Annotated in this window: 54 protein-coding genes (1 of these 54 only partly in view); 36 read left to right on the top strand and 18 right to left on the bottom strand. The window is 67.8% G+C overall.

What is annotated here, in order from left to right:
* The 6 genes from FM111_RS05695 to FM111_RS05670 form a co-directional block, all read left to right on the top strand.
* Positions 1-1,325: the 3' portion of an NAD(P)(+) transhydrogenase (Re/Si-specific) subunit beta gene (locus FM111_RS05695; RefSeq protein ID WP_087139851.1), read on the top strand. It extends 94 nt beyond the left edge of the window; the window shows 1,325 of its 1,419 coding nt (coding positions 95-1,419); its start codon lies off the left edge, out of view; it ends in the stop codon at positions 1,323-1,325.
* Positions 1,326-1,397: 72 nt separating this feature from the next.
* Positions 1,398-2,126 (top strand): hypothetical protein, encoded by a 729-nt coding sequence (locus tag FM111_RS05690; protein WP_256968108.1) that lies wholly within the window; start codon positions 1,398-1,400, stop codon positions 2,124-2,126.
* Positions 2,127-2,137: 11 nt separating this feature from the next.
* A complete protein-coding gene (locus FM111_RS05685) occupies positions 2,138-2,620 on the top strand; it encodes a hypothetical protein (RefSeq protein ID WP_087139848.1) in 483 nt (160 codons plus the stop codon).
* A gap of 7 nt (positions 2,621-2,627) precedes the next feature.
* Positions 2,628-3,011 carry a cupin domain-containing protein gene (locus tag FM111_RS05680; protein WP_087139846.1) on the top strand — a complete coding sequence of 128 codons (384 nt, stop codon included), beginning with the start codon at positions 2,628-2,630 and terminating at the stop codon, positions 3,009-3,011.
* Positions 3,012-3,025: 14 nt separating this feature from the next.
* Complete coding sequence (locus tag FM111_RS05675) at positions 3,026-3,439, top strand: DUF1801 domain-containing protein (RefSeq protein ID WP_087139844.1); 414 nt, start codon at positions 3,026-3,028, stop codon at positions 3,437-3,439.
* A gap of 39 nt (positions 3,440-3,478) precedes the next feature.
* Positions 3,479-4,945: an amidohydrolase family protein gene (locus FM111_RS05670; RefSeq protein ID WP_087139842.1), complete on the top strand. Its 1,467-nt coding sequence runs from the start codon at positions 3,479-3,481 to the stop codon at positions 4,943-4,945.
* Here the strand turns inward: FM111_RS05670 and FM111_RS05665 are convergent.
* Together FM111_RS05665 and FM111_RS05660 are read right to left on the bottom strand one after the other, a co-directional pair.
* Complete coding sequence (locus FM111_RS05665; RefSeq protein ID WP_087139840.1) at positions 4,923-5,498, bottom strand: HdeD family acid-resistance protein; 576 nt, start codon at positions 5,496-5,498, stop codon at positions 4,923-4,925. The two genes, FM111_RS05670 and FM111_RS05665, sit on opposite strands and share 23 nt — an antisense overlap.
* 87 nt (positions 5,499-5,585) lie before the next feature.
* Positions 5,586-5,825, bottom strand: coding sequence for a hypothetical protein (locus tag FM111_RS05660; RefSeq protein WP_087139838.1), 240 nt, complete (start codon positions 5,823-5,825; stop codon positions 5,586-5,588).
* A gap of 100 nt (positions 5,826-5,925) precedes the next feature.
* On the opposite strand from FM111_RS05660, the gene FM111_RS05655 reads away from it, so the two are divergent.
* The 3 genes from FM111_RS05655 to FM111_RS05645 all read left to right on the top strand — a co-directional run bounded on the left by FM111_RS05655 (position 5,926) and on the right by FM111_RS05645 (position 9,323).
* Complete coding sequence (locus tag FM111_RS05655) at positions 5,926-6,909, top strand: helix-turn-helix transcriptional regulator (RefSeq protein WP_218779177.1); 984 nt, start codon at positions 5,926-5,928, stop codon at positions 6,907-6,909.
* Positions 6,910-6,986: 77 nt separating this feature from the next.
* Positions 6,987-8,423, top strand: coding sequence for a hypothetical protein (locus tag FM111_RS05650; RefSeq protein ID WP_087139836.1), 1,437 nt, complete (start codon positions 6,987-6,989; stop codon positions 8,421-8,423).
* Positions 8,424-8,489: 66 nt separating this feature from the next.
* Complete coding sequence (locus FM111_RS05645; RefSeq protein ID WP_179205029.1) at positions 8,490-9,323, top strand: universal stress protein; 834 nt, start codon at positions 8,490-8,492, stop codon at positions 9,321-9,323.
* 173 nt (positions 9,324-9,496) lie between these two features.
* Here the strand turns inward: FM111_RS05645 and FM111_RS05640 are convergent, their stop codons facing one another.
* Positions 9,497-10,942, bottom strand: coding sequence for a helix-turn-helix domain-containing protein (locus FM111_RS05640; RefSeq protein WP_087139833.1), 1,446 nt, complete (start codon positions 10,940-10,942; stop codon positions 9,497-9,499).
* Positions 10,943-11,097: 155 nt separating this feature from the next.
* On the opposite strand from FM111_RS05640, the gene aceA reads away from it, so the two are divergent.
* Both aceA and FM111_RS05630 read left to right on the top strand, forming a co-directional pair.
* Positions 11,098-12,375 (top strand): isocitrate lyase, encoded by a 1,278-nt coding sequence (gene aceA / locus FM111_RS05635; RefSeq protein WP_087139830.1) that lies wholly within the window; start codon positions 11,098-11,100, stop codon positions 12,373-12,375.
* A 29-nt stretch (positions 12,376-12,404) separates the two neighbouring features.
* Positions 12,405-12,614 carry a hypothetical protein gene (locus FM111_RS05630; RefSeq protein WP_087139828.1) on the top strand — a complete coding sequence of 70 codons (210 nt, stop codon included), beginning with the start codon at positions 12,405-12,407 and terminating at the stop codon, positions 12,612-12,614.
* A 28-nt stretch (positions 12,615-12,642) separates the two neighbouring features.
* On the opposite strand, the gene FM111_RS05625 is transcribed toward FM111_RS05630, so the two are convergent.
* Entirely contained in the window at positions 12,643-14,958 is a 2,316-nt protein-coding gene (locus tag FM111_RS05625) for an ATP-binding protein (RefSeq protein ID WP_256968107.1), read from the bottom strand.
* Positions 14,959-15,107: 149 nt separating this feature from the next.
* Between FM111_RS05625 and FM111_RS05620 the strand changes: the two genes are divergently transcribed.
* The 7 genes from FM111_RS05620 (at position 15,108) to FM111_RS05590 (ending at position 22,594) form a co-directional block, all read left to right on the top strand.
* Entirely contained in the window at positions 15,108-16,505 is a 1,398-nt protein-coding gene (locus tag FM111_RS05620) for a sensor histidine kinase (protein WP_179205028.1), read from the top strand.
* Positions 16,506-16,668: 163 nt separating this feature from the next.
* On the top strand, positions 16,669-18,099 hold the full coding sequence (gene pstC, locus FM111_RS05615; protein WP_087139824.1) for a phosphate ABC transporter permease subunit PstC: 1,431 nt from the start codon (positions 16,669-16,671) through the stop codon (positions 18,097-18,099).
* Positions 18,092-19,402, top strand: a complete 1,311-nt coding sequence (pstA, locus tag FM111_RS05610; protein ID WP_087139822.1) for a phosphate ABC transporter permease PstA — start codon at positions 18,092-18,094, stop codon at positions 19,400-19,402. Before pstC ends, pstA begins: the two co-directional genes overlap by 8 nt.
* Before the next feature lie 5 nt (positions 19,403-19,407).
* Positions 19,408-20,268 carry a phosphate ABC transporter ATP-binding protein PstB gene (pstB, locus tag FM111_RS05605; RefSeq protein ID WP_087139820.1) on the top strand — a complete coding sequence of 287 codons (861 nt, stop codon included), beginning with the start codon at positions 19,408-19,410 and terminating at the stop codon, positions 20,266-20,268.
* Between the two features lie 10 nt (positions 20,269-20,278).
* Positions 20,279-21,025, top strand: coding sequence for a phosphate signaling complex protein PhoU (phoU, locus tag FM111_RS05600; protein WP_087139817.1), 747 nt, complete (start codon positions 20,279-20,281; stop codon positions 21,023-21,025).
* A 44-nt stretch (positions 21,026-21,069) separates the two neighbouring features.
* Positions 21,070-21,759, top strand: a complete 690-nt coding sequence (phoB, locus tag FM111_RS05595; RefSeq protein ID WP_003165711.1) for a phosphate regulon transcriptional regulator PhoB — start codon at positions 21,070-21,072, stop codon at positions 21,757-21,759.
* 115 nt (positions 21,760-21,874) lie between these two features.
* The gene (locus FM111_RS05590; RefSeq protein WP_087139815.1) at positions 21,875-22,594 is read left to right on the top strand and encodes a CPBP family intramembrane glutamic endopeptidase, BDIM_20840 family; all 720 of its coding nucleotides are present in this window, start codon (positions 21,875-21,877) and stop codon (positions 22,592-22,594) included.
* 4 nt (positions 22,595-22,598) lie between these two features.
* Here the strand turns inward: FM111_RS05590 and FM111_RS05585 are convergent, their stop codons facing one another.
* Positions 22,599-23,531, bottom strand: coding sequence for an Hsp33 family molecular chaperone (locus FM111_RS05585; RefSeq protein ID WP_256968105.1), 933 nt, complete (start codon positions 23,529-23,531; stop codon positions 22,599-22,601).
* Positions 23,532-23,734: 203 nt separating this feature from the next.
* Between FM111_RS05585 and FM111_RS05580 the strand changes: the two genes are divergently transcribed.
* The 6 genes from FM111_RS05580 to FM111_RS05555 all read left to right on the top strand — a co-directional run bounded on the left by FM111_RS05580 (position 23,735) and on the right by FM111_RS05555 (position 31,492).
* The gene (locus tag FM111_RS05580) at positions 23,735-24,265 is read left to right on the top strand and encodes a hypothetical protein (RefSeq protein WP_087139811.1); all 531 of its coding nucleotides are present in this window, start codon (positions 23,735-23,737) and stop codon (positions 24,263-24,265) included.
* A 97-nt stretch (positions 24,266-24,362) separates the two neighbouring features.
* A complete protein-coding gene (serA, locus tag FM111_RS05575; protein WP_087139808.1) occupies positions 24,363-26,252 on the top strand; it encodes a phosphoglycerate dehydrogenase in 1,890 nt (629 codons plus the stop codon).
* Positions 26,253-26,351: 99 nt separating this feature from the next.
* A complete protein-coding gene (locus tag FM111_RS05570; protein WP_087139806.1) occupies positions 26,352-28,154 on the top strand; it encodes an autotransporter domain-containing protein in 1,803 nt (600 codons plus the stop codon).
* A gap of 195 nt (positions 28,155-28,349) precedes the next feature.
* Entirely contained in the window at positions 28,350-28,976 is a 627-nt protein-coding gene (locus FM111_RS05565) for a M23 family metallopeptidase (protein ID WP_087139804.1), read from the top strand.
* Between the two features lie 111 nt (positions 28,977-29,087).
* A complete protein-coding gene (locus FM111_RS05560; RefSeq protein ID WP_087139802.1) occupies positions 29,088-30,053 on the top strand; it encodes an ABC transporter ATP-binding protein in 966 nt (321 codons plus the stop codon).
* Positions 30,050-31,492: an ABC transporter permease gene (locus FM111_RS05555; protein WP_087139800.1), complete on the top strand. Its 1,443-nt coding sequence runs from the start codon at positions 30,050-30,052 to the stop codon at positions 31,490-31,492. The genes FM111_RS05560 and FM111_RS05555 overlap by 4 nt, the downstream gene beginning before the upstream one ends.
* Positions 31,493-31,627: 135 nt before the next feature.
* Here FM111_RS05555 and rpsU read toward each other — a convergent pair whose 3' ends face one another.
* Positions 31,628-31,861: a 30S ribosomal protein S21 gene (gene rpsU / locus FM111_RS05550; protein ID WP_087139870.1), complete on the bottom strand. Its 234-nt coding sequence runs from the start codon at positions 31,859-31,861 to the stop codon at positions 31,628-31,630.
* Positions 31,862-32,050: 189 nt separating this feature from the next.
* Here rpsU and FM111_RS05545 point away from each other — a divergent pair, with 189 nt between their 5' ends.
* Positions 32,051-32,719: a COQ9 family protein gene (locus FM111_RS05545; protein ID WP_087139798.1), complete on the top strand. Its 669-nt coding sequence runs from the start codon at positions 32,051-32,053 to the stop codon at positions 32,717-32,719.
* Positions 32,719-33,123 (top strand): hypothetical protein, encoded by a 405-nt coding sequence (locus tag FM111_RS05540; protein WP_087139796.1) that lies wholly within the window; start codon positions 32,719-32,721, stop codon positions 33,121-33,123. The genes FM111_RS05545 and FM111_RS05540 overlap by 1 nt, the downstream gene beginning before the upstream one ends.
* A 1-nt stretch (position 33,124) precedes the next feature.
* On the opposite strand, the gene FM111_RS05535 is transcribed toward FM111_RS05540, so the two are convergent.
* The gene (locus FM111_RS05535; RefSeq protein ID WP_087139794.1) at positions 33,125-34,207 is read right to left on the bottom strand and encodes a 5-(carboxyamino)imidazole ribonucleotide synthase; all 1,083 of its coding nucleotides are present in this window, start codon (positions 34,205-34,207) and stop codon (positions 33,125-33,127) included.
* Positions 34,207-34,713 (bottom strand): 5-(carboxyamino)imidazole ribonucleotide mutase, encoded by a 507-nt coding sequence (gene purE / locus FM111_RS05530; RefSeq protein ID WP_087139792.1) that lies wholly within the window; start codon positions 34,711-34,713, stop codon positions 34,207-34,209. Before purE ends, FM111_RS05535 begins: the two co-directional genes overlap by 1 nt.
* Positions 34,714-34,840: 127 nt before the next feature.
* Between purE and FM111_RS05525 the strand changes: the two genes are divergently transcribed.
* Positions 34,841-35,443 carry a GGDEF domain-containing protein gene (locus tag FM111_RS05525; protein ID WP_087139791.1) on the top strand — a complete coding sequence of 201 codons (603 nt, stop codon included), beginning with the start codon at positions 34,841-34,843 and terminating at the stop codon, positions 35,441-35,443.
* Between the two features lie 45 nt (positions 35,444-35,488).
* On the opposite strand, the gene FM111_RS05520 is transcribed toward FM111_RS05525, so the two are convergent.
* On the bottom strand, positions 35,489-36,889 hold the full coding sequence (locus FM111_RS05520; RefSeq protein ID WP_087139789.1) for an amino acid permease: 1,401 nt from the start codon (positions 36,887-36,889) through the stop codon (positions 35,489-35,491).
* Positions 36,890-37,355: 466 nt separating this feature from the next.
* Between FM111_RS05520 and FM111_RS05515 the strand changes: the two genes are divergently transcribed.
* The 4 genes from FM111_RS05515 to FM111_RS05500 all read left to right on the top strand — a co-directional run bounded on the left by FM111_RS05515 (position 37,356) and on the right by FM111_RS05500 (position 44,443).
* Positions 37,356-38,942 (top strand): amidohydrolase family protein, encoded by a 1,587-nt coding sequence (locus FM111_RS05515; RefSeq protein ID WP_087139868.1) that lies wholly within the window; start codon positions 37,356-37,358, stop codon positions 38,940-38,942.
* Between the two features lie 76 nt (positions 38,943-39,018).
* The gene (locus FM111_RS05510; RefSeq protein ID WP_087139787.1) at positions 39,019-41,973 is read left to right on the top strand and encodes a TonB-dependent receptor domain-containing protein; all 2,955 of its coding nucleotides are present in this window, start codon (positions 39,019-39,021) and stop codon (positions 41,971-41,973) included.
* 87 nt (positions 41,974-42,060) lie between these two features.
* Positions 42,061-43,854 (top strand): DUF885 domain-containing protein, encoded by a 1,794-nt coding sequence (locus FM111_RS05505; RefSeq protein ID WP_087139785.1) that lies wholly within the window; start codon positions 42,061-42,063, stop codon positions 43,852-43,854.
* A gap of 115 nt (positions 43,855-43,969) precedes the next feature.
* Positions 43,970-44,443, top strand: coding sequence for an Lrp/AsnC ligand binding domain-containing protein (locus FM111_RS05500; protein WP_003165692.1), 474 nt, complete (start codon positions 43,970-43,972; stop codon positions 44,441-44,443).
* 55 nt (positions 44,444-44,498) lie between these two features.
* Here the strand turns inward: FM111_RS05500 and FM111_RS05495 are convergent, their stop codons facing one another.
* The 4 genes from FM111_RS05495 to FM111_RS05480 form a co-directional block, all read right to left on the bottom strand.
* Positions 44,499-44,762, bottom strand: a complete 264-nt coding sequence (locus FM111_RS05495) for a hypothetical protein (RefSeq protein WP_087139783.1) — start codon at positions 44,760-44,762, stop codon at positions 44,499-44,501.
* A gap of 78 nt (positions 44,763-44,840) precedes the next feature.
* Complete coding sequence (locus tag FM111_RS05490) at positions 44,841-45,065, bottom strand: YdcH family protein (RefSeq protein ID WP_046653338.1); 225 nt, start codon at positions 45,063-45,065, stop codon at positions 44,841-44,843.
* A 40-nt stretch (positions 45,066-45,105) separates the two neighbouring features.
* Positions 45,106-45,576: a TIGR02444 family protein gene (locus tag FM111_RS05485; protein WP_087139781.1), complete on the bottom strand. Its 471-nt coding sequence runs from the start codon at positions 45,574-45,576 to the stop codon at positions 45,106-45,108.
* Complete coding sequence (locus FM111_RS05480) at positions 45,573-46,178, bottom strand: UbiX family flavin prenyltransferase (protein WP_087139866.1); 606 nt, start codon at positions 46,176-46,178, stop codon at positions 45,573-45,575. Before FM111_RS05480 ends, FM111_RS05485 begins: the two co-directional genes overlap by 4 nt.
* 126 nt (positions 46,179-46,304) lie before the next feature.
* Here FM111_RS05480 and FM111_RS05475 point away from each other — a divergent pair, with 126 nt between their 5' ends.
* Positions 46,305-46,478 (top strand): YdcH family protein, encoded by a 174-nt coding sequence (locus FM111_RS05475; protein ID WP_087139864.1) that lies wholly within the window; start codon positions 46,305-46,307, stop codon positions 46,476-46,478.
* An 80-nt stretch (positions 46,479-46,558) separates the two neighbouring features.
* On the opposite strand, the gene FM111_RS05470 is transcribed toward FM111_RS05475, so the two are convergent.
* Positions 46,559-47,224 carry a DUF1013 domain-containing protein gene (locus FM111_RS05470; RefSeq protein ID WP_087139780.1) on the bottom strand — a complete coding sequence of 222 codons (666 nt, stop codon included), beginning with the start codon at positions 47,222-47,224 and terminating at the stop codon, positions 46,559-46,561.
* Positions 47,225-47,439: 215 nt separating this feature from the next.
* Between FM111_RS05470 and FM111_RS05465 the strand changes: the two genes are divergently transcribed.
* On the top strand, positions 47,440-48,102 hold the full coding sequence (locus FM111_RS05465; RefSeq protein ID WP_087139778.1) for a beta/gamma crystallin-related protein: 663 nt from the start codon (positions 47,440-47,442) through the stop codon (positions 48,100-48,102).
* Positions 48,103-48,160: 58 nt separating this feature from the next.
* On the opposite strand, the gene FM111_RS05460 is transcribed toward FM111_RS05465, so the two are convergent.
* Positions 48,161-49,144 carry an NAD(P)H-quinone oxidoreductase gene (locus FM111_RS05460; protein ID WP_179205027.1) on the bottom strand — a complete coding sequence of 328 codons (984 nt, stop codon included), beginning with the start codon at positions 49,142-49,144 and terminating at the stop codon, positions 48,161-48,163.
* An 83-nt stretch (positions 49,145-49,227) separates the two neighbouring features.
* Here FM111_RS05460 and FM111_RS05455 point away from each other — a divergent pair, with 83 nt between their 5' ends.
* Together FM111_RS05455 and rcdA are read left to right on the top strand one after the other, a co-directional pair.
* On the top strand, positions 49,228-49,431 hold the full coding sequence (locus tag FM111_RS05455; protein WP_256968103.1) for a DUF1192 domain-containing protein: 204 nt from the start codon (positions 49,228-49,230) through the stop codon (positions 49,429-49,431).
* Positions 49,432-49,638: 207 nt separating this feature from the next.
* On the top strand, positions 49,639-50,043 hold the full coding sequence (gene rcdA, locus FM111_RS05450; RefSeq protein WP_373407957.1) for a protease adaptor protein RcdA: 405 nt from the start codon (positions 49,639-49,641) through the stop codon (positions 50,041-50,043).
* Positions 50,044-50,189: 146 nt separating this feature from the next.
* Here rcdA and FM111_RS05445 read toward each other — a convergent pair whose 3' ends face one another.
* Both FM111_RS05445 and rpmE read right to left on the bottom strand, forming a co-directional pair.
* Positions 50,190-51,746 carry a L,D-transpeptidase family protein gene (locus FM111_RS05445; RefSeq protein ID WP_087139773.1) on the bottom strand — a complete coding sequence of 519 codons (1,557 nt, stop codon included), beginning with the start codon at positions 51,744-51,746 and terminating at the stop codon, positions 50,190-50,192.
* A gap of 153 nt (positions 51,747-51,899) precedes the next feature.
* Entirely contained in the window at positions 51,900-52,124 is a 225-nt protein-coding gene (gene rpmE / locus FM111_RS05440; protein ID WP_003168899.1) for a 50S ribosomal protein L31, read from the bottom strand.
* Positions 52,125-52,256: 132 nt separating this feature from the next.
* On the opposite strand from rpmE, the gene FM111_RS05435 reads away from it, so the two are divergent.
* Positions 52,257-54,101, top strand: coding sequence for an ABC transporter transmembrane domain-containing protein (locus tag FM111_RS05435; RefSeq protein WP_087139772.1), 1,845 nt, complete (start codon positions 52,257-52,259; stop codon positions 54,099-54,101).
* Positions 54,102-54,131: 30 nt separating this feature from the next.
* Here FM111_RS05435 and FM111_RS05430 read toward each other — a convergent pair whose 3' ends face one another.
* On the bottom strand, positions 54,132-55,172 hold the full coding sequence (locus FM111_RS05430) for a glycerophosphodiester phosphodiesterase (RefSeq protein ID WP_087139770.1): 1,041 nt from the start codon (positions 55,170-55,172) through the stop codon (positions 54,132-54,134).
* Positions 55,173-55,395 lie beyond the last annotated feature (223 nt).

Raw genomic sequence — 55,395 nt, 5'->3', positions numbered from 1 at the left:
AGGGCAACACCCTGGGCATGGTCGGCATGGCCCTGGCGGTCGGAGTCACCCTGCTGACGCTGGGGACCAGCGGCGCCCTGGACCCGCTGACACTGGCCCTGATCGCGGGCGGGGTCGTGGTCGGCGGCGGTGCGGGCGCAGTCATCGCCAACCGCGTGCCGATGACGGCCATGCCGCAACTGGTCGCGGCCTTCCACTCCCTGGTCGGCCTGGCGGCCTGTCTGGTGGCGGTGGGGGCGGTCTATGCGCCCGACGCCTTCGGCATCGTCACGGCGACGGGCGGGATCAAGACCCTGTCGATCGTCGAGCTGAGCCTGGGCGTGGCCATCGGGGCCGTCACCTTCACCGGCTCGGTCATCGCCTTCGCCAAGCTGGACGGGCGGATGAGCGGGGCGCCGATCATCCTGCCTGCGCGGCATCTGATCAACATCGGGCTGGCGCTGGCCCTGGTCTTCCTGATCGGCATCCTGATCGGGACGGGCGGGACGGCGATCTGGGCCTTCTGGGGCGTGTTCGCGATCAGCCTGATCCTGGGCGCGACCCTGATCATCCCCATCGGCGGGGCGGACATGCCGGTGGTGGTGTCCATGCTGAACTCCTATTCCGGCTGGGCGGCGGCGGCGCTGGGCTTCACGCTGGAGAACATCGCCCTGATCATCACCGGCGCTCTGGTCGGGTCGTCGGGCGCGATCCTCAGCTACATCATGTGCAAGGGCATGAACCGCAGCTTCATCAGCGTCATTCTGGGCGGCTTCGGCGCCGAGGCGGGCGCGGCGGCGGGCGGCGGCGGGGTCGAGACGCGGCCGGTCAAGCAGGGCTCGGCCGAGGACGCCGCCTTCATCATGAAGAACGCCTCCAAGGTCATCATCGTGCCCGGCTACGGCATGGCGGTGGCCCAGGCCCAGCACGCCCTTCGCGAAATGGCCGACACCCTGAAGGAAGAGGGCGTCGAGGTGAAATACGCCATCCACCCCGTCGCGGGCCGGATGCCGGGCCACATGAACGTCCTGCTGGCCGAAGCGAACGTCCCCTATGACGAGGTGTTCGAGCTGGAGGACATCAACAGCGAGTTCGCCTCGGCCGACGTGGCCTTCGTCATTGGCGCCAATGACGTGACCAATCCGGCCGCCAAGACAGACCCGCAGTCGCCCATCTACGGCATGCCGGTGCTGGACGTGGAGAGGGCGGGCACCGTCCTGTTCATCAAGCGGTCGATGGGCAGCGGCTACGCCGGGGTCGAGAACGAGCTGTTCTTCCGCGACAACACCATGATGCTGTTCGCCGACGCCAAGAAGATGGTCGAGGGGATCGTCAAGGCCCTCTGATGTTCGTGCGCGAGAACCCATCGCGCGCCGGTGCGTTGGCTTGCGACGCTCAACCTGAGCCGTGGAGAGATGATGACTGGGTTCCGAGGATTGAAAACCGTCGCCGTGCTGAGCGTCCTGGCCGGGTTGACCGCCTGCGGTCAGGCGGAGAAGGCGGGCGAGAAGACCGACGCCGCCCCGGCCGAGGCGACGCAGGCGGCGGCGCCTGAGGCTGCTCCCGCGGCGGGCGGCGCGGCGACAATTGCCCAGATGATGGGCGTTCAGGTCGCCTACCTGGAATCCAAACTGGGTCCGGCCCGTACGGTCGAGGGCAAGGAACGCACCTATGAGATCGGCGGCTGCACGGTTCGCGTCAACGCCGAGGGCGGCGAGGTCGTCGGCTACGCCGTGCCGATGACGCCCGCCTGCTCGACCCAGGCGCTGGCGGCGCTGAAGGGCTATGATCTGCCGCAGAAGATCGACCTGACGATGGGCGAGTTCGCGGCGGCGCGCGGCGCCGTCGACTTTAAGGCGGATTGCCTGACCCTGTGCGGCAATGCGGCCGACCCGTGGATTTATCTGGAAAGCCCCGGCCCGCGCGTTTCGCCGGGCATTCGCGCCTCGGCCGTGATGGTCAGCGACGCCACGATCGACGCCTCCTTCCGTATCCGCGACGCCATCAAGGCGGCCAAGGGCGAGGACTATGTCATCGACACCACCTTCAACTGCAGCGCGGACTTCAACCAGATGGCGGTGCGCGAGCTGAAGACCGTCCGCATCGACGAGATCGAGGTCGGCTACGTTCCCTACGGCCGCTGCTGAGGGCTAGGGCGATGAAGCGCGGCGCGGTTCTGCGCCTTGGGGCGGTGCTGGCGACGGCGACCGCCGCGCTCGCCGCCTGTTCGGCGATGATCCCTGTGAACATCAGCGGCGGCTTGGAGCAGCCGGTGGCGACCTTCGGTGTCGATCCGGCGAAGCCCGAGAGGGCCTGTCTGGGCGGACTGGCCGTGCATGAGCTGTCCAACGCCATGATGCGGCCGGTCTGGTCGATCGAGGCGCGCGGCCGCAATTGTCGCAGCTTGCGGCAGGTCGTCTATGGCCAGGCGCCTGAAGGGTTCGAGACGACGGTGGACGCCGCCCCGCTGAAACCAGGCATGCGCTACGCCGTCGTCGGCTACGGCATGACCGGCGGCCCGCTGAGCCGCGTGCCCTGGCGCGGCGGCGGCGAGGTGGTGTTCGAGGACGGCCGCTGGCGCCTGGTCACGCCGCAGGAGCGCGGCTCGCGCGTGGACGAAGGCGGCGAAGCACCTCACTAGCGGCCGGATGGACGGCGAGGCGGATTTCAAGCTCGAAGAGATCGTCGAGAACCTGGGGTTGCGCCCCCTGGCCGATGGCGGCTGGGGACGGCTCATGGCGGGAGCGGACGCCGCCGCGCCCGGAACGCCGGTCGGCGCCTATCGCCTGCTGACGCCCGAGGCGTCGGATGACTGGCGCGTGGCTGGGGCCGAAGAGTTGTGGACCGCCTACATGGGCGCGGCGCTGCAGGTCGAACTGGCCACGGAGGCGGGCGTGCGGCGTGAAACCCTGGCGGCCGGATCGGGCCTGTGGATCACCATTCCGGCGGGCGGCTGGATGAGGACGCGAGCAATCGGCGGGTGGTGTCTGGCGGGACGGATCGGACAGGCGCAGGATGACAGCCTGTCCTGAGCGGGAGGCCGGAAATGAGCGAGCCGAAGACCAAACCTACCGACGCCTCGGTTGACGACTTCCTGGCGGCGCTCGAACCGGCGCGACGACGCGAGGAGGGGCGGACGCTCTGCGCCCTGATGCAAGAGGTTTCGGGCGAGGCGCCGGTGATGTGGGGGCCGTCCATCGTCGGCTTCGGCCGCTACGCCAACGTCACCGGGAACGGCAAGAGCGCCGACTGGCCGCGCATGGGCTTCTCGCCGCGCAAGGCGGCGCTGACCCTCTATCTCGCTTCGACGCCGCAGACGGAGGCGATGCTGGCGCGGCTGGGACCGCACACGACCAGCGTGGCCTGTCTCTACATCAAGCGGCTGGATCAGGTGGATATGGGCGTATTGCGCAACCTCTGCGTCGCCAGTCAGGACGAGATGAAGAGGCGCTATCCGTGACAGGCTTGCTGACGGCGGTGAACGGATTATAGCGATCTCATGCGCACCTTTCTGATCGCCGCCTCCGCCCTGTTGTCCGCCTGCGCCCTGGCGCCGCTGGCCGCCGCTGAAACACCGGTCCAACAGGTCGATCTGCTGCTGACCTCGGCCACGGTGGTCGACGTCGAAAAGGGGACGACGACGCGGGATCAACTGGTGGCCGTGCGCGGCGGCGACATCGTGGCCGTGGGCCCCGAGGGCGAGGCGGGGCGTTATCAGGCCGGGCGGACCCAGGATCTGGCCGATCGCTATGTCATGCCGGGCCTGTGGGACATGCACGTTCACTTCGGCGGCGGCGAGCCCCTGATCGAGGAGAACGCCGAACTGATGCCTCTTTTCGTGGTCAACGGCGTGGTCGCTGTGCGCGACGCGGCGGGCGACCTGGCGCAGCAGGTGCTGGACTGGCGCGACGCGCCGCCGACGGCCGATGCGCCGCGCATCTTCACTTCCGGCCCCAAGATCGAGGGCATCGCCCCCGTCTGGAAGGGCGTGATCGAGACCGGCAGCGAGGCCGACGTAGACGCGGCGCTGGACCGGCTTCAGGCCCTGCGCGTCGACTTCGTCAAGATCACCGACAACACCCTGACGCCCGAGCTTTTCCTCTACGCCGTGCGTGAGGCGAAGAAGCGGGGCATGAAGACCTCGGCTCATATTCCGGCCAGCATCACCGTGCTGACGGCAGCCGAAGCGGGCCTGTCGTCGATCGAGCATCTGGACTACGCCATGAAGGCGGGCTCGCGGGATGAAGCGGCCATCGCGGCCGACTATCTGGCGGGCAAATACACCTACGCCCAGACCATGCGCCGCTACGCCGACACCTTCGATGTGGAGACCGCGCGTCGGGTCTATGCGCGGCTGGCGGAGCTGGGCACGGCGGTGTCGCCGACGCTCTACGGCTCGACCACCCTGGCGAATCTGGACCTGGACGATCATTCGCATGACGAGGGCCTGGCCTACGTCGGGCCGGGCATCCGGGCGACCTACGACTGGCGCGTCCAGCGCGCCGCCCAGGCCACGCCGCAGCAAGTCGAGGACCGCCACTTCGTCAAGGAGGTGACGTCGCGCACCCTGCCCATGTTGCGCGATGCGGGCGTGACCATCCTGACCGGGACGGACGCGGGCTTCCTGAACTCGTTCAACTATCCGGGCTTTTCGCTGCACGACGAGCTGGAGCTGTACGTGAGCCTGGGCCTGACGCCGCGCGAGGCCCTGGCGGGCTCGGTCGTGGACGGGCCGCGCTTCCTGAACCAGGGCGAGCGTTACGGCGCGGTGGCGGCAGGCAAGTCGGCCGATCTGCTGGTGCTAGAGGCGAACCCCCTGACCGACGTCAGCGCCACGCGCGACGCTCAGGCCGTGGTGCTGCGCGGCCGCCTGATCGATGCGGCGGAACTGGAGCGGATGCGCGCCGAAATCCGCGCTCGGGTCGCGGCGCGCAACGCCAGCTTTAAGCCTTCGCCAGCTTCCTGACCTTGAAGGCGACCCAGATCAGCAGCAGGCCGAACAACACGGCCCAGGTCGCGATCAACCACAGCAGGCCGATAGCCCCGGCGCCCGGCATGATGACCAGGATCAGGCCGAAGATCACCGACAGGGCGCCGGCGACGCCCAGCGTCCACTCGTTGGCGATCTCGTTACGCAGGCGGATGGCGCCGATGATCTCCAGCACGCCGCGCAGGATCGACCAGAAGCCGATCAGGTAAACCAGGACCAGAGCTGTCAGGCCTGGCCAGGCGAAGACGAGGACGGCGGTCAGGATGCTGACCACGCCGCCTAACGCCAGCCACCAGCGCGGAACCACGCCGCCGCCGCGGATCGCCGCGATCAGGGCCAGAATCCCGTCCGCCAGGGCGTAGATCCCATAGACCATGATGAGGGTCAGCAGACTGATCTGCGGCCAGACGAAAGTCAGCACGCCGAAGGCCACGGCGGCGACGCCGCGCAGCAGCAGCAGCCACCAGGACCGATGCAGGGCGGATTTGACGAAGCCTTCCAACGAAGGCGCGGCGTTGGATGAAGTCATGAGTTCGGCTCCCCAGCCCGTGGCCCTGAAACGGCCACGCTAGCGCAACGTTGGGCCGTAGGAACGGGTTCCGCAACCTTTGCTCGGTCAGGCGGCCATACGCCAGTCGGACCGGGCGTTGAAGGGCGGGGTGTGGAACTCGTCCCACAGGGCGTCTTCGTCGGTGTAGCGGCCGGCCGAGGCGCTGATGACGTCCACGACCTGTTCTTCCTGACGGTCCCAGATGACGGCCAGATCGCTCTCGGTTTCGCACGGCACGATCATGTAGCGCTCTGCGAAAACCTTGCGGGCGGGCTTCTGGACGGTGGGGGTGCGGACGAAGGCCATGGGGAAAACTCCTGATGCGGAGGCGGTCGCCTCTTGCTGACAGGGTGAATATGAGACAGCATTACGCCAGTTTCGGACGTATCCCTGTGGAGAAGACATCTTGCGGCACGACAAGGCAGCCCTGGTCATCGATCTGGCGCGCGGCATGGCGGCCAGCGCCGAAGGGCTGACGCTGAACGAGATGGCGGCCCAGCTGAACGTCGGGCGCCGCACGGCCGAGAGGATGCGCGACGCCGTGCTGATGCTGTTCCCTCAGGTGGAGGAGGTGTCGGACCCGCCGACCAAGCGGTGGCGCATCCGGGGCGGTCTGTCGGCCTTTGAGCAGGCCCCGACGGCGACCGAGATGCTGGAGCTGACCAAGGCGGCGGCCGGACACCGCGCGGCGGGCGAACCGGCGCGGGCGGCGGCGCTGGAAAGCCTGGAGCGCAAGGTGAAGGCGGCGATGCGCTCGACCACCCTGAACCGCATGGCGCCGGATCTGGAGGCTCTGGTCCGGGCCGAGACGATCGCCGTTCAGGCCGGGCCGCGGCCCAGCGCCGACGAGACGGTGCTGGCCGAGATTCGCGGGGCGGTGCTGGCCGAGCGGCCGCTGAACTTCATCTACGCCCGGCCCGGCGCCGAGGCGCGCACCCGCACGATGACGCCGTGCGGCCTGATGTTCGGGCGGGCCAACTATCTGGTCGCGGCGGACCGCGAGAGCGGGCGCATCCAGACCTTCCGCCTGGACCGGATGAGCGCGGTCGAGGCGGGGGAGGGGACGGCGCGTCCGCCCGCTGATTTCGACCTGGGCGTCTTCGCCAGCCAGTCCTTCGGCATCTATCAGGACGAAATCGAAGACGTCGCCGTCCGCATCACGCCTGAGGGAGCGGACGAGGCGCGCGGCTGGCGTTGGCACCCGACCCAGACGATCGAGGATCAGGCTGACGGATCGGTCGTGGTGCGGTTCCGCGCCTCGGGCATGCGCGAACTGGCCTGGCATCTGTTCACCTGGGGCGATCGGGCGACCATCCTGGCGCCGGAGCGGCTGAAGACGGTGATGGCCGATGAGCTGGCCGCGGCGGGCCGCGCCCTCGAACGGGCGTAAAGCTGAGCAAACCGTAAGGTGACGGGCCGGGTTCGGCCCCCCTAAGCTACGCCGTTCATTATGGGAGACTGCTCTTCGTGCGTCTGAAAGCCCTGTCTGCAACCGCCCTTTCTGTCGTCGCCCTGCTGACCGCCTGCGCCGCGACGCCGGCGCCCGGCCCCTGGAACGTCGAGGCGGCGCCGCAGGTGACGGTGACGCGCGACAATGGGCGGCTGACCGTCGACTATGTCTTCAACCGCGACGCCGTGGTGTGGGCCTTCATGGATTCGGCCCTGATCTCGGAGGTCCGCGAGCCGTGGCGCCCGCGTCAGTGGACGGTCGAGACGCCCGGCGTGGTGATGGAGCGGCGCGGCCATTACGACATCATCCGCAGCGCGGACGGCGGCCCTGTGCCGCGTCATGTCCGTTTCAGCGTGACGCCCAAGGCGGTCGAGCTGGAGGCGGAATACAAGACCCTGGTCTTCTCGGACGGGGCGGTGGCCCTGCCGACGCGGCAGATGGACGTCTTCGCCCTGGGCTCGCCCGAGGCGGCGGAGGCGATGCCGGCGGACCTCAACGGCGTCAATCTGGACGGCGGGGCGTCGCGCGTGACCTGGCGCGATCTGGACGGCCCGGTTCTGTTCAACGGCGAGCGCCACACGGAGCTGACGACGACGGGCGAGCGGTCTTATGTCCTGCTGGGACAGGCGCGGGTGACGCCGGGCGAGGGGCTGACCACCGTCATGGACCCCAATCTTCCGCCCTGGATCGGCGAGAAGATCCGTGACTTCGCCCCGCGCGTGGGACATCTCTACCTGCAACGACTGGGGCGGCCCGGCTCGGGCGGGGACAACCCTGTCGTCATGGTGTCGTGGAACGGTCCGACCGAGCGGATGACCAGCATGGGCGGCAGCGTCCTGCCCGGCCTGATCGTCATGTCGTTCGAGGGAACCGGCGTGACCCGGCCGACGGCGGAGATGGAGCGGGTGTCGCGCTGGTTCATCGGTCATGAGAGCGCCCACTTCTGGCTGGGCCAGACGGTGCGCTATGAGTTTGCGCGCGACGCCTGGATCACCGAAGGCGGGGCCGATCTGATGGCGGTGCGGGCGCTGAAGACGCTGGACCCGGCCTATGACGACCGCAAGGCTTTGCAGGAAGAGGTCGACGACTGCGTGACCTTGAGCCAGGGACGCGGCGTGGCCGAGGCAGGCGAGCGCGGCGAGCACCGGGCCTATTACGCCTGCGGCGCCGTCTTCGCCATGACGGTCGAGGGCGCGCAGAAGCGGCGCGACGGCGGCGACTGGTTCGGATTCCTGCGGCCGCTGCTGGACGCCAACCGTCGGGATGGGGTGCTGAGCCGCGCCGAATGGCTGAACGCCCTGACGCGCGTCTCGGGCGATCCGACGCTGGCGGCTGACATCGGGCGGATGCTGGATCAGGGCGCAGCCGATCCCGCCGCTGAGATCGCCAGTCTGTTCCGCCGCGCGGGCGTGCCGCATCGGGTCGAGGGCGGGCGCGTCATTCTGTTGAATTGATCAGGCTCAAGGCGCGGAACAGCGTTTGGCGCGTTGATGCGGCGTATCCTGAAACAGGAGGCCGCCATGCCCTGGACCAGTCTGATCGTCTATGTCGATGATGAAGCCGACAATCCCGCCCGTCTGACCGAGGCCTGTGCTTTAGCGAGCGCGCACGGGACGCGGCTGATCGGGGTGTCGGGCTGCGCGCCCGAGACGCCGGTGGCCGACGCCTATGGGGCGGGCATCCTGTTGGGCGAGGTGATGGCGGCCCAGCAGGCGCGCAATGAATCCACGCTGAAGTCCGCCGAGCAGCGGTTCCGCGGCGCCATCGAAGCGGCGGGCGTCGAGGGCGAGTGGCGCGGCGACGTCGGCGACCCGACGGGCCTGACGCTGCGCCACCTGCGGGCGGCGGACGCGGCTCTGGTCGGGCGTGACGCGGGCGGGGCCAGCGCCTGGCGCGCGCCGCATCCGGCGGACCTGGCCATGCGCTCGGGGCGGCCGGTAGTGGTTCTGCCGCCTAATCCGATCCGCTCGATGGTGGATGCGCCCGCCCTGCTGGCGTGGACCGACACGCGCGAGAGCCGCCTGGCGGCGCAGGCGGCTCTGCCCCTGCTGAAACGCGCTGACGGCGTGCGCGTGGTCGAACTGTGCGATCCCGAGGACACGGACGGCGCGCGCCTGCGGACGCAGGACGTTGTGCGTTGGCTGGCCGGACACGGCGTCGCCGCCGAACCGGACGCCCGCGCCCACGACGACCGCTCAGGCGGGCGGCGCCTGATCGATTGCGCCGAGGAGATGGGGGCGGGCCTCATGGTCTCGGGCGCTTGGGGCCATGCGCGGATGCGGCAGTGGATCTTCGGCGGGGTGACGCAGACGTTGCTGAACGAAGCGCCCGTGGCGCTGATGCTGGCGCACTGAAGCGCCCTTCTCCCCTTGAGGGAGAAGGTGGCAGGCGGAGCCTGACGGATGAGGGGTGTTTGCGCCTGCATTGGCCGTTGATGCTCGTCTCGTAAAAAATGGCCAGCCGCCGCGTCGCCACCCCTCATCCGGTCCTAGCGGACCACCTTCTCCCAGAAGGGGAGAAGGAGAGATTAGGCGAACGGGTAGGGGCTGACGGACTTGGACCAGTCGTCGACCGTCAGGGCGCGGCCGACCGGCGGGGCGGCGCGTTCAGCGCAGGGGTGGCGCTCGCACAACCGGCAGGCCGGGCCGATGGGCGTGACCTCGGGCTTCTGAAGATCCAGGCCGCGCGCATAGATCAGGCGGTGGGCGTGGCGAAGCTCGCAACCCAGGCCGATGGCCAGGTCATGCCCCTCGGTAAAGGCGTCCTGGCCTTGGCGGTCGACGGTGCGGGCGAGGGTGAACCAGCGCGATCCGTCTTTTCTATCTTGGCCAGGAGTCTCGATGATCTGGGTGACGATGCGGCCCGGCGTGCGGAAGGCCGAGTGCAGCCGCCAGCGCGGGCAGGCCCCGCCGAAACGCGAAAAGGGGAAGGCGCCCGAGGCGTAGCGCTTGGACACATTCCCCGCCTGATCCACCCGCATCAGGAAGAAGGGCACGCCCCGCGCCGTCGGCCGGGAAAGCGTGGTCAGCCGGTGCGCGACCTGCTCGAAGCCGACGCCGAAGCGGGCCTGGAGCCGGGCCAGGTCGTAGCCGGTCTCCTCCGCCGTGCGCTGGAAGGCGGCGTAGGGCATCAGCACGGCGGCGGCCAGGGTGTTGGCCAGCGAGGCCTTCAGCAGATTGCGCGTGGGGGCGTCGGGTGCGTTGGCCGCCTCGGTCAGGGCCTGAAGCTCCGGCCCGTGCTCCATCAAAACCAGTTGGTTGGCGACGGCGAAGGCGCGCGATGACGGCCCCAGGGCGTCGGACAGCAGCAGGCGGCCCCGGTGCGGGTCGAAGCGGCGGGTCCATTCGACCATCACCTCGGCAGGCAGGGTGCGGACGGTTAAGCCGTGGCGGGCGAACAGGCGCGCGCGGGCCAGCGCTTCGAAGCCTTCGTCGGGGCCGGGGGCCTCGGCGTGCAGGGCGTCGTGCAGGGCCTCGCCCAGCGCGTCGAGGTCGGGGAAGTGGTTGTGGCGGGCCTGAACATATTCGCGCACCCATTCGGAGGGGCTGTCGGTCGGCGCGGCGCCGCCCCCGGCCTCGACCTCGGCCCGGTCACGCACGCGGCGGTCGGTGAAGGCGCGGTAAAGGCGCAGCACGGCGTCGGCGGCGGCGGGCTGATCCTCGGCCAGCTGCATGATCTCGTGGCGCGGCACGGCCAGCCCTTGGAACAGGGGGTCGGCGAAGACTTCGGCCAGTTCGGCCTCTGACGCCGGGCCGCCGGACTGGCCCAGATTGCGAAGATCGACGTCATAGGTCTCGGCCAGACGCAGCAGCAGCTGGGCCGAGACGGGGCGCTGGTTGCGCTCGATATGGTTCAGATAGGAGGGCGAGACGCCCAGATCCGCCGCCATCGCCGTCTGGGACAGGTCAAGGTCGCGCCGCAGCCGCTTGAGGCGGCCGCCCAGGAACAACTTGCGATCAGCGGCGGCGTTCATGGCGCGATCATGTCACATCATGACTTCATGGCAAGTGTCATGATGTGACTGTTTGACTTGAATGATGTGGCTGTCGCTGTGTCAATCGTGACGGCGGCGTGTTCAGGTCTTCGGGACGGCGGCTGCGGCCGCGCCCATCAAAAGCCGAGACGAACATGACGATCTTCGCCGATCTGGTTCCTTCGCCCGCCGGCCGTTTCGACGGCATTGAGCGCCCCTATTCGCCGGAAGACGTCTTGCGTCTGCGCGGTTCGGTGCCGGTCACTCATACGCTGGCCGAGCGCGGCGCCAACCGCCTGTGGGAGCTGCTGCACTCGGAAGCCTATATCAACGCCTTGGGCGCGGTGACCGGCAATCAGGCGATGCAGATGGTCCGCGCGGGTCTGAAGGCCATCTATCTGTCGGGCTGGCAGGTCGCGGCCGACGCCAACACGGCCAGCGCCATGTATCCGGACCAGTCGCTGTATCCGGCCAACGCCGCGCCGGAACTGTGCCGTCGCATCAACCGCACCCTGCAGCGCGCCGACCAGATCGAGCACGCCGAGGGCGGCGCCAAGCGCGACTGGTTCGCTCCCATCGTCGCCGACGCCGAGGCCGGTTTTGGCGGGCCGCTGAACAGCTTCGAGATCATGAAGGCCTTCATCGAGGCGGGCGCCGCGGGCGTTCACTTCGAGGACCAACTGGCCAGTGAGAAGAAGTGCGGCCACCTAGGCGGCAAGGTGCTGATCCCGACCCAGGCGCATGAGCGCAACCTGATCGCGGCGCGTCTGGCGGCCGACGTCTGCGGCACGCCGACCCTGACGGTGGCGCGCACGGATGCGGAGTCGGCCCAGCTGATCACCTCGGACATCGACGAGCGGGACCACCCCTTCATCGACCGCGAGAACCGCACGCCGGAGGGCTTCTATCGCCTGAAGCCGGGCACGGGTCTGAACCACTGCATCGCGCGCGGCCTGTCGTATGCGAAATACGCCGACCTGCTGTGGTGGGAGACGTCGCACCCCGATCTGGACGACGCGAAGAAGTTCGCCGAGGCCGTTCAGAAAGAGCATCCGGGCAAGCTGATGGCCTACAACTGTTCGCCCTCGTTCAACTGGGAAGCCAAGCTGGACAAGGACACCATCGCCAAGTTCCAGCGCGAGCTGGGGGCCATGGGCTACAAGTTCCAGTTCGTGACGCTGGCGGGCTTCCACAGCCTGAACAACGGCATGTTCGAACTGGCCAGCGGCTATCGCGATCGCGGCATGGCGGCCTATTCCGAGCTGCAACAGCGCGAGTTCGCCAATGAGGCCATCGGCTATACCGCCACCCGTCACCAGCGCGAGGTCGGCACCGGCTACTTCGACGATGTGGCCACGGTCATCTCTTCAGGCCAGTCCTCGACCACGGCCCTGAAGGACTCGACCGAAACCGCCCAGTTCCACGCCGCCTGAGTTCCACGCCTCACAGGAAAGGAAATGACATGGAGCCTTTGACCCGACCGCAAGCCATCATCGACTTCTGCCTGGCGCCGTTGGCGTTGGACGGGGCGAGCGAGGCCGAACGCGAGGTGCGCCGCCGTCTGGAGCACGTCCTCAAGACGTTCGAGGCCAAGGCGGTCCGTCCGCTGAGCGTGGATTTCTCGACGATGCCCAGCCAGGTCATCAACGAGGCGGCGCACGGCTACGAATAGGCCGCGTCAGCATTGAAAAAAGGAGACCTCAGGCCGCGGCTTCCGCGGCTTGAGGCGTCTGCGCAGTCAGGTCCGAGACCATGGCCAGCAGGTCTTCAACGCTGAAGGGCTTGGCCATATGGCGATCGGCGCCGGCGGCCAGGGCCTCGTCCAGATGTTGGGCCAGGGCGTTGGCGGTCAGCATGACGACAGGAACGTGCGGCAGGCCCATGACCGCCTCGTGCAGGCGGATTTCCCGCACGGCGGACAGGCCGTCCATGACCGGCATCTGCATGTCCATCAGCACCAGGTCGAAGGTCTGGGCGCGGTAGGCTTCGACCGCCTGGACGCCGTTCTCGACCGAGACCAGATCGAAGGCGGCGCTGTCCAGGATCAGTTCGACGACGCGGCGATTGGTCGGATGATCGTCGGCGGCCAGGATGCGCAGGCGGCGCGGCGCGGCTTTTTCGTCCGACGTCATGGCGGCGTCTTTCGGCGCGGGACGAAGGGGGATGGCCGGCGCCTGAGCCAGCTTGAGCGGCAGGCTGAGGATGAAGGCCGCGCCCGCGCCCGGCTCGCTCTCGCAACCCAGGTCGCCGCCCATCATGGCAGCCAGTTCGCGGCAGATCGCCAGGCCCAGGCCAGAGCCGCCGTAGTGGCGGGTGATGTCGCCGTCGGCCTGTTCAAAGCGATTGAACAGTCGGGCCTGCGTCAGGGCGTCGAAGCCGATGCCGGTGTCCTGGACCACGAAGCGCAGGGTCTGCGGCGCCTCGGTCGGGACGGCGTCGACGGTCAGGCTGACGAAGCCGGAGGCGGTGAACTTGACGGCGTTGGAGACGAGGTTGGTCAGCACCTGCTTCAGGCGGACCGGATCGCCATAGGTCCAGACCTGGGCCTCGGGCGCGACCTCGACAATGAACTGCAGGCCCTTGTCCCTGGCGGCGGCGGCGTAGAGGAGGGCGGCTTCCTCCACCGTGCGAGCGAGGTCGAGCGGCTCTTCCTTTAGCTCCAGGCGTCCGGATTCGACGCGCGCCAGATCCAGGATGTCGCTGAGCAGGGTCTGGAGGGTGCGGCTGGAGGACTGGATCAGCTCCAGCATTTCCTGCTGGTGCTGCGACAGCTCCGTGCGGGTCAGCGCCTGGGCCACGCCGATGACGCCGTTCAGGGGCGTGCGGATTTCATGGCTCATATTGGCCAGGAAGCGGCTCTTGGCGCGGTTGGCGGCTTCGGCTGCGTCGCGCGCCTCGGCCAGGGCTTCGGCATTGCGCTTCAGATCGCTGATGTCCGAGCAGACGGTCACGGCGCCGCCGCCGACGGTCGGGCGATCCTGGACGCGCAGCCAACGGCCCGCGACCTGCATTTCGCGCGGCGCGATGGGGGCGCGGCGACAGGCCAGACGTTCGGTGATCCAGGCCTCTTCGCGACCGGCGGCGTCGGGATAGACGCCTGCCTTCATGCCGACCTCGAGGACTTCGCGGAAGGTGACTCCGGGCCGCAATACCGAGATCAGATGCGGATGAATCTCGCTGTAGCGCTGGTTCCACAAGACCAGTCGGTCATCGGCGTCATAGACGCCCACGCCGTCCGGCATGGCGTGGACGGCCTCCAGCAACTGCCCCAGGACGCTGCGCCGCGACCACCAGATCATGCCGGTGAAGAAGGCGGCGACAACGACGGTCAGGACGACGCCGAGGGTGATCCACAGGGCGACAACGGCGGCGCTCGCCGCTTGACTGGGCAGGAGGACGCCCGGCGCAGGCGTCAGGCTCACCGCAGCCATGGCGACGAAGTGCAGCCAGGCGACGGCGCCGGAGGTCAGGAGGGTGGCGGCGGTCAGCTGCTTCCACTTGCCCATGGATGGCAGAAGCGCGACCGCGCTGAACAGGATCAGGCCGCCCGCAACAGCCAGGACGGCGCGCGGTGCGTTCCAGGCCAGAACCGCTCCGGACAGGCGCATGGCGTCCATGCCGACGAAATGCATGGCCGCGACGCCCGCCGTGACGACAGCGGCGGCGGCCAGTCCCGAGCGGCGTCGCCAGCCCGCGCCGCCCGCCAGATGCAGATGCATGCCGACCCAGAAGGCGGCCGTGACGATCACCAGGGACAGGAAGGTCTGCAGGGCGTCATACCGGATCTCTACGCCGACGTCGTAGGCCAGCATGGCGATGAAATGGGTGGTCCACACGCCCAGTCCGCCGACCAGAGGCGCCGACAGAGTGTAGGCCCGGCGGGTTCGCGGCGACAGACGACGGGCGCGCTCGGCGAGAAGCAGGGCGATGGCGAGGCTGAAGACACAGGCCAGGATGGCGAAAGAGGCGATTCGCCAATCGTGGCGCTCAACCAGACAGCTCAGAACGCCGCCCATCATGATGCTCCCTCAGCCCCTAGCCGTTCCGCCGTAAATCCGTGAAGAAACCAAGCTACACATCCCGTGCGTCGAACCGGCCGACTCAGCGGGCTGCCGACGGATCAATCTAGGTTGAGCTGCTGAAGAATGAGATAACGTCGGTCGAAATGCCTTACGATCACTCTCCATCTCCTGTTGCGCCTACGGCGTCGTCCCGACTGTGGACGGCCGGCGCCAGCGGGGGCGTGGCCATATTGGTGATGGCGGTTCTGGCGGTGATGAAGCCCGAGCTGGCGGGATGGCTGGCGGCGGGCGCCGTCGCTGTCGCGCTCGCGACCTGGTTGGTGAACCGCAATCCGCCGTCGGCCGCCGACGAGATGGAGTTCGAGCCCGGCGCGGTCGATCTGGGCCCTGACGCGGCTCTGCTGGGCGATGTGTTCGAGGCGCTGGACGATCCCTTGCTGATCATCAGCGGCGGCGAGGCGGACGATATCGCCGGACGCCGCATCGCCCTGGCCAATGCGGCGGCGCGCGAGCTGTTCAAGCTGAACGGGACGGGCGGCGGGCTGCTGGTCTCGGTCCTGCGTGAGCCGCGCGTGCTGGAGGCGGTGGACGAGGCCCTGTTCGAGGGCGTCGCCGCCGAGGTCGACTATGTCGGCGGCGGCGTTCAGGAACGACACTGGCGGGCCTTGGTGCGTCCCCTGCCGACGCGAGAGGCTTCAGCCTGGGGCGGCGGGGCGTTGACCCTGCTGGCGCTGCGCGACGAGACGGACGTGCGTCGCATGGAGAAGATGCGCGTCGACTTCCTGGCCAACGCCAGCCATGAGCTGCGCACGCCGCTGGCGTCCCTGTCCGGGTTCATCGAGACGCTGAAGGGCCACGCCAAGGACGACCCCAAGGCGCGCGACAAATTCTTGGACATCATGGCGGTTCAGGCCGACCGGATGCGGCGCCTGGTCGCCGATCTGCTGTCGTTGAGCCGGATCGAGCTGAACGAACACATCGCGCCTCTGGGCCGGGTCAACCTGGCGCGGGCGACGGCGGATGTGGTCGATGCGGTCAGCGTCATCTCTAGCGAGCGGCAGGTGACGATCCATGCGGACTTGCCGCACGGCGGCGCGGCCGTGACCGGCGACCGGGACGAGATCGCCCAGGTGGTGCAGAACCTGATCGACAACGCCCTGAAGTATTCCAGCGCAGGCGGGACCATCGAGGTCGGCATCGAGATCGACCGCACTCTGGACGAGGCCATGGCGGCGCGGATGGCCGAGGGCAACCGCCTGTCCCTGGCGACCCCCGACCGCGAGACGGGCCAGCGTTACGCCGTCGTCACCGTGCGCGACCACGGGCCGGGGATGGCGCGCGAGCACCTGCCGCGTCTGACCGAGCGATTCTATCGTGTCGAGGGCCAGAAGAGCGGCGACCGGCAGGGCACGGGCCTGGGGCTGGCCATCGTGCGCCACATCATCATCCGCCACCGCGGCGGCCTGTCGGTCGACAGCGCGCCGGGCTGCGGCGCCATCTTCGCCGCCTGCTTCCCGCTGGCCCCTGCGGCCGAGTCCTGACGTCCGCATTCGGAGCGATCGTCATGGAGCTGCGACATTGCGGCCGGGCGCCGTAACAGAACTGTCATCCAGCCGTCTTAATCCGCTGACGTATCGCAGGCAGTTTCCCGGCCGAAACGCACCGAACCCGGCGCGTTCCTGATTCCTGCGCTGATCGGACCGGATGATCTGGATTTTCCTGCTGCTGCTGATCGCCTTCGCCGTCCTGGCCTATGTGGCCGGGCGGGCCTTGGCCGTTCGCCGGAGCCAGGGGGCGAAGTCGCATTCGCGTCCTGGCCAACACGGGCTTTACGCCCTGATCTGGGTCGGGGTTCCGGCGCTGGCGATGCTGATCGCCGCCTCGGTCTTCTCGACCTCCATCGAGCAGCAGATGATGCGGGCGGGCGCGCCTGACAGCGTCACCCAGCTGGAGCCGTTCCGCCGCGAGGCCTTCTTCGCCGACGCCCGTCTGGTCGGTGCGGGGCAGGAGGCGCGCCAGATCTGGCCCGCGCCTTACGCCGAGGAACTGCCGGCCGAGGGCCGCCGCGCCCACCGCATCGCCGCGGCCCTGAACTGGGGCGGGGGCGTCGCCGCCCTGATCGCCGCCGTGCTGGGCGGCCTGTTCGTCTTCACCCGCATCCGTCCCGACCTGCGTGCGCGCAACAAGGTCGAGGGCTGGATCACTGGAGTGCTGTTCGCCTGTTCGGCGGTGGCGGTGCTGACCACGCTCGGCATCATCTTCTCGCTGGTGATCGATTCCCTGCGCTTCTTCAGCATGGTGCCGATCACCGAGTTCCTGTTCGGAACCAAGTGGAGCCCGCAGATCGCCATTCGCGCCGATCAGGTCGGGTCGTCGGGCGCCTTCGGAGCCGTGCCGCTGTTCGCGGGCACCTTCTTGATCATGGCCATCGCCATGGCGGTGGCGGCGCCCATCGGCCTGTTCTCGGCCGTCTATCTGTCGGAGTATTCGGGCCGGAAGACCCGCGCCCTGGTCAAGCCGGCGCTGGAAGTCCTGGCTGGCGTGCCGACCGTGGTCTACGGCTTCTTCGCCGCCCTGACCGTTGGTCCGGCGCTGCGTGTCTTCTTCAACGGCATTGGCGACATGCTGATCGGCGGCCCGTTCAACGATCTAGGGCTGTACCTTTCGCTGGTCCAGAACCAGATGGCTCTGGTCGCGGGCGCGGTCATGGGGATCATGCTGATCCCCTTCGTAAGCTCGCTGTCGGACGATATTCTGAACGCGGTGCCGCAGTCCCTGCGCGACGGTTCCTACGCCATGGGCGCCACCAAGTCCGAGACGATCAAGAAGGTGCTGCTGCCCGCCGCCCTGCCGGGCGTCGCCGGCGCCCTGCTGCTGGCCGTGTCGCGCGCCATCGGCGAGACCATGATCGTCACCATGGCCGCGGGTCTGGCCGCCAAGCTGACCCTGAACCCGCTGGAGACGGTCACGACCGTCACCGTCCAGATCGTCACCCTGCTGACCGGCGATCAGGAGTTCAACAGTCCCAAGACACTGGCCGCCTTTGGTCTGGGCCTGACGCTATTCGTCGTCACCCTGCTGCTCAACATCGTCGCCATGCGCATCGTGCAAGCCTATCGGGAACAGTATGACTGACGCCGCCCAGAACTTGACCGAGCAGGGCGCGACCGGCGTCAGCCCGCGCACCCAACGCCTGAAGAGCCGCCTGCGCGCCCGCTATGCGCGCGAGACCCGCTTCCGCTGGTACGGCCGCGCGGCCATCGGCGTGGCCCTGACCTTCCTGGTGATCCTGCTCGGCAGCATCGTCACCCAGGGCTACACCGCCTTCTACGCCCATACCGTGACCCTGCCGGTCTATATGGACCCGGCGCGGATCGACCGTTCCTATCCGCAAGGCGCCAATTTCGAGCAGATCGTCGCCGAACAGCAGATCCGCCGCCTGGGCGTCCAGGACGACGAACAGGGGACCAAGGCCTCGGCCATGAAGGCCCTGCTGTCCTCGGAGCTGAAGTTCCAGGCCGCCAAGATGATTGCGCGCCAGCCCAGCCTGCTGGGCCAGACCGTGCCGGTCGCCGCGCCGCTGTCGGACGACGCCGAGATGTATCTGAAGGGCAAGATCACCCGCGATCAGCCCGAGGACCAGCGCCGCGTCACCAATGAGCAGATGGACTGGCTGGACCGGATGAAGGCCTCGGGCGCCGTGCGTCCGCACTTCAACTCGGCCCTGTTCACCAAGGGCGACTCGACCCAGCCGGAGCTGGCGGGCCTGCTGGGCGCCGTGGTCGGTTCGGCCCTGATGCTGATGGTGACAGCCCTGATCGCCATTCCGGTCGGCGTCGGCGCCGCCGTGTGGCTGGAGGAATACTCGCCGCGCAACCGCATCACGGCGATCATCGAGGTCAACATCAACAACCTGGCCGCCGTGCCGTCCATCGTCTACGGCCTGCTGGGTCTGGCGCTGTTCATCAACTTCCTGCACCTGCCGCGCGCCAGTCCGCTGGTCGGGGGCCTGGTGCTGGGGCTGATGGCCCTGCCGACCATCATCATCGCCACCCGTTCGTCGCTGAAAGCCGTTCCGCCCTCGATCCGCGAGGCGGCCCTGGCCATGGGCGCCAGCCGCACCCAGACGGTGTTCGGCCACGTCCTGCCGCTGGCCATGCCCGGCGTGATGACGGGCGCGATCATCTCCATGGCCCACGCCCTGGGCGAGACGGCGCCGCTGCTGCTGATCGGCATGATCAGCTTCGTGCCGGGCGTGCCGCACGCCATCGACGAGCCGGTCGGCGCCCTGCCGTCGCTGATCTACATCTGGGAGAACGCGTCCGAGCGCGCCTTCCACGAACGGACGGCGGCCGCCATCCTTGTCCTTCTCGCCTTCATGATCGTCATGAACGCCGCCGCAGTCCTGCTGCGCCGTCGCTTCGAACGCCGGTGGTAAATCTTATGAAGTCCCGCATCTTCCGCGCGCCCGAAGGCGTTTCCAACGGCGCTTCCGCCACCCTGACGACGGCGCCGGTCGTCGGCGCCCACGCTTCGGCCCCGCTGGGTCCGATCAAGATCGCCGCGCGCGACGTCAGCGTCTTCTATGGCGAGAAGCAGGCCCTGTTCGACGTCTCGCTGGATATCCCGGACAAGACGGTGACGGCGCTGATCGGCCCATCTGGTTGCGGCAAGTCGACCTTCCTGCGGACGATGAACCGCATGAACGACACCATCCCCGGCACCCGCGTGACCGGCCGGATCGAGATGGACGGCGGCGACATCAACGACCGCAAGATCGACCCGGTGCTGCTGCGCGCCCAGGTCGGCATGGTGTTCCAGAAGCCGAACCCCTTCCCCAAGTCGATCTATGAGAACGTGGCCTATGGGCCGAAAATCCACGGTCTGGCCTCGACCAAGGGCGAGATGGACGAGATCGTCCAGAAGTCGCTGAAGCGCGCCGGTCTGTGGGACGAGGTCGCCGACCGTCTGCACTCGCCGGGCACCGGCCTGTCGGGCGGCCAGCAGCAGCGCCTGGTCATCGCCCGCGCCATCGCGGTCGAGCCGGAAGTCATCCTGATGGACGAGCCCTGCTCGGCGCTGGACCCCATCGCCACGGCCAAGATCGAAGAGCTGATCGACGAACTGCGCGAGCGCTACTGCATCGTCATCGTTACCCACTCCATGGCCCAGGCGGCCCGCGTGTCGCAGCGCACGGCCTTCTTCCACATGGGCAAGCTGGTCGAGACCGGCGACACCGAAGAGATCTTCACCAACCCGCGCGAAAAGCGCACGCTCGATTACATCACCGGCCGTTTCGGCTGAGGACCCGACGATGAACCAGCATACGGTCAAGGCTTACGGCGACGAGCTGAACCAGTTGACGGCCGAGGTGGTCCGCATGGGCGGCCTGGCCGAGGCCCAGGTGGCGGACGCCATCGAATCCGTCGCCCGCCGCGACGTGGCTCTGGCGAAGGCGGTGGTCGAGCGCGACAACCGCCTGGACGCCCTGCATCGCGACATTGAGAAGAAGGCGATCCGCCTGATCGCCCTGCGTCAGCCGGTCGCCAGCGACCTGCGCCGGACGCTGGGGGCCATGAAGCTGGCCTCGGACCTGGAACGGACCGGCGACCTGGCCAAGAACATCGCCAAGCGGGCGCTGATCCTCGCCGAGGCCGAGCCGATGCAGCCGCTGACCCGTTCGATCGAGCGCATGGGGCGGCTGGTGTCGAACCGTCTGCGCGACGTGCTGGACGCCTATACGGCCTCGGAGATCGAGCGCGCCCTGTCGGTCTGGCAGACCGACGACGAGGTGGACGAGCACTACAACGCCCTGTTCCGCGAACTGCTCACCTATATGATGGGCGACCCGCGCACGATCACGGCCTGCACCCATCTGCTGTTCATGGCCAAGAACCTGGAGCGGATCGGCGACCACGCGACCAACATCGCCGAGACGGTCCACTATGAGATCACGGGCGAGGACATGCTGGGCGAGCGGCCGAAGGCCGTGCCCGGTCCCGGCGAAGAGCCGACGCCGACCCCGCATCTGCCTGCGTCGCCTGACGCGGCGGACGACTGACACCCCTACATCGCTGACGACTTCGACGAACCGGAGAGGCTGACGTGCAACCCTATATCCTGGTGATGGAAGACGAGGACGCCCTGGCCACCCTGCTCCAGTACAATCTGGAGAAGGAAGGCTATGACGTGGCCGTCGCCGCCGACGGCGAGGAGGGGATGCTGCAGATCGACGAGCGCACTCCCGACCTGATCCTGCTGGACTGGATGCTGCCCAAGCTGTCGGGCATTGAGGTCTGCCGCCGCGTGCGCGGCCGGGCCGAGACGCGCAACCTGCCGATCATCATGCTGACCGCGCGCGGCGAAGAGACGGACCGCGTGCGCGGTCTGGACACCGGCGCCGACGACTACATGACCAAGCCCTTCTCGATGACGGAGCTGACCGCGCGCATCCGCGCCGTGCTGCGCCGCATCCGTCCGGGTCTGGCCGACGACCGGGTCAACCACGCCGACATCATCATGGACCGCGTCGCCCACCGCGTCAGCCGCGCGGGCCGCGAGGTGCATCTGGGCCCGACGGAGTTCCGCCTGCTGGACCACTTCCTCAAGCATCCGGGCCGGGTGTTCAGCCGCGAGCAGCTGCTGGATGCGGTCTGGGGTTCGGACGTCTATGTCGAGGCCCGCACGGTGGACGTCCACGTCGGCCGCCTGCGCAAGGCGCTGAACGTCGAAGGCACGGTCAACCCGATCCGCACCGTGCGCTCGGCGGGCTATTCGCTGGACCTGAACAACTGATCTGAGCCCTTCTTCCCCTCGGGGGAGAAGGCGGGCGCCTTAACTTTTCTTCATCTGCATCCGCAGGGCCATCCGTCCGCCTCTGAACGACGACGTCGTATCGGGGAGGGAAGTCATGTCGGACGCCATTGTCGCCATGCTGGGCTGGGTCGGCGCGATCGCGTTGGCGGGCGGGGCGGCCGCCGTCCTGTCTCGGGGGAAGGTGCGCTGGGGCTGGCTGGCCGCAGCCTTGCTGCTGATGGCGGTCTATGACGCCGTGCTCACGCGCGGCTACGGGCACATCCCGCTGGATTTTGGACCCTCGCGCTGGAACTGGGAGGGCAAGACGCTGGCCGTCCTGCTTTCGCTGGCTGTAGCGAGCCTGCCCATTGTGGGATGGCGGCGCAGCGGCGTGACGCTGCATCAGGACCGGGCGGGGCTACGAGGCGCGTTCATCCTGTCAGGTCTTTTGGTTCTGTTGTTCCTCGGCCTGGCGATCTGGATGCCGGGCGAAGGGTTCGACGCCGACAGCCTGGCTTTTCAACTGACCATGCCGGGGCTGGACGAGGAGATCTTCTATCGCGGCGTGCTGCTGCTGATGCTGAACGAGGCGTTCGGACGGCCGGTCCGTGTGCTGGGCGCGCCGATGGGTTGGGGCGCGGTGCTGACTGCGCTGGCGTTCGGCCTTACCCACGCCCTGGGCTATCAGGACGGCGGCTTCACCTTTGACTGGGCGCCGATGGCGTCGACGGGACTGGCGGGCCTGCTGCTGGTCTGGCTGCGCGAAAAGACCGGCAGCGTGCTGCTGCCGGTCCTGCTGCATAACTACGGCAACGCCGTCTTCATGCTGGTCTGAGGGATCAGGCCTCGGCCGTTTCCAGCTCGGCCGGGTCGATCTCATAGTTGGTCGAGCAGTATTCGCACGTCACGCGGATCTTGCCGTCGTCCTCGACCATTTCGGCGCGCTCTTCCGCCGGGAAGGACTGGAGCACGCCGGCGATACGGTCCCTCGAGCAGCGGCAGACGGCGGCCAGGGTCTGGGCGCCTTCCAGTCGCACGCCATCCTCGTGGAACAGGCGGTACAGCAGGGTCTCGGCGCTGATCGTCGGGTCGATCAGTTCGTCGTCGCCCAAGGTGGCGAACAGGGCGCGGGTGCGCTCCCACACTTCTTCGGTCGAGCCGCGCGACTCGTCGCCGGCGATGACCTGGATCATCGCCCCGCCTGCACGCCAGGCGCGGCCCGCGTCGGTTTCGACCTCGCCGACCGCCAGGCGCACCTTGGTCGGCACCTGCTCGGACTGGGAGAAGTAGTGTTCGGCGCACAGCGACAGGCTCTCGCCCTCGATGGGGGTTACGCCCTGCGTCCGCTCGAAGTCGGCGCCGCGATCCACCGTCATGATGAAGACGCCGCCGCCCAGCAGGGTCTTGGCCCCCGGACGGGCGAAGCCTTCGGACGCCTTGGCCACTTCTTCCGGGTCGAACCGACAGAAGCCCCGCAGATGGCCGTCCGTGCCGTAGTCGGCGACGACATAGCGCACCGGGCCGTCGCCCTGGGCCTGGACGATCAGGCGGCCGTCGAACTTCAACGCCGAGCCGACGATGGCGGCCAGCACGCAGGCCTCGCCCAGCAGGGCGGCGACCGGCTCGGGATAGGCGTGGGCCGACAGGATCTTGTCGACCGCCTCGCCCAGTCGGACCAGGCGGCCGCGCACCGGCCAGCCTTCGATCTGGAAGGCGGCGGCGAAGTCGTCCGTCGGGGCGGCGATGGGGGCGTCGGGCGCGTGATCGGTCACGGCGTGAAATCCTGAAAACTGTCGGAAGCGGCGCAACATAGGGAGCCGAAGGGCGCTTGGTAAGGGGAGGCCGTGTCGCCCGCGCCACGGCCCCGTGAGGTTCAACGCGCGGTTCAACAAGCTTGACCGGACGCAGGGAACCCTTTGTGCTGAAGCTCGCTCCCTTAGGAACCGAAACTGCTTCCTTCCCCAAGAGGTCTGACATGATGGATCGTGAGTTCAACGTCGTGGATGAGGTCCGCAAGCACCCTGGAATCACCGCAGGCGTCGTGGCCGTTCTGGCGGGCGTCGGCCTGGCGACCATCCTGCTGAACCAGCGCTCCGGCCCGACCCGCTATGAGCGGATCAAGACGCGCATCGACCCGCGCGGCTGGTTCGACGCCGAGGCCCTGCGTCACCGCTTTGACGATATCGCGCGCGGGGTTCGCGAAGGGGCGGATGATCTGACCCATCGTGCGGCCGATCTAGGCGACTACGCCCAGGAGCGCGCCGGCCGCTTCGGCGCGGAGACGCGCGATCGAGCCGATGAATGGTATCGCCGCACACGCAAGAAATCGCGCCGCCCGATGCGCCGCTATACCAAGCAGGCGCGCCGCTATGCCGAGGACGCCGGCGACTTCGCCCGCGATCACGCCAAGGAGGGCGGCGCCCTTCTGGCCGTGGCCACCATCGCCGCAATGATCGGCGCGGCGGCCCTGGAAAGCCGCCGTCGGGGCGAAAATGGCGGCCGCTGAGCCGGTTTTCAGCTGTAAATGGAAAAATCATGCGGAAAGGGGTGCTTCGGCGCCCCTTTTCATTGCTGCGAATGCGAAGAGGGGTTAGAGCCCGCGCATGATCTCGCCTGTCTTCATCTTCGACTTCGATTCCACCCTGGTTCGCATCGAGACGCTGGAGGCGCTGGCCGAGCTGGCGCTGAAAGACGCGCCCGACGCCGCCGAGCGCAAGGCGCGGATCGCGGCCCTGACCGACGACGCCATGAACGGTCGGATCGGCTTTGGCGAGGCGCTGAAGCAGCGGCTGGACCTGCTGGCCCTGCGCCGCGAGCACGTCGAGGCCCTGACCGACCGCATCCTGGACGAGGCGACGGTCTCCATCCGCCGCAACGTCGACTTCTTCCAGCGCAACGCCGAGCGCATCTACATCCTGTCGGGCGGCTTCCGCGAGGTGATCGCCCCCCTGGCCGAGCGGCTGGGCGTGGCGGCCGATCATGTGCTGGCCAACGACCTGATCTATGACGACGAAGGCCGCGTGACGGGCGTCGATACGGCCAACCCCCTGTCGCGCGAGAACGGCAAGCCGGAGGTGATCCGCGCGCTGAGCCTGAACGGTCCCGTGGTCATGGTCGGCGACGGCTGGACCGACGCCGAGGTCAAGATTCAGGGCGCGGCCGACCGCTTCTACGCCTTCACCGAGATCGTCAGCCGCGCCAAGGTGGTCGAGGCCGCCGACGCCGTCGCCGCCTCCCTGGATGAGGTGCTCTACGCCGAGGGCGTGGCCGGGCGCTGGTCCTATCCGCGCAACCGCATCCGCATGCTGCTGCTGGAGAACGTCCACCCCGCCGCCGTCGAGCGGCTGGAGGAGGCGGGCTATTCCGTCGAGACGATGAAGGGCGCGCTGGACGAGGACGACCTGATCGAGGCGATCAAGGGCGTGCACGTCCTGGGCATCCGCTCCAAGACCAACGTCAGCCGCCGGGTGCTGGACGCAGCCGATCGGCTGATGGCCGTGGCGGCCTTCTGCATCGGCACCAATCAGGTCGATCTGGACGCGGCGGCGGACAAGGGCGTGGCCGTGTTCAACGCCCCCTATTCCAACACCCGCTCGGTGGTCGAACTGGCCATCGGCATGATGATCGTCCTGATGCGCGACGTGGCCGACAAATCGCGCGAGATGCACAAGGGCGTGTGGAACAAGTCGGCCACGGGATCGCGCGAAGTGCGCGGCAAGACGCTGGGCATCGTCGGCTACGGCGCCATCGGCAGCCAGTTGTCGGTGCTGGCCGAGAACCTGGGCATGAGGGTGCTGTTCTACGACCTGTCCGAGCGGCTGGCGCTGGGCAATGCGCGGCGGATGCGTTCGCTGGACGCCCTGCTGGCTGAGGCGGACGTGGTGACGATGCACGTCGACGGCCGCAAGGAGAACACCGCCATCATCGGCGCCGAGCAGTTCGCGAAGATGAAGCCGGGCGCCCTGTTCCTGAACCTGTCGCGCGGTCATGTGGTCGATGTCGACGCCATGGCCGAGGCGCTGAAGTCCGGCCGTCTGGGCGGGGCGGCGGTCGACGTCTTCCCCGAGGAGCCGCGCACCAATGCAGACCCGTTCGACAGCCCGCTGGTCGGCCTGTACAAGACGATCCTGACTCCGCACATCGGCGGCTCGACCGAGGAGGCGCAGGAAGCCATCGCCGAGTTCGCTGCCGAGCGGCTGCTGGGCTATCTGAACCGGGGCGACACCACCTTCTGCGTCAACCTGCCGAACGTGCAGTTGGCCGAGGTGACGCGCGCCCACCGTCTGCTGCATATCCACCGCAATCAGCCGGGCGTGCTGGCCGAGCTGAACCGCGCCCTGTCGGATGCGGGCCTGAACATTCTGGGCCAGCACCTGAAGACGGACGAGCGGACCGGCTATGTCATCACCGACGTGGACCGCGACTACGACCGTGAGGCGCTGACGGCGCTGAAGCAGCTTCCGGGCACCATCCGCTTCCGCCGTCTGCACTGATCGTCGATCACCTTCCCTCGCGTCATCTTGCGTCCTGAGAAAAGCGGCGCAGACTGCAGCCTAACGACCGCATACGGACGGTCGATGGGAGGGAAATCGATGTCTCGTCTTCTTCGCGGAGCGGCGCTGGCTGCTCTGAGCCTGGCCGCCGTGTCCGCCGCCGGAGCCGCCTCGGCCCAGAGCTACAACCGTCTGGTGGTGTTCGGCGACAGCCTGTCGGACAATGGCAACCTGTATCTGGCGACGGGCGGATCGACCCCGACCTCGCCGCCCTATGGTGCCGGGCGATTCTCCAACGGGCCGGTGTTCACCGAGCGGCTGGGCTTCAACGCCGCCAACTTCATGGGGCCGGTGACGGGCAGCATCAACTACGCCTTCGGCGGTGCGCGCACCGACAGTCAGACGGCGCCGTTGGGGATGCGATTGCAATTGGGCCAGTATCTGCAGCGCGGCGGCAAGTTCGGCGCGAACGATCTGGTCAGCGTGCTGGGCGGGGCGAACAACATCTTCCAGGGGTTGCCTGCAGCAGGGGCCTCGCCCAATCCGACCGGCTCCATCGCTCCTGTGGCGCAAAGTGCGGCGGCGGATATCAACTTCATCGTCAACGGCGTCGCTGAGGCCGGAGCGGGAACGGTGCTGGTCACCAACCTGCCCAAGCTGAGCCTGACGCCGCAGTTCCGTGGGACGCCCGCCGCGCCGCTGGCTGACTACGCCGTCACGACGTTCAATGGCGCCCTGCTGACCGGGCTGACCACGACGGCGGCGGCGCGGCCGGGCAGCAACATCATCCTGATGGATCTGTTCAAGGTCGGGGACGTGATCGCCAACAACCCCAGCGCCTTCGGCGTGTCGAACGTGACCCAGGCCTGCTTCAATGGCGTGACGCTGTGCTCCAACCCGGACGACTACTTCTATTTCGACGGGGTGCATCCGACGGCCAGGGGCCATGCGGTGATCGCGCGCCTGGCCAACGACTATCTCTATTACGGCGATCTGGGCAGCCAGACCGCGATCCTGGGCGAAACATCCTGGCGGCACCGCGAGGACGCGCTGGACAACTCGACCGCCGCCCTGTCGGGGCGTGAGGCGTGGACGGGCGGAACCTCGATCTCGGTCGAGGGGCTAGCCGACAAGACGGAGACCGATGCGCGCGGCGCCATCGGCGAGGCGACCTCTGACGGCTATGGCGTACGGATCGCCCTGGAGTCGGGGACGGAGAGCTTGCGCTTCGGCCTGGCCGGTTCCTATCGCAACGCCGATGTGGATGCGGGCGCCTTGCGCGCCGACGTCGACAGCTTCGGGCTGGACATCTACGGCGGCTGGCGCTCGAGCGACCTGTTCGTCAATGCGGCGGCGGGTGTGGCCCAGGACGACTTCAACGACGTCAATCGCCTGACCAGCCTGGCGCCGATCGTCCACAGCGGCTCGACGCGCGGCGTCTCGACCGGGGCGCGCCTGCAGGGCGGGATATGGTTCGACCTGGGCGGCTTCGCCCTGTCGCCGCGCGCGGCGGTGGCCTGGGTCAACGCCGATGTGGACGGCTTCAGCGAGCAGGGACCGGCGGCGCAGTACGCCTATGCCGACCGTTCGGTGCAGGCGACGACGGCCGAGATCGCCCTGCGCGCCGAGGGCGGGACCGAGCGGATCCGCTTCTACGCCGAGGGCGGTTATCGCGACAGCCTGAGCGACGACAGCGACGCCGTGCGCACCGGCATCCTGGGCAATCCCGCCCAGGTTCTGGCCCGCGACGTGGACCTGCCGTTCGGCGGGCAGGTGCTGGCCGCCGCCGGGATCGAGGGCACGGTCATGGAGCGGCTGAAGGTGTCGATCGGCTACAAGGGCCGCTTCGGCGATCACGCCGACAGCCATATGGCGGCGGTGAAGCTGAGCTTGCCGCTGTAATTCTGGAAAAACGAAGGTTTCCGAGGTGCGACCCCGTGTCGCCCTCGGAGCGCCCCATTCATGTCCCGGTAAAATTGCAAAAGACGGTCAATTCCGGCCGTCGGCGACTTTGAGTTTCGCTGCCTGCGCGCGTGTTTCGCGCCTTCCTGACGGCTCCTCCGCGCTGACCAAGCGCTCAGAATGAGTCGTTAGAGTATGCGTCTAGTTCCTCCGGCCGTGCGGCCGCATGTGATCCGTTTCGGCCAGACGGGCGTCTTGGCCGGTCTGGCGGTTCTGGCCATGGCGGCCGCGCCCGTCGGCATGATTTCCGGCGCCCCTGAGAAGGTCGTCGATATCTCGGCCCCCATCGCCCCGCCGGTAAAGGCGGTGGCCGAACCCGCCGGCCCCGTCACGCGCAAGATTGTCTTCGAGGCGCCGCTGAAGGGCTATCGCATCAACTCGCCCTTTGGTCTGCGAAAGCTGGCGATCGAGGCCAAGGCGCGGGCGCACAAGGGCGTGGACATCGCCGCGCCGACCGGCACCGGCGTCTTCGCCACGACCGAGGGCAAGGTGCTGCGCGCGGGCTATCAGGCGGGAGGCTACGGCAACTTCATCGAGATGCAGCATCCCAACGGCATGACCAGCCTGTACGGCCACCTTAGCCGCATCGATGTGCATACGGGCAAGGTCGTGGCGGCCGGCGAGCGTATCGGCCTGGTCGGTTCGACCGGCTATTCGACCGGCCCGCACCTGCACTTCGAGGTCCGCCGCAACGGCGGCCAGATCGATCCCGCCAAGATCGTCGGCCAAAGCTTCGACATCCGGGTGAAGGCGCCGGTCTGATCCTGTGCACGGGGGCGCGGCATCATGACCAAACCGTAATGTAAAATACCCTTTCCATTGCCTGCGCGCTGCCGTTAGATTCGATCCTTGGGCTTTTTGCAGGGGGACCGAATGGTCGCGGCGCTGACGCTGGATGGAATCAGTAAGAGATACGGAGGCTTCCAGGCGGTCTCCGACCTGAGCTTCCAGGTCGAGAAGGGGTCGATCTGCGGTTTTCTGGGGCCGAACGGGGCGGGCAAGACCTCGACCCTGCGGATGATCCTGGGCCTGCAGCCGGCGACCAGCGGCCGCATCGACATCCTGGGCGCGGACGACGGGCGCAAGGTGCGCGACCGGATCGGCTTCCTGCCCGAGGAGCGGGGCCTCTACAAGAAGATGACGCCGGTGGACGCCATCGCCTTCTTCGGCGGGCTGAAGGGCCTGCCTCTGCCCGAAGGCCGCCGCCGCGGCCGTGAGATGCTGGAGCAGATGGGCCTGGGCGAGGCCAGCAAGAAGAAGATGAAGGAGCTGTCCAAGGGGATGGCCCAGAAGGTCCAGTTGATCGCCTCGGTGGTGCATCAGCCGGAGTTCGTCATCCTGGATGAGCCGTTCTCGGGCCTCGATCCGATGAACCAGCAGGGACTGGAGGCCATGATCCGCGCCCTGGCCGACAATGGGGCGACGGTGCTGTTCTCGACCCACGTCATGCAGCACGCCGAGCGTCTGTGCGACAAGGTGGTGTTGCTGGCCCGCGGCCGTAAGGCGTTCGAGGGCACGGTGGACGAGGCGCGGGCGACATCGCCGCGCTTTCTGGAACTGGAAGGGGCGCTGGACCGAAACGCGGTCGCCGCTCTGCCGGGCGTCAGCGGCATCGAAACCCTGGCCGAAGACGGCTCCGTCAGCACCCTGCGCGTCGGTCTGACGCCGGGGGCGGAGGCGCAAAGCGCCCTGCGCGCCGCCTTCCTGGGCGGGCTGGACGTGCGGCGATTCCAGATGAAGGAGCCGACCCTGCACGACGCTTTCATCGCCCTGACCGGCGATCACCCGGACGAGGATCAGTCCGTCGGCAAGGCCGACAAGATGGAGGCCGCGCGATGAACCGCATTCTTCTGATCGCGCGCCGCGAGTTCCTGGCCTACGCCAAGACGGTCGGCTTCTGGCTGTCGCTGCTGGCCTTCCCGCTGTTCGCTGTGCTGGGCGGGGCTATTCCCGCCTTGATGAACCATGCTGAGCCGGTGCGCGAAGCCGTCATTATCGACGAGACCCCGGCCGGGTCCGGTCTGGCCGCCGCTGTGAGCCAGGCGCTGGAGAGGGAGCGCGGACGCGCCGACATCGCCGCCCTTCGCATGGCCGCCGTGCCCGAGGCCGGGACGGCGGGCGGCGACCGCGTACGCGAGGCCGCCGAGCAGGGCGGCTTCGACGCCGGGCTGGAGGCGCTGAAGAAGGAGGCCCCGCGCGCCGCCGCAGGCTTCAAGACGCCCAAGCGGTCGTTTGAACTGGTCGAGGCGCCCGCCGATCTGGCCGCCGCTGCGCCGGGCGAGGCGCGCGACGCCCTGGCCCGCCGCTATGTCGACAAGGACGCGCCCGAGGGTGAGAAGCTGAACGCCGTGGTCTTCCTGACCGAGGCCGAGGGCAAGCCCGGCGCCCGTGTCTGGACCGGCCGCGCCACCGACGATGTGGTCGAGGACGCCATCCGCGACGCCCTGAAGTCCGCCAACCGCAGCCGCGTCTTCGTCGCCAGCGGCATCGATCCTGCGGTGGTGTCGGACACGGAGAAGTTCCGGCCGGACGTCTCGGTCTTCTCGCCGCGCGCGGCGTCGGGGGGCGAGGTGTCGTTCCGCGACAAACTGCCGGTGATCGTCGGTCTGGCGGTCGGCTTCATCCTGTGGTCGCTGATCATCACCGGCGCCTCCATCCTGCTGAACAGCGTGATGGAGGAAAAGTCGAACAAGATTCTGGAAGTGCTGCTGTCTTCGGCCTCGGCGACCGAGATCCTGGCGGGCAAGGTGCTGGGCGTGGCCCTGCTGACCCTGGCCGTGCTGGGCGCCTGGGGCGGCATCGGCGCCATCGGCCTGATCGCGACCGTGCCCGATGTGGCGCGGGACATCGGCTCGGTGCTGCTGACGGACGGCCTGTTCGTCTACTTCCTGCTGTTCCTGGTCGGCGGCTATCTGATGTACGCCGTGCTGTTCGCGGCCATCGGCGCCTTCTGCGACACGCCGCGCGACGCCCAGACCCTAATGGGGCCGATCATGATGGTGCTGGTCGTGCCAATCCTGGTCATGCAGATGGCCATCCGCACCCCGGACGCCATGGTGGTGAAGGTCATCAGCCTGATCCCGCCCTTCACCCCCTTCGTCATGGCTGCGCGCGCGCCCAGCGGACCGCCCCTGATCGAGATCATCGGCGGCCTGATCGGGATGTTCCTGTTCGCGGCCCTGATGGTCTGGGCGGCCGGCCGCGCCTTCCGCGCGGGCGCCCTGTCGGACGTGAAGCTGAGCTGGAAGAGCTTCATGGGCGCTGTGACGGGGCGGTGAGGTTTAGGGGAGGGAGGCCTTGCCTCTCTCCCGCTCATCCCGGCGGTCGCGGGGATGAGCGGAGAACAAGCACACAAAGAAAAGGCCGCCCCGGATGTCCGGGGCGGCCTTTAATCTTTCAGGCGTCAGCGAGTCTTAGCGACCGCGACCCTTCGGAGCCGGCAGCAGGCCCTCGCGCTGAGCGCGCTTGCGAGCCAGCTTGCGGGCGCGACGGACAGCTTCAGCCTTTTGACGGGCGCGCTTTTCCGACGGCTTTTCAAAGTGCACGTGACGCTTCATTTCGCGGAAGCTGCCTTCGCGCTGCATCTTCTTCTTCAGGGCTTTCAGCGCCTGATCGACATTGTTGTCGCGGACAAAAATCTGAACCAGGGGTCTCTCTCCTTTGGCCGCCCGCCGCGTCCTTTCCAAGGGAGACGGGCAGACAAAACAAAACCACGCTCGAGAGGAGGCCTCCCAAGTGAAGGCGCGCTGATACATGATCGGGGGGGGCGTGTCCAGATCGTCGCGCCTAATCGTGATGGCTCGAAACGCCCGCCGGATGGGCGTATCGTGCCGCCCATGACCGAGACAGCCGAGACCGCTCCGAAAGGCGATTGGGCCGACCGCACAGAACAGGCCGTTCTGGACGCGGCCATAGAACGCGCGCCCGCGCTGGGCTGGAACGCGCGCCTGACGCGCGCCGCGTGCGAGGCGTGCGGCCTGTCGCTGGGCGACCAGGAATTGCTGCTGCCCAACGGCCCGCGCGATCTGGCGGTCCTGCTGTCGCGTCGTCATGACGCGCGCGCGCTGAAGGCGCTGGAGGCCACGCCCGCCTCGACGATGAAGATTCGCGAGCGAATCGCCGCCGCCGTCTCGGCGCGGATGGAATCGGGCGCCGAGGACATCGAGGCGGCTAAGCGGTGCGCGGGCTTCCTCAGCCTGCCGACCAACGTCGACCTGGGCTTCAAGCTGGCGTGGGAGACGGCGGATCACCTGTGGCGCTGGGCCGGGGATACGGCGACGGACCAGAATCATTACTCCAAGCGGGCGATTCTGGGCGGCATCCTGATCCCCGCCCTGACCATGCGTTGGTTCGACGGGCGCGAGGCGGCGGAAGATTTCGTCGCCCGCCGCATCGAAAACGTCATGGCCTTCGAGAAGTGGAAGGCGGGCAAGGACTTCGACGCGCCGGTGCGGACGATCACCGACGTGCTGGGGCGGTTGCGCTACGGGGCGAGGGGAGCCTGATGAGGATGCGCGCGAAGGCTGTCGTTCTGGCGATGGCCCTGTTTGTTGGCAGCCCGGCCATGGCGCAGATCCTGCCGGATCCCAACGCGGTTCAGTGGCGAGAGGTTGGGGCTGTCGGAGCCTTCGAATACTCTATTGATGAGAGATCTTTGGCGCGAGATGGGGACACGCTGACGGTGTTAATGCGCGGGTGGGCGCCGCCTTCGGGGAGCGACAAGATCAACACCATAGTCGCGCGTCTGACTTTGGACTGTCAGCAGCGGCTCGTGGCGCTAGGCGTGCGCGACTATTATCGCGAGGTTGCGGGGTTTGCGCGCTCTTCGAGGCTTGAGAGCGGGCTGGTGGAACCGACCGATCCGGGCCAGATTCTGCTGCTGGATCGGCTCTGCGTGGAGCAGCCTTGATCTAGCCGAGCGACAGAATGCGGTTCATGTGCGCCATCTTCCGCCCCGGCCGGGCGTCGTGCTTGCCGTAGAGGTGCAGGCGGGCGTCGGGCTGGGCGGCCAGGGCGCGCCAGTCCTCGATCTCGGCGCCCAGCAGATTGGTCATCTCGACGCGGGCGTGGGCCTGTGTCGGGCCCAGGGGCCAGCCGACGACGGCGCGGACGTGCTGCTCGAACTGGTCGCAGATGCAGCCGTCCTGGGTCCAGTGGCCGGTGTTGTGGACGCGCGGGGCGACCTCGTTCACCAGCAGTTCGCTGTTCCCCATGTCGAACAGTTCGATGCCCATGACGCCGATGTAGTCGAGGCCGTCCAGAACGGCGGCGGCGATCTGTTCGGCGCGCGCTTGCGTGGCCGGGTCGACGGCGGCGGGGGCGGTGGTGGTCTTCAGCACCCCGTTCTTGTGGACGTTCTCGCCCAGGGGATAGACGGCGACGGCGCCGTCGCGGCCGCGCGCGGCGATGACCGACAGCTCCCGCTGGAACACGGCGGCGGCCTCAAGTACGGCGGGGCGGCGGCCGATGGCGTCGAAGGCGGCTTCGGCGTCGGCGGCGTTGCGGATCCAGACCTGGCCCTTGCCGTCATAGCCCTCGCGGCGGGTCTTCAGCAGGGCGGGCAGGCCTAGGCGTTCGATGGCGGCGGTCAGGTCGTCCAGCGTCGTCACGGCGGCGAAGGCCACGGTCGGGGCGCCGACGGCGTTGAGATAGGTCTTCTCGTCCACCCGGTCCTGCGCCACGGCGAGAGCCGTCGGTCCCGGCGCGACCAGGGCGCCCGCTTCGGCCAGGGTCTCGACCGAGGCGGCGGGAACGTTCTCGAATTCGAAGGTGACGACGTCGCACAGACGGCCCAGCGCCTGCAGGGCGTCGGGATCGTCATAGGGGGCGGTGATCTGGGCGCGCGAGACGCGGGCGGCCGGGCTGTCGGGCTGGGGGTCAAGGATCACCACGTCGAAGCCCAGACGCGAGGCGGCCTGGCTCAGCATCCGGCCCAACTGGCCCCCGCCGAGAATGCCAAGGGTCGAACCGGGGGGCAGGGGAAGATCGGGCATCAGTCCTCGACGCTTTCGGCGACGGATTCGGTCTGGGCGGCGCGGAAGGCCGACAGGCGCTCGGCCAGGGCGGGATCGGCCAGGGCCAGGATCTGCGCCGCCAGGATGCCCGCGTTGGCGGCGCCCGCCTCGCCGATGGCCAGGGTGGCGACGGGCACGCCGCCGGGCATCTGGGCGATGGAGAGCAAGGAATCGAGGCCCTTCAGCGCCTTGGACTGGACCGGCACGCCCAGCACCGGCAGATCGGTCATCGATGCGGCCATGCCGGGGAGGTGGGCCGCGCCGCCTGCGCCGGCGATGACGACCTTGAAGCCCTTGTCCTTGGCCGTCGTGGCGAAGTCATAGAGACGCTGGGGCGTGCGGTGCGCGCTGACGACCTTGGCCTCCCAGGCGACGCCCAGTTGGTCCAGGCGGTCGGCGGCCAGCTTCATCGTGGGCCAGTCCGAGCGGCTGCCCATGATGATTGCGACCGGAGTCGTTGAAACGGGCGGCGTGGAGGCGGTCATGCGCAAAGGCTCCCCAAGCGGAAAGCGGCCCGTTACAGCACCCGCGTTGCGCCCGCAACCGAGGACGCTAGACTCCGGCGCGTCGCGGGGCCTTGAGTCGGCCGGAAATGCGACGCCGGAGCCCGCCTTGAACCACCTGGCCGAACAGACGACCGCTGCGGGCGCCGATGCGGAATTGCACGCCGAGATCGCGCGCCTGCGCGCCGAAGTGGCGGCTCTGACCGAACGGGCGGAGCGGGCTGAGGCTCTGGCTGACCACGACGTGCTGACGCCCGCGCTGAACCGGCGCGGCTTCATGACGGTGCTGGCGCGCAATCTGGCCTATTGCCGCCGCCACGGGGTTGAAGCGTCGTTGCTGTATCTCGATCTGGACGGCTTCAAGGGAATCAACGACCGCCTGGGCCATGCGGCGGGGGATGCGGCTCTGATCGCCGTGGCGGAGCTATTGCTGGCGAACGTGCGCGAATCCGACGCCGTCGGCCGCATGGGTGGGGACGAGTTCACCGTGGTGCTGATGAATGCAGGCGCGGAGGAAGGGCGCGAGAAGGCGCGGCGGCTCAGCGAGGCGCTGGAGAGCGAAGGCTTCGTCTGGGACGAGACGCGGGTAGCGCTGGGCGGCTCGTTCGGCGTGCGCGCCTATGCGGCTCAGACGGACGCGGAGGTCTGGCTGTCCGAAGCCGACGCGGCCATGTGGCTAAGGAAGAAGGCGCGGCCTGAAGCGACGCGCTGAAGAATTGAAAAAAGGGCGCCGAGGTCAGCCTCGGCGCCCTTTGCTTTAGCCGTTCAGCAGGCTGTTGCGGCGGCTGTACAGCAGATAGACCGCCACCCCGATCACGTTCCAGATGACGAAGTTGATCTGGGTCGAAGCGGGCAGGCTGAAGAACAGATAGATGCAGCCGGCGATGGCCACCGGCCCGACCAGCCACCACACCGGGGCGCGGAAGACGCGCGGCCGGCCCGGCTCGCGGCGGCGCAGCACGATCAGGCACAGGCCGACCGAGGCGAAGGCCACCAGCGTCCCGGCGTTGGCCAGGGCGGCCAGGTCGCCCAGCGGAATGAAGCCGGCGATGATCGCCATCAGCACGGCGGTGCCCGCCGTCACGCGCACTGGCCCGCCCGAACGCTCGGACACATGGGCCAGGCTGCGCGGCAGCAGGCCGTCGCGGGCCATGACGAAGAAGATGCGGCTCTGGCCGAACATGAAGGCCAGGATGACGGTGGGCAGGGCCACGACCGCCGCCCCTGCGATCAGGGTGGCCCACAGGTCGGACCCGACGGTGCGGATGATGTGGGAGAGGGGCTCGGGCGACTTCATGAAGTCGGTGAAGGGCATGGCGCCCAGGGCGGCGATGGCCACGGCCATGTAGATGATGACGCAGGCCACCATCGAACCGATGATGCCGATGGTCAGGTCGCGGGCGGGATTGCGGGTCTCTTCCGCCGCCGTGGCCACGGCGTCGAAGCCGTAGAAGGCGAAGAAGATGATGGCCGCCGCCGCCATCACGCCCATCTCGGCGCCGACGCCGTGCGAGAAGCCGTAGGGCATGAAGGGCTTGAGGTTGGCCGGATTGAAGTGGGGCAGGGCGATCGCCACGAAGGCGATCAGGGCGGCGATCTTGACCACCACCAGCACGGCGTTGATCGAGGCGCTTTCCTTGGTGCCGGCGACCAGCAGACCCGCCACGGCGGCGACGATGATCACGGCCGGCAGGTTGACGATGCCGCCTTGCGACGGGGCTGAGGTCAGCATGGCGGGCAGGCCCATGCCAATTCCCTCCATCATGCCCGAGAAATAACCCGCCCAGCCGACAGCCACGGCCGAACAGACCACGGTGTATTCCAGGATCAGGCTCCACCCGACCATCCAGGCCGCGCCCTCGCCCAGGGTGGTGTAGGAATAGGTGTAGGCCGAACCCGACTCCGGGATCATGGTCGCCAGCTCGGCGTAGGCCAGGGCGGCGCAGACGCAGACGATCCCCGCGATGACGAAGGCCAGCATGACCGCTGGTCCGGCCCGCTCCGCCCCGACGCCGATCAGAGTGTAGATGCCGGTGCCGACGATGGCGCCGACGCCCAGAGCGACCAGATGCGGCCAGGACAGGGTGGGCTTCAGCCCATGAGCCTTGGGCGGCCCTCCCAGCGCAGGCAGGGCCTTGCGGCGTGTCACGAAACTCATGCGTCTTCCCCCAGGCGGCCCTTGACGGCGAATGTAAAAATATTCGGAATAACGGTGTTTTTCCGTAGCATTATTGGCGCAGCCTTGGGTCAACCAAGCTATGCCGCAACAGAAAAAACGACCCTGAAAGGCCGCTTCATATCCTGATCATTGGATCATAAATTCAGATTTGCCGCAGAAACAACGCTTCGATCCCGCATTTGACCTGAAAAAGCGTATTTCGAAGATGGCTCAGTTTTTCGACGTTCGTGTGAATTATATTTCGTCGTACCGGCAATATCCGAAGCTCATGCTTCCTTCGGGGTGCTAGCGATTCAAGGACCGGCCAGGCGCCGGACAGGCGCTTGCAGGGGCTTCGGCCCCCAATCTTGGGAGGGATTGCAGCTTGCGGACGACGGTTGGGGTGAAGGCTATCTTCAAGGGCGCCGGTGCGGCGTGTGCGGCTGCGCTCCTGTTGGGGGCGGGAATGCCGAGCGCGGTTGCGGCTCAGGCCCAAGCGCAGGCGGCGCCCGCGCGCGCCACCCTCAATCCGGCGCCGCCGCGCCGCGCCGATGAAGGTTTCGGCCCTTACCCGCTGATGGTGGTGCGCGGCGCGATGCTGATCGACGGCACGGGCGCGCCGCCCATGGGGCCCGTCGACATCGTCATCGAGAACGACAAGATCACGGATGTCATCCAGGCCGGATGGCCCGGCCTGCCCGAGCGCGAGGGGCGCCCGCCGCTGAACGCGGCGCATGAGATCGATGCGCGCGGCATGTACGTCATGCCCGGCTTCGTCGACGCCCACGCCCACGGCGGCAGCCCGCAGAAGGCGCCGGACCTGGAGTATGTCTACAAGCTGTGGCTGGCCCACGGCGTGACCACGGTGCGCGGCGTCAGCCTGGCGCCGCACGACATCGCCGTGTCGGAGAAGGCCCGTTCGGCCAGGGGCGAGATCGTCGCCCCGCGCATCTTCAACTATCAGACGCTCGGTTCGGGCTGGTCGCGCGGCCGCATCCGCAACCCCGAAATGGCGCGCGAATGGGTGCGCTGGGGCGCCGCCAACGGCGTGGACGGGATCAAATTCTTCCTGCGCGGCGACGAGACGCCCGAGGTGGTCCTGGCCGCCATCGACGAGGCCAAGAAGAACCACATGGGTACGGTGGCCCACATCGCCCAGCCGGGCGTGGCCCAGCTGAACGCCGAACAGCTGGCGGCGGCGGGCCTGGGAACCATCACCCATTTCTACGGCCACTTCGAGTCGCTGCTGGGCGGGCGGACGATCCAAGACTATCCGACCGACTACAACTTCTACGACGAGCAGAAGCGCTTCGGCGAGGCGGCCGAGATCTGGGACGAGGTCGAGCCGGGTTCGGCGGAATGGTACGCCTATCTGGAAGCGCAGAAGAAGGCGGGCGTCGTCTTCGATCCGACGATGACCATCTATGCGGCGTCGCGCGACCTGATGCGGGCGCGCAACGCGCCCTGGCACCAGACCTATACGCTGCCGGCGCTGGCGGACTATTTCCAGTCCACGCGCGACAATCACGGCAGCTACTTCTTCGACTGGACGACCTCGAACGAAGTGGCGTGGCGCCGCTTCTACGAGCGGTTCATGCGGCTGGTGAACGACTACAAGAAGGTCGGCGGTCGGGTGACGGTGGGCTCGGACTCGGGCTTCATCTGGAAGCTGTACGGCTTCGGCTACATCGAGGAGCTGGAGCTGCTGCAGGAGGCGGGCTTCCATCCGCTGGAGATCGTGCGCGCCGCGACGATGGACGGGGCGACGACCCTGGCCGAACCGACCGGCAAGGCGCCGACCTTCGGCATCGTGCGGCCCGGCATGAGCGCGGATCTGGTCATCACGACCGAGAACCCGCTGGCCAATTTCAAGACCCTTTACGGCACCGGACATGAGCGCCTGAGCCCCGAAAACCGCATCGAGACGGTCGGCGGCGTGCGTTGGACGGTGGCGCGCGGGGTCGCCTACGACGCGCCGGCCTTGTTGGCCGACGTGCGGGCCATGGTCGATCGGCAAAAAGCCGAACGGGGAGAGGCGCAAGGAGGGCGCTGATCCAAAACAGCGACGCAGGCGACGCCGAATGGGGACGGCCCGCCTGGGTTTCAGATCAAAAACGAGGGGTGATCGAATGAGACTGTCTGCGTACCTGAAGACCGGGACGATAATCGCCGGTCTGGCCGTTACGGCCGCCGCCGCCGCCCAGCCTGCCTGGGCTCAATCCGAAACGCCGCCGGCCGAGCCGGAAGCCAGCGCCGTCGCCGATATCGTGGTGACCGGTTCACGCATCCGGCGTCCGAACGTCGAGGCTGCGACGCCGGTCAACGTCGTCGACGCCCAGGAAATCGAGAACACCGGCGTCACCAACCTGATCGACGCCATGTCGCGCCAGCCGCAGGTCGGCCTGGGCTCCTCGGCGTCCAGCACGACCAACTCGGTCGCGGGGCAGGGTCTGGCCACGCTGAACCTGCGTAACCTGGGGGCCAGCCGCACCCTGGTTCTGGTCAATGGCCGCCGCCATGTCGCCGGCACGGCGGGCACCAGCGCGGTGGACGTGAACTCCATCTCGAAGACGACGATTGCGCGTATCGATACGGTGACGGGCGGCTCCTCGGCGGTCTACGGCGCGGACGCCGTGGCCGGGGTGGTCAACTTCATCACCAAGCAGGACTTCGACGGCATCGCCATCCAGACGCAGTATGGCTCGGCCGACGGCCCGAACACCTACTACGGCTCGGTCGCCGTGGGTCGAAACTTCAATGACGACCGGACCAACATCATGGGCGCGCTGACCTATGACAAGTCCGAGGGGCTGTTCCGCCACGAGCGCGACTACGCCATGAGCTCCCTGGCCGAGATCCCGAACCCGAACAAGAAGAGCGCCAACGACGGCCTGCCGTCCTTCATCATGGCGCGGGATGTCTACACCAACACCCAGAACGACTTCTTCACCCCGGTCATCGTCTCGCCGATCGGCCCCAACAAGGCCTTCGCCCTGACCTTCACGCCGGACGGCAAGCTGGTCCCGTTCGACCGCGGCCAGATCCTGTACGACGGCGCCGGGCGTGAGCAGAAGCTGTCGATCGGCGGCGACGGCTTCAAGCTGCGCGACGACATGCTGCGCACCCCGGTCGAGCGTTTCGGCGGCGAGCTGCAGCTGCGTCACCAGTTCCAACCCTCGGGCGACTTCATCAGCGAATTGAACCTGTTCGCTGAAGCCAAATATTTCCACATGGAAGCCAGCAGCCAGGCGCGGAACGGCACCTTCGCCGACAGTTCGCCGGGCATGTCTACGGGCAACGCCTATCGCATCCAGGCGGACAACGCCTTCCTGCCCGATGAACTGAAGACCATGCTGGCGCAGGCCAATATGACGTTCTTCGACATCAGCCGGATCGACACCGACATCGGCATCCGCACCACGGAAAGCGTCTACGACACCACGCGGTTCGTGACCGGGGTGGACGGCGCCTTCAGCAACGGCTGGCGGTTCGAGGCCTACGTCAACTACGGCCAGACGGAATCGGAGTTCACCAACTTCGACCGCTTGCAGAAGGAGTTCTATGAGTCGATCGACGCCTGGCGCGATCCGTCGACGAACCAGATCGTCTGTCGGAGCGCGGACGCGCGGGCGCGGGGCTGTCAGCCGCTGAACCTGTTCGGAGCCTATCTCGGCTCTCAGGAAGCGATCGACTACTCCTATATCTACACCACCCGCAACGACCGCATCCGTCAGTGGAACGCGGTGGCCAGCGTCAACGGCGAGCTGTTCTCCTATCCGTCGCTGTTCAGCGGCACCAGCCTGCCGGTCGCCTTCGCGGCGGGCGTGGAATGGCGCAAGGAACAGAGCACCTCCGTGCCGGACATCCGTTCGCAGAAGGCGCTGATCTTCCAGAACACCCAGGCGAGAACCGAGGGCGCCTATGAGTCCAAGGAAATCTTCGGCGAGGTGAATCTGCCGTTGCTGGCCGACGTGCCCTTCATCCAGTACCTGGACCTGACGGCGGCCTATCGCTTCCAGGATTACACCACCACGGGCGGCGACAGCAGCTATGGCCTGGGCATGGAGTGGACGGTTGATCGCAACATCCGTTTCCGCGCCAACTACGCCAAAGCGGTACGCGCGCCGAACATCAGCGAACTGTTCGACGGCGGCAGCGAAGGGTTCGCCCTGTTCGACGATCCCTGCGACGCGACGCGGTTGAACCTGGGCAACTATCCCGCCAACCGTAAGGCGAACTGCGCGGCCTTGGGCCTGTCGCCGGAGTTCACCCAGTCGATCGCGACCAAGCCGTCCGTCAGCAAGGGCAACCCGGACCTGAACCCGGAAGAAGGCGAAACCCTGACCCTGGGCGTCGTCCTGACGCCGACCTTCCTGCCGGGTCTGGCGGTCACCATCGACCACTACGACATCAAGATCAGCGACGTCATCGCCTCCTTCGGCGCACGCACGATCATCAACAACTGCGTCGACAGCCCGACTCTGACCAATCCGTTCTGCGGCAACGTCATGCGCGGCGCGGACGGCAACATCAGCCGGGTGATCAACCAGGTGATGAACGTCGCCGAATACTCCAACTCGGGTTGGGATGTGACGGCGTCGTACCGCACGGACCTGGAAGCCTTGGGCCTGCCGCCCTACGGCTCCCTGTCGTTCAACGTGGCGGCGGGCTTCCTGGACGAGCTGACCTATGATCCGGTGCCGGGCGACGCCAGCGTGCGCGACGAACAGGCCGGCGAGGCGCCCAATCCCAAGCGCCGCGTCAACTTCCGCGTGTCGTGGGACTACGACAAGCTGTCGCTGTCCTACGCCAACCGCTACCTGAGCAGCGTCGTGCGCAGCAATCAGGACTCGGTCGGCTCGTATGAAGTGTGGAAGGCTCCGTCGTGGCTGACCCACGACCTGCGCGCCGAGTATCGGTTCGATCGCTTCTCTGTCTTCGGCGGGGTGAACAACTTCACCGATGAGGCGCCGCCGCAGACGCCGTTCACCTGGACTGGAACGTCGTTATATAACGGCTTCAACGCCAGCATCTATAATAACCTTGGTCGTTACGTGTACATTGGCGTGAACGCCCAGTTCTAATCCAGAATGGGAAGCCGTCCGGTCTCGGGCGGCTTCTCACCTTGGAGACGCTCTAGGGCGTCTGACTTTATTTTGGGGGAAGAGACGATGAAGACCCTGACCGCATACAGCGCTATCGCAGCCGCCGTCGGCCTGATGGCCTTCACCGCCGCCCCGGCGCCGGCCCTTGCCCTTGCCGCGAGCGCCGTCTCGACCGCTGCGCCTTCGGCGCTGGATGCTCAGTTCGAGGCCATCGCCGCTGAGGAGTGGGCCTGGCGCCAGAAGGAGATGCCGGGTCGCAACGCCAAGCCCAGCACCCTGCCGGATGTCAGCGCCGCCACCCAGCAGCGTCGTCTGGAATACTGGACCGCCATCCAGCGTCGTCTCGAAGCCATTTCGCCCGAGCAGCTGTCGCCGAACCAGCACACCAACTACGCGGTCTACAAGCATCAGATCGACAACTTCGTCGATGACGGTCGTCACCGCCTGTATGAGATGCCGTTCAACTCGGACAGCGCCTTCTGGTCGTCGCTGACGGGCATGGGCAATGCCACCTTCACCTCGGTCGAGGACTATGAGCGCTACCTGTCCCAGATGCGGGACGTGCCGCGCTATTTCGATCAGCAGATCACCAATATGCGCGCCGGTCTGGCGCGCGGCTTCACCCAGCCCAAGGCCTCGCTGGTCGGGCGGGACGTGTCGATCCTGGCGGTGACGGAACCGACGGACGTCACCCAGAATCCCTTCTATAAGCCCTTCCTGACCATGCCGGCGAACATGGCGGAGGCGGACAAGCAACGCCTGCGCGCCGCCGCCGTGCAGACGATCCAGCAGCAGGTCGTGCCCGCGCATCAGACTTTGCTGGGTTTCATCCGCAACGAATACATGCCGCGCGCGCGCGACACCCTGGGCGCCAACCGCCTGCCGGACGGCGACGACTTCTATCAGACGCAGATTCGCCAATACACCAGCGTCAACCTGACCCCGGACCAGATCCACGCCATCGGCCGCAGCGAGGTCGCGCGCATCCGCGCCGAGATGGAAACGGTGATGCGCAGCACCGGCTGGACCGGCACCTTCGCCGAGTTCCTCCACTTCCTGAAGACCGACCCGCAGTTCCACTATGAAAAGCCCGAGCACCTGCTGTGGCACGGCGCCTGGGTCATCAAGAAGGTCGACGGCAAGATCGGTCAGTATTTCAATCTGAAGCCCCGCGACACCTTCAGCCTGATCCCCGTGCCGGACGCGATCGCCCCCTTCTATACGGCCGGACGGGGCGGCAACGGCGTCTGCCTGCTGAACACCTACGATCTGCCGTCGCGGCCGCGCTACAACATCCCGGCGCTGACGGTGCACGAGTGCAACCCCGGTCACGCCTGGCAGGGCAATCTGCGTCGCGAGCATGAGCCCATGCCCGACTATCGCGCCCAGACCTACATCTCGGCTTTCGGCGAGGGTTGGGCCCTCTACACCGAGAAGCTGGCCGTCGAGATGGGCATCTATGAAGACGCCTATGAGGACTTCGGCCGCCTGACCTATGAGATGTGGCGCGCGGCGCGCCTGGTCATCGACACGGGCGTGCACTCGCAGGGCTGGACGCGCGAGCAGGCGGTGGCCTTCCTGAGCGAGAACACCGCCCTGTCGGACCATGAGGTCGGCACCGAGATCGACCGCTACATCACCTGGCCGGGACAGGCCCTGTCCTACAAGCTGGGCGAGATCGAGATCGTGCGCCTGCGCCGTCTGGCCGAGGCTGAGCTGGGGGCCGATTTCGACATCAAGGCCTTCCACGATCACCTGCTGGCCATCGGCGTGGCCACCATTCCGGCCATGACCGCCGAGATGGAAGCCTTCATCGCTCAGAGCAAGCAAGCCGCAGCGGCGAAGCGATCGGGGCAGTAGTCTACATCGGGTCGACGTCGGAGGGCGTCGGTCTTCCGTCGCTGACAGACGCGTTGCAGATCGCCTGCGGCTTTGTCAGTGTCGGGAATCTGTAAAGCGTAAAGGGGGAGAGCGCATGAGCGCTGGGGAATACAAGCTGGACGACGCCGACCGCCGCATCCTGAGGGTGCTGCAGCAGGACGGGCGGATCACCAATCAGGATCTGGCGGCCGCCTGCAACATGTCGGCGTCATCCTGTTTCGAGCGGGTGCGGCGGCTGCGTGAGCGAGGGGTCATCACCGGCTACACCGCCCTGATCGATCCGAAGTTCGCCGAGCGCGAACTGCTGATCTTCATCGAGGTGCTGCTGGACCGCACGACCTCGGACATCTTCGACCAGTTCGCCGAGCGCATCCGCCGCTCGCCCGAGGTGTTGGAGTGCCACATGGTGGCGGGGGGCTTCGACTATCTGGTCAAGGTGCGGATGAAGGACATGGCGGCCTACCGCATCTTCCTGGCCGACACCCTGATCGTCATGCCGGGCGTGCGCGAGACCCGCACCTATGCGGTGATGGAAGAGGTCAAGGACACCTCGGTCCTGCCGCTGTAAGCGAGAGTTTGCGGAGGCGGCTTGTGAGCTCGCCTCCGCGCCTCAGCAGCAAGTTTTACCAGTAGCCGCCGGGGCAGCTGCCGACCGCCTCTAGCGTGTAGTAGGGCGAGGTGGTCCCGTGAACCGGCGCCGCGACGACACGGCCGTTCGAGCAACGGTCGATATACCAGCCCACCTCAACCGTCAGTGTGGCGTCGCTGTAGAAGGTGCGATGGTACATGATGCCGGGGGACTGCGCCCCAGCTCCGACGGACAGCAATGACGACGCCGCAACGGCGGACGCCAGAAGCACGGCATTACGAATCTTACGCATACGCATCAGTTCTCTCCTGCCAGTGAGTGACGGTGTCATCGTCCCTCGCTAACGGTCGAAGAGTCAATGACCGTTGTTATGCGACTAGGCGATGATGTCGGGCAGGATTTGATCTTGCAGCTTCACGATGTCGTCGCGCAGGGCCAGTTTCTTGCGCTTCAGGCGGGCGATCATGAGCTGGTCGGGCGCGGGCAGCAGCGCCAGGGCTTCGATGGAGGCGTCCAGGTCCGCGTGCTCCTGCAACAGCAGGGAGAGCTGCGCGCGCAGCTCCTTGTCTTCTTCGGACAGGTAAGGTTCGTCGTCGTTCATCGTCAGACCCCGCAGCGATGACCTTATAGCCGAGCTGGCGTCATGCCGGAAGCAGGTCGGCCAGGGTTCGCAGCGCTGGGCGCGGCACCACGCGGTCCCACAGGCGGGCGGCGGCGGCCATGGCGTCGATGGGCGGCTGCGGCGTCCCGGCCGGAGCGGGGGAGAGAGCCTGCAGGGCTTCCAGCAGATGGCGCTCTGCGGCCAGTTCGGCGGCTTTTACCTGTTCGCGCACGGCCAGGCGGGCATCGGTCTCAAGGTCCGGCACGGGCGTCTTCAGCGTGCGGCGCACCGCGCGCAGGGGGGCGATGGTGGTGGTCTGCCAGGCGCGCGCGGTGTCGCAGGCGGCCTCGATCGTCTCTTCGTCGGGGCGGCGGCCGGTGACGGCGGTCCAGGCGGCCCAGAGCAGCAGGGGGACGTTCTGCTCGTGATAATCCTGAAGCGACAGGCAGGCGTCGGCGACGTCAGGCGCGGCATAGGCGGCGCAGGCCCAGGTCCACAGATCGTCGCTCATGCCTCTGTTCCGCCCTTCAGCCCTTCCCAGCGGCGTACGGCGGACCAGTCCAGGCCGAACACGTCCAGCGCCCGTCCGACCGACTGGTCGATCATCTGCTCCAGGCTGTCAGGCCGGGCGTAGAAGGCGGGCAGGGGCGGAGCGATGACGGCGCCCACCTCGGCCAGGGCCGTCATGGTGCGCAGGTGGCCCAGATGCAGCGGCGTCTCGCGCACCATCAGCACCAGGGGGCGGCGCTCCTTCAGCGTCACGTCGGCGGCGCGGGTCAGAAGGGTCGAGGTCACGCCGGTGGCGATCTCGCTCATCGTGCGTACCGAACAGGGAGCGACGATCATGCCCAGGGTGCGGAAGGAGCCGGAGGAGATGGTGGCCCCGACATCGTTCAGCCGATGGACCACATCCGCCTTGGCCGTCAGCGCGTCGGGGCTGAGGTCCGTCTCCTGCGACAAAGTGAGCAGGGCCGCGCGGGTGACGACCAGATGGCTCTCAACCCCCAGTTCGCGCAGGGCGTCGAGTACGCGCGCGCCATAGACGACGCCCGAAGCGCCAGAGATTCCAACGACTAGCCGAGAGGGCGCCGGCGCCCGAACGGTCGAGTTCACAACATCGGCCAAATTCGCCTCCAACCTGTCCGTGTCCGGAGCGGCGGGGGTCACTGCAATGTGATTCCACACCCCGCCGAACCGGGCGCTCAGTGTAGTGGTCCCTTAGACATGGAGGCGCAAGCCATGACCATCGAGGCTCGTATTCGCGAACTGGGTAATCGGCATCGGTCGCTGGATGACACTATCCAGCAGGAGATGCGACGCCCCACCGCGGACCCGACACACCTCAGGGAGCTGAAGCAGCGAAAACTGCGACTTAAGGAAGAAATCAACAGTCTGGAAGCCCGAGCCCACTAGCGGGCTTCCCATCTGAAATGACGACGGCCCCGGAAGATCGCTCTTCCGGGGCCGTTTTGTCTCTAGTCCGCCGACTGGGATCAGTCGCGCGAGCCGAACACCGACTCGGCCGTGGGTTCGGCGCCCAGGCCGTACTCTTCCTCGGGCTCTTCCACGACGACTTCCGGCTCGGCCTCGGGCTCGATGGGTTGCAGGACGCCGTTCTTGGCGTCGTCCTTGGCCTTCTTGTCGGCGGCCTTGCGCACCACTTCGTCCAGCTGCAGCTGGCCGGTCAGGCCCAGCGTCACCGGGTCGACGGGCTTGATGTTGGCCGAGTTCCAGTGGGTGCGGTTACGCACGCTCTCGATGGTGGCCTTGGTGGTGCCCAGCAGCTTGGCGATCTGGGCGTCGGTCACTTCCGGGTGGTTGCGGACGAACCACATGATGGCGTCCGGACGGTCCTGACGACGCGAGACCGGCGTGTATTTCGGACCCGACTTGGCGGGCTTCAGCAGTTCGGCGTGGCGGCTGACCACGGCCTTCATGCGGTAGTTTTCGTCGTTCTGGGCCTTGTCCAGTTCTTCGCGGGTCAGCTGGCCGTTGACGATGGGATCGGCGCCGCGGATGTCGCGGGCCACGTCGCCGTCGGCGATGCCGCGCACCTCAAGCGGGTGCAGGCCGCAGAAGGCGGCGATCTGCTCGAACGAGAGCGAGGTGTTGTCCACCAGCCAGACCGCGGTGGCCTTGGGCATCAGGATGTCGGTCATGGGCATGGATCCCGGCGGTTGCGGCCCGAAAAACGGGCGTTTGAATCGACGGCGCCCGACCTTTTCGGCCGGGCGCGAGGAGGTCTTTATAGGCGATCTTGGCCGAAATGAAAACGTCGTCTGTCGTCTTCATACAGCGAAGGTTCATCTGTCGTGATGAACATTGGGGGCCAGGACGCGTTGTGCGCCGAGAGAACCACGAAGGAGACCGTGTCATGAAGAAGTTCGTGATTGCAGCAGCGGGTTTGGCCATGACGGCTGGCGGCTTTTCCGTCGTCAGTGTGAGCACGGCGGAGGCGCAGGTGATGCAGCGTGGCGCGCCGCGCGGGTCGTATGCGCAGAGCTGCAGCGGGTCGTATGTGAATCAGGGGCGCCTCTATGCCGATTGCCGCGACATGCGGGGCAACATGCGCGAAACCTCGATTGAACTGGCGCGCTGCTCCAGCGAGGAAATCGTCAACCGCGACGGGCGCCTGGTCTGCGGCCGCTTCCAGGGCGACTTCGAGAACGGCGGTCGTCCCGGTCGTCCGGGCGGCGGCTGGGATGACGGTCGTCCGGGCCGTCCCGGCGGCGGTTGGGACGACGGCCGCCCCGGAAACGGGGGCTGGGGTCAGTCTTCGATCACCGTTTATCGCGACGCCGATTACCGCGGTCAGTCGATGAGCTTCCGTAGCGAGGTGCCGAACCTGCGCAACGTCGGCATGAACGACGCGATCAGCTCGATCCGTCTGTCGCGCGGGACCTGGGAAGTCTGCGAAGACGCCAACTATCGCGGCCGTTGCGAAATCGTGCGCGGCGATATGCGGAACCTGGCCAGCACGGGCATGAACGACCGGATCTCGTCCCTGCGCCCGGCGCGCAGCGGCGGTCGCTGGTAAAATACCGGCCTGTTCGAAAGGCGAGGGCGGGGGGCTGCGGCTTCCCGCCCTTTATCTTTTAGGGCAGCAGCACGACCTTGCCGACGTGGGCGCCCGCTTCCAGATGGGCGTGGGCGGCGGCGGCTTCGGCCAGGGGAAAGGTCGCTTCGACCCGGGCCTTCACGGCGCCGGACGCGACCCAGGGCCAGACCGTCGCCTCGACCGCGGCGGCCAGACGGGCCTTTTCGTCGGCCGGGCGGCTGCGCAGGGTCGAACCGGTCAGCACGATCCGCTTCAGCATGATCCGCATCAGGTCGACCTCGGCCTTGGCGCCGGTCAGGGTCGCGATCACCACCCAGCGTCCGCCGGCCTTTAGGGCGTTGAGATTCAGGTCGGCATAGGCGGCGCCCACCATGTCCAGCACCACGTCCGCGCCGCCCGCCTCCTGGATGGCGGCGGCCAGGTCGTCCTGGGTGGCGTCCAGACTGACGTCGGCGCCCAGGGCGCGGGCGGCGTCCGCCTTGGCGGCGCCGCGCGAGGTGGCGATGACGCGAGCGCCCGCCGCCTTGGCCATCTGGACGGCCATGACGCCGATGCCGCTGGTGGCGCCGTGGATCAGCAACGTCTCGCCGGCCTTCAGTCCGCCGCCCTCGAAGACGTTGGCGAAGACGGTGAAGGCGGTCTCGGGCAGGGCGGCGGCCTGGATGAAGTCGAGGCCGTCGGGGATCGGCAGGGCGTGGCGGGCGTCGACCACGGCGTATTCGGCGTAACCGCCGCCGCCCAGCAGGGCGCAGACCCGATCGCCGACCGCCCAGCGCGTCACGCCCTCGCCCAGGGCGTCGACCTCGCCGGCGACCTCAAGCCCCAGGATGTCCGAGGCGCCCGGCGGGGGCGGATAGCGGCCTTCGCGCTGGACGATGTCGGGGCGATTCACGCCCGCTGCACGCACGCGGATGCGGACCTCGCCAGGACCAGGCGCGGGCAGGGGGCGCGTCTTCAGGCGCAGGGCGTCGGCGGGGCCGCGTCCGTTTTCGATCTCTATGGCCTTCATGGCGGCGGACATGGCGGCGGCTCCCTTGGCTTGCATTCCGGTTCAATGCGGCGTTCACATAGGAGGTCATGCTCGGAATGGCCAAGGAGGCGAGGATGAGTTTCGAAGACTTGGAGCCCCGGCCGCAGCGCGGCGAGGCCATTTCCGCCCTGGGACGCGAAGACCTGGACCTCTACGCCGTGGACGAACTGCAGGAGCGGATCGCCGCCCTGGAGGCCGAGATCGCTCGGTCCCGAGCGGCGATAGACGGCAAGTCCTCGCAGCGCAGCGCCGCCGACGCGCTGTTCAACTTCCGCTGAGAGCGGACGGTTGGGGACGGTTTCGACGGCCCTCTCCCGCAGAATCAGCTTCCGTGGCATGACGATTGCACCCAGCGGATGCATGAGATGCATGGATAGACGCCCGTGACAGCCATCGAAGCCGATCTGACCCCGGCGCGCCTCGCCAGCGCCGAAGTGCTGGACTTCGCACGCTCGGAGCTGTTCGAGCGCACCTTCCGCGAAGGCATGGAGTTGGTCGAGGAGACCGCCGCCTATCTGGACGGCGACGGGCGGCAGGACTCCCGCCTGCTGTCGCGCGCGGCGGCCCTGTCCTATGCGGGCGAGAGCATGAAGCTGACCACGCGGTTGATGCAGATCGCGTCCTGGCTGCTGGTGCAGCGCGCCGTGCGCGAGCAGGACATGAGCGCCGAGGCGGCGGGCGACCCCCGCTATCGTCTGGCCGACCGCCGCATCGAGACGGAGCCGCGTCGCGGCGATCTGCCGATCGCCCTGATCGAATACGCCGTGCGGGCGGAAAAACTCTACGATCGCGTCCTGCATCTGGACCGCCAGATGTACGTCGAACCGGCGACGGCGCCGGCCAATCCCGTCCTGAACCAGATGGACCTGCTGCGCGCGGCTTTCGGCTGAGGTTCACCTCCCCATTTCATGGGGAGGTGGATCGGACGCGATAGCCGACGAAACGGAGGGGCCGCAGGGTTCCGCTGTCCCAGCACCTCCACCGCTACGCGGTCCCCCTCCCCGCGCAGTGGGGAGGAAAGCTGAGCGCGTGCGTCTTACGGCGTCACTTCATCCGGATCGATCGGCGCGTCGGCGATGACCTGGGGCAGGTTGACGGCGATGCCCAGGGCGTCGGCCAGCTTGGCGTCGCGCTTGTAGACGTCCTCGCGGAAGGCGACGCGGCCCTGACCGTCGACGAAGGCGGTCCAGTACAGCAGGCGCACGCCGATGTTCCGGCCGGTGGTCACGCGCTTGGTCTCGCCGCTGGCCTGGGCCGCGTCGAACAGGGCCAGACGCTCGGGATCGGGCGACAGCAGCAGGCGGGCGAAGCCGATGGCGTCCTGCACCCGCACGCAGCCGTGGCTGCGCTGGCGCACCGACAGGTTGAAGGCGCCCCGCGCCGGGGTGTCGTGCAGGAAGATGGCGTAGCTGTCCTGCAGCTCGAACTTCACATTGCCCAGCGACGACTTCGGACCGGCGCGCTGCACCACCCAGCCGTCGGCGTTGACGTACATGTCGTTGGCGGCGAGGTAGCCGGGGCCCTTCGGCAGGATTTCGCGCCGGGCGATGCCCATGGGCACGGTCCACGGCGGATTGGCCACGACCGAAGCGAAGGGCTTTTCAAGGCTGGGGGTCTGGTTGGCGGCGGTGCCGACGACCACGCGGTTGGAGTGAACCGGCTTGCCGTCCTTCCAGTAGACCATGATGGCGGCGGCGGTGTTGACCTCGATCCGCTCGGGATTCAGGTCGCGCTTCAGCCAGCGACGGCGTTCCAGGTTCAGGGCGATCTGGCGGGCGCGATCTTCGGCTGTGGCGGTCAGCGAGCGCTGGGTGGCGCCGCCGATGCGGCCGTCGGAACCCAGGCCGTGGCGGGTCTGGAAGCTGCGGACCGCCTGCTGAAGTTCAGGGCCATAGGCCAGGTTGCCCTTCAGGCGTTCGGCGGCGGCGGCGCTCAGGTCGCCCTCAGCGGCCAGGCGGGCGGTCAGGGCCGGGATACGCGGGTCGCTGGTCCCCGGCTCGATGGTGCCGCCGATACGGAAGGCGGGCCAGCCGCCCTGGCGGGCGATGCGGCGATAGCGGGCGTAGCCGGCCGACAGATTGGTGTAGCCCAGGTCCGTCGGGGGCAGGGCGTCGAACCACTGGCTCAGCTTGTTGGCGGCCACGGCGTCGACCAGGCCGCGCGGCAGGTCGGCGCTGTTCTTCTGCATCTCCCACAGCTCTTCGACCGTTTCGGGCCGGACGCGGCCTTCAGCCAGGACTTTGGCGTAGGCCAGGGCGGCGGCGGTGGTGCGGATCTCGGCCGTTTCGCGGTCGGCGGCCAGGCCCACGAAGTCGAAGAAGTCCCCGGCGGGCAAACCATGACGTTCGGCGCCGGCGGCGACCTCCTGCAGCACGCGCAGGCGGTCGGCGGTCCAGATCGGCTTGCCCTGGGTCAGTTGATAGACGGCGCGGACATCAGCCTGCTGGGTCGCGGGCAGGCGACCGGCCTGGGCGTCGAAGCCGGCGATGAAGATTTGAGGGTCCGTGGTGCGCGTCTGGGCCAGCGCCCCGTTCGCGGCTGCCAGCGTCAGGCTCGTCGTGGCGACGCCAAGGCCCAATTCCCGTCGGTTCATCGTCTGTAACTCTTGTGGTCCGATATCGGCCCGGACCCAGCGTCCACGCCCCGAGTAATCGAACGCGCCCATGTTAACGGTGTTCCGGGCAACAAAAAAGCGCCGGTCCAGGGACCGGCGCTTTTGTGGCGAACTTGTCGCACCAAGCGTGGCTTACTTCTTGATGAAGCCGCCGAACTTGTTGTTGAAGCGCGAGACGCGGCCGCCGCGGTCCATCAGGTGCTGGTTGCCGCCGGTCCAGGCCGGGTGAGACGTCGGGTCGATGTCCAGGTTCAGCGTGGCGCCTTCCTTACCGTAGGTCGAACGGGTCTGGTAGGTGGTGCCGTCGGTCATCACAACAGTGATGAAGTGGTAGTCGGGGTGCGTGTCCGCTTTCATCGATCTTGTCCGTCTCTGCGCGACGACGATGCCGACCGTCACTGCGCGTAATTAGAGAATCCCGCCACAGAGCGCGACGGGAGCGAGGGGCGGCGTTTACACCGGGGTGCGATCCGGGGCAAGAGCGCGACCATGACCCAAGCTGAACCTCAACGTCACGCCCAGCCGACCGGCCGCCCCGGCGCCGGAGCTGTCCTGGCCGAACAGATGGACGAGGCGGGCGGCAAGCGCGCCAAGAGCCGCAACATCCGCCCTCTGGGACGGCTGCTGCCCTTCCTGGGGCGTCACAAGATGGACGCGGCCATCGCGACGGTGTGGCTGATAGGCTCGACGGTCGCTTCTCTGGCGCTGACGGCGACGGCGCGCGGCGCCATCGACCAGGGCTTCGAGAACGGCGGCGCCAATATCGACAAGTGGTTCCTGATCCTGGGTCTCAACGCCGTGATCCTGGGGCTGGCGACGGCGCTGCGCTATTTCTACGTCACCAAGACGGGCGAGCGGATGATCGCCGACCTGCGCACGGCGCTGTTCCAGCGCATCCTGACGCTGGACCCGGTCTTCTTCGCCCATATGCGGACGGGCGAGGTGCTGTCGCGCCTGACGACGGACATCCAGTTGGTCGACACCCTGCTGACCACCTCGGTCAGCTATGCGCTGAGGAACTTCCTGACGCTGATCGGCGGGGTGATCCTGCTGTTCTTCGTCAGCCCCAAGCTGACGGGCTTCGTCCTGCTGATCGTGCCGGTGCTGATCGTGCCGCTGTTCCTGTTCGGCCGCGTGGTGCGCCGCCTGACGGTGCAGTCGCAGGATACCTTCGCCGGGGCCGTGGGCTTTGCGGGAGAAAGCGTCGACGCCATCGAGACGGTTCAGGCCTTCGGCCGCGAAAAGAGCGCCATCGGCCGCTTCGGCGCGGCGGTGGAGGAGGCGTTCGGCGTCTCCCTGAAGCGGATGCGGGCGCGCGGCGTGATGACCGCCATGATCATTATGGTGATGTTCGGCGGCGTGACGCTGGTGCTGTGGCTGGGCGCGCAGGACGTGATCGCCGGGACCATGACGCCGGGCGCCTTGTTGCAGTTTGTCCTGCTGTCGGTGTTCGCGGCGGGCGCTGTCGGGGCTTTGGGCGAAAGCTGGGGCGACGTGCAGAAGGCGGCGGGCGCCATGGAGCGGATCGACGAGCTGATGCGGGCGACCCCCGCCATCGCGCCGCCCGCCAGTCCGGTCGCCCTGCCTCAGCCGCCGCGCGGCGAGGTGTCGATGTCGGCGGTGGACTTCGCCTATCCGGGCCGTCCTGATCTGCCCGCGCTGAAGGGCTTCAGCCTGACCGTGCGGCCGGGCGAGACGGTGGCTCTGGTCGGGCCGTCGGGGGCGGGCAAGTCGACGGTCTTCCGCTTGCTGCTGCGCTTCTATGATCCGCAGTCGGGCCTGGTGTCGGTGGACGGCGTGGACGTGCGCGCGGCCGATCCGGTCGATGTGCGCAACCGCTTCGCCTGGGTGTCGCAGGAGGCGCCGCTGTTCTCGGGCTCGGCGCTGGAGAACATCCGTTTCGGCCGCGAGGCCGCCACGCTGGACGAAGCCCGCGCCGTCGCCGCTGAGGCTCAGGCGCTGGGCTTCATCGACGCCCTGCCGGAAGGCTTCGACACGCCTCTAGGCGAGCGCGGCAAGAGCCTGTCGGGCGGCCAGCGCCAGCGCCTGGCTATCGCGCGAGCGCTGGTGCGCGAGGCGCCGATCTTGCTGCTGGACGAGGCGACCAGCGCGCTGGACGCCGAGAACGAACGGCTGGTGCAGGCCGCGCTGGATCAGGCGATGGAGGCGCGCACCACCCTGGTCATCGCCCACCGGCTGGCGACCGTGCTGCGCGCCGACCGTATCGTGGTGATGGACGGCGGCCAGGTGGTCGAGGAAGGCACCCACGCCGAGCTGACGGCCAAGGGCGGGCTTTATGCGCGTCTGGCGAAGCTTCAGTTCCAGGGGACGTAAAGAGCGAGCCCTCTCCCGGCGGGAGAGGGGCTAGCGCGCCTTCACGGCGGCGGCGGGGAAGTCGCTGAACACGGCGTCGACGCCCAGCGCGTAGATCGCCTTCAGCCAGCCCGTCAGGTCGCCGTGGTCGGCGGGCGCATCCCCCACGCGATATTGCGCGGGCAGGAACAGGTTCTCGGCCCGGAAGGTCCAAACCACGACCTTCAGGCCCGCCGTATGAGCGTCGACCGTCAGGCTTGAGGCGTCCAGTGCGCGGCCCGTATCGTCGCGCGGAACGACCATCAGATCCTGCACGCCGACGGCGTCGGCGTAGCGGGCGATCTCGGCCAGGCCCTGCGGCGTCGCCATCTCGGCGTAGGTCAGGTCCGGCCGGTCGGCGGGGCCGCCGCCCGCCTGCATCAGTTGCAGCAGGGGCGCATCAATGCGCGCCTTCAACCGTTCCAGCGTCCCGACCTCGAAGCACTGGATCAGGATGGGGGCGTCGGCGGCGGTCAGGCCGTGGCGCTCCAGCGCCGCGATGAAGATATCTTCCATCGGCAGGTTCAGGGCGGCGAAGTGGGACGGGTGCTTCAGTTCGGGCGCGACGCCGATGACGCGGCCGGTGCGGGCGCCGGCGTCGCGGGCGATGGCGACGACCTCGTCAAAGGTCAGGATCGGCTCCTGGCCGTCGGAGGCGGCCGAGGCGGGACGCAGGGCGGGCAGCCGTTCGCGGGCGCGCAGGGTCTTCAGCTCGGCCAGGGTGAAGTCTTCGGTGAACCAGCCGGTGATGGGAACGCCGTCCATGTTGCGGGTGGTGCGGCGCGTGGCGAATTCGGGACGGTCGGCGACATCGGTGGTCTCGCCGATCTCGTTCTCATGGCGCACGACCAGATGGCCGTCGCGGGTCATGACCAGATCCGGCTCGATGAAGTCCGCGCCCTGGTCGACGGCCAGCGCATAGGCGGCGCGGGTGTGTTCGGGCCGCTCGCCGGATGCGCCCCGATGGGCGATGACGATTGGTTTGGCAGGGGAAGCGGACATGGCCGGTTGGCTCGACGACAGGAGGACGGCGGTCAGGATGGCGGCGATCATGCGCGGAGGGTAGGGGGTGCACGTGACAGGCGCGTGATTTCTCCCTCCCCTTCATGGGGAGGGTGGTCGTCGCGCAGCGACGAGCAGGTGGGGTGGGCGGATATGACAGGTGGGGGCGGCGCCACGTCAGCGGCGCCGCCCCCACCCGGCCTTGCCCTTCGGGCTCAGCCACCCTCCCCATGAAGGGGAGGGAGAATTCTATCTTACGCCTCGCGCAGGATCT

The organism is Brevundimonas diminuta 3F5N, from assembly GCF_900163625.1.
In the GTDB taxonomy this organism is placed as follows: Bacteria; Pseudomonadota; Alphaproteobacteria; order Caulobacterales; family Caulobacteraceae; genus Brevundimonas; species Brevundimonas diminuta_A.
The sequence above is the reverse complement of the archived record's forward strand: the minus strand, read 5'-3'. Positions and strand labels throughout refer to the sequence as shown.

Bases quoted from the DNA above. Each gene is read 5' to 3' on its own strand.
- FM111_RS05690 (WP_256968108.1), top strand. From the start codon at position 1,398: ATGACTGGGTTCCGAGGATTGAAAACCGTCGCCGTGCTGAGCGTCCTG.
- FM111_RS05685 (WP_087139848.1), top strand. From the start codon at position 2,138: ATGAAGCGCGGCGCGGTTCTGCGCCTTGGGGCGGTGCTGGCGACGGCG.
- FM111_RS05680 (WP_087139846.1), top strand. From the start codon at position 2,628: ATGGACGGCGAGGCGGATTTCAAGCTCGAAGAGATCGTCGAGAACCTG.
- FM111_RS05675 (WP_087139844.1), top strand. From the start codon at position 3,026: ATGAGCGAGCCGAAGACCAAACCTACCGACGCCTCGGTTGACGACTTC.
- FM111_RS05670 (WP_087139842.1), top strand. From the start codon at position 3,479: ATGCGCACCTTTCTGATCGCCGCCTCCGCCCTGTTGTCCGCCTGCGCC.
- FM111_RS05665 (WP_087139840.1), bottom strand. From the start codon at position 5,498: ATGACTTCATCCAACGCCGCGCCTTCGTTGGAAGGCTTCGTCAAATCC.
- FM111_RS05660 (WP_087139838.1), bottom strand. From the start codon at position 5,825: ATGGCCTTCGTCCGCACCCCCACCGTCCAGAAGCCCGCCCGCAAGGTT.
- FM111_RS05645 (WP_179205029.1), top strand. From the start codon at position 8,490: ATGCCCTGGACCAGTCTGATCGTCTATGTCGATGATGAAGCCGACAAT.
- FM111_RS05640 (WP_087139833.1), bottom strand. From the start codon at position 10,942: ATGAACGCCGCCGCTGATCGCAAGTTGTTCCTGGGCGGCCGCCTCAAG.
- aceA (WP_087139830.1), top strand. From the start codon at position 11,098: ATGACGATCTTCGCCGATCTGGTTCCTTCGCCCGCCGGCCGTTTCGAC.
- FM111_RS05630 (WP_087139828.1), top strand. From the start codon at position 12,405: ATGGAGCCTTTGACCCGACCGCAAGCCATCATCGACTTCTGCCTGGCG.
- FM111_RS05625 (WP_256968107.1), bottom strand. From the start codon at position 14,958: ATGGGCGGCGTTCTGAGCTGTCTGGTTGAGCGCCACGATTGGCGAATC.
- FM111_RS05620 (WP_179205028.1), top strand. From the start codon at position 15,108: ATGCCTTACGATCACTCTCCATCTCCTGTTGCGCCTACGGCGTCGTCC.
- pstC (WP_087139824.1), top strand. From the start codon at position 16,669: ATGATCTGGATTTTCCTGCTGCTGCTGATCGCCTTCGCCGTCCTGGCC.
- pstA (WP_087139822.1), top strand. From the start codon at position 18,092: ATGACTGACGCCGCCCAGAACTTGACCGAGCAGGGCGCGACCGGCGTC.
- pstB (WP_087139820.1), top strand. From the start codon at position 19,408: ATGAAGTCCCGCATCTTCCGCGCGCCCGAAGGCGTTTCCAACGGCGCT.
- phoU (WP_087139817.1), top strand. From the start codon at position 20,279: ATGAACCAGCATACGGTCAAGGCTTACGGCGACGAGCTGAACCAGTTG.
- FM111_RS05590 (WP_087139815.1), top strand. From the start codon at position 21,875: ATGTCGGACGCCATTGTCGCCATGCTGGGCTGGGTCGGCGCGATCGCG.
- FM111_RS05580 (WP_087139811.1), top strand. From the start codon at position 23,735: ATGATGGATCGTGAGTTCAACGTCGTGGATGAGGTCCGCAAGCACCCT.
- serA (WP_087139808.1), top strand. From the start codon at position 24,363: ATGATCTCGCCTGTCTTCATCTTCGACTTCGATTCCACCCTGGTTCGC.
- FM111_RS05570 (WP_087139806.1), top strand. From the start codon at position 26,352: ATGTCTCGTCTTCTTCGCGGAGCGGCGCTGGCTGCTCTGAGCCTGGCC.
- FM111_RS05565 (WP_087139804.1), top strand. From the start codon at position 28,350: ATGCGTCTAGTTCCTCCGGCCGTGCGGCCGCATGTGATCCGTTTCGGC.
- FM111_RS05560 (WP_087139802.1), top strand. From the start codon at position 29,088: ATGGTCGCGGCGCTGACGCTGGATGGAATCAGTAAGAGATACGGAGGC.
- FM111_RS05555 (WP_087139800.1), top strand. From the start codon at position 30,050: ATGAACCGCATTCTTCTGATCGCGCGCCGCGAGTTCCTGGCCTACGCC.
- FM111_RS05545 (WP_087139798.1), top strand. From the start codon at position 32,051: ATGACCGAGACAGCCGAGACCGCTCCGAAAGGCGATTGGGCCGACCGC.
- FM111_RS05540 (WP_087139796.1), top strand. From the start codon at position 32,719: ATGAGGATGCGCGCGAAGGCTGTCGTTCTGGCGATGGCCCTGTTTGTT.
- FM111_RS05535 (WP_087139794.1), bottom strand. From the start codon at position 34,207: ATGCCCGATCTTCCCCTGCCCCCCGGTTCGACCCTTGGCATTCTCGGC.
- purE (WP_087139792.1), bottom strand. From the start codon at position 34,713: ATGACCGCCTCCACGCCGCCCGTTTCAACGACTCCGGTCGCAATCATC.
- FM111_RS05520 (WP_087139789.1), bottom strand. From the start codon at position 36,889: ATGAGTTTCGTGACACGCCGCAAGGCCCTGCCTGCGCTGGGAGGGCCG.
- FM111_RS05515 (WP_087139868.1), top strand. From the start codon at position 37,356: ATGCCGAGCGCGGTTGCGGCTCAGGCCCAAGCGCAGGCGGCGCCCGCG.
- FM111_RS05510 (WP_087139787.1), top strand. From the start codon at position 39,019: ATGAGACTGTCTGCGTACCTGAAGACCGGGACGATAATCGCCGGTCTG.
- FM111_RS05505 (WP_087139785.1), top strand. From the start codon at position 42,061: ATGAAGACCCTGACCGCATACAGCGCTATCGCAGCCGCCGTCGGCCTG.
- FM111_RS05500 (WP_003165692.1), top strand. From the start codon at position 43,970: ATGAGCGCTGGGGAATACAAGCTGGACGACGCCGACCGCCGCATCCTG.
- FM111_RS05495 (WP_087139783.1), bottom strand. From the start codon at position 44,762: ATGCGTATGCGTAAGATTCGTAATGCCGTGCTTCTGGCGTCCGCCGTT.
- FM111_RS05490 (WP_046653338.1), bottom strand. From the start codon at position 45,065: ATGAACGACGACGAACCTTACCTGTCCGAAGAAGACAAGGAGCTGCGC.
- FM111_RS05485 (WP_087139781.1), bottom strand. From the start codon at position 45,576: ATGAGCGACGATCTGTGGACCTGGGCCTGCGCCGCCTATGCCGCGCCT.
- FM111_RS05475 (WP_087139864.1), top strand. From the start codon at position 46,305: ATGACCATCGAGGCTCGTATTCGCGAACTGGGTAATCGGCATCGGTCG.
- FM111_RS05470 (WP_087139780.1), bottom strand. From the start codon at position 47,224: ATGACCGACATCCTGATGCCCAAGGCCACCGCGGTCTGGCTGGTGGAC.
- FM111_RS05465 (WP_087139778.1), top strand. From the start codon at position 47,440: ATGAAGAAGTTCGTGATTGCAGCAGCGGGTTTGGCCATGACGGCTGGC.
- FM111_RS05460 (WP_179205027.1), bottom strand. From the start codon at position 49,144: ATGTCCGCCGCCATGAAGGCCATAGAGATCGAAAACGGACGCGGCCCC.
- FM111_RS05455 (WP_256968103.1), top strand. From the start codon at position 49,228: ATGAGTTTCGAAGACTTGGAGCCCCGGCCGCAGCGCGGCGAGGCCATT.
- rcdA (WP_373407957.1), top strand. From the start codon at position 49,639: ATGGAGTTGGTCGAGGAGACCGCCGCCTATCTGGACGGCGACGGGCGG.
- FM111_RS05445 (WP_087139773.1), bottom strand. From the start codon at position 51,746: ATGAACCGACGGGAATTGGGCCTTGGCGTCGCCACGACGAGCCTGACG.
- rpmE (WP_003168899.1), bottom strand. From the start codon at position 52,124: ATGAAAGCGGACACGCACCCCGACTACCACTTCATCACTGTTGTGATG.
- FM111_RS05435 (WP_087139772.1), top strand. From the start codon at position 52,257: ATGACCCAAGCTGAACCTCAACGTCACGCCCAGCCGACCGGCCGCCCC.
- FM111_RS05430 (WP_087139770.1), bottom strand. From the start codon at position 55,172: ATGATCGCCGCCATCCTGACCGCCGTCCTCCTGTCGTCGAGCCAACCG.